42 protein-coding genes are annotated in these 48898 nt (G+C 73.9%); 19 read left to right on the forward strand and 23 right to left on the reverse strand.

Features of this window, described 5'->3' with window-relative positions; all coding sequences use genetic code 11:
- A partial coding sequence (locus ABT112_RS27055) for an FAD-dependent monooxygenase (RefSeq protein ID WP_351513869.1) occupies positions 1-1135 on the reverse strand: 1135 nt, incomplete at its 3' end.
- Positions 1136-1249: 114 nt separating this feature from the next.
- Between ABT112_RS27055 and ABT112_RS27060 the strand changes: the two genes are divergently transcribed.
- The gene (locus ABT112_RS27060) at positions 1250-1966 is read left to right on the forward strand and encodes a TetR/AcrR family transcriptional regulator (RefSeq protein WP_351513871.1); all 717 of its coding nucleotides are present in this window, start codon (positions 1250-1252) and stop codon (positions 1964-1966) included.
- Positions 1967-1978: 12 nt separating this feature from the next.
- Here the strand turns inward: ABT112_RS27060 and ABT112_RS27065 are convergent, their stop codons facing one another.
- Positions 1979-2905, reverse strand: a complete 927-nt coding sequence (locus ABT112_RS27065; protein ID WP_351513873.1) for a LysR family transcriptional regulator — start codon at positions 2903-2905, stop codon at positions 1979-1981.
- A gap of 98 nt (positions 2906-3003) precedes the next feature.
- Between ABT112_RS27065 and tdh the strand changes: the two genes are divergently transcribed.
- Positions 3004-4044: an L-threonine 3-dehydrogenase gene (gene tdh, locus ABT112_RS27070; protein WP_351513875.1), complete on the forward strand. Its 1041-nt coding sequence runs from the start codon at positions 3004-3006 to the stop codon at positions 4042-4044.
- A gap of 38 nt (positions 4045-4082) precedes the next feature.
- On the forward strand, positions 4083-5264 hold the full coding sequence (locus ABT112_RS27075) for a glycine C-acetyltransferase (RefSeq protein WP_351513877.1): 1182 nt from the start codon (positions 4083-4085) through the stop codon (positions 5262-5264).
- A 217-nt stretch (positions 5265-5481) separates the two neighbouring features.
- On the opposite strand, the gene ABT112_RS27080 is transcribed toward ABT112_RS27075, so the two are convergent.
- A complete protein-coding gene (locus ABT112_RS27080) occupies positions 5482-6273 on the reverse strand; it encodes an alpha/beta fold hydrolase (protein WP_351513879.1) in 792 nt (263 codons plus the stop codon).
- Positions 6274-6733: 460 nt separating this feature from the next.
- On the opposite strand from ABT112_RS27080, the gene ABT112_RS27085 reads away from it, so the two are divergent.
- Entirely contained in the window at positions 6734-7669 is a 936-nt protein-coding gene (locus ABT112_RS27085) for a trypsin-like serine peptidase (RefSeq protein ID WP_351513939.1), read from the forward strand.
- Between the two features lie 50 nt (positions 7670-7719).
- On the opposite strand, the gene ABT112_RS27090 is transcribed toward ABT112_RS27085, so the two are convergent.
- From ABT112_RS27090 to ABT112_RS27110, 5 genes are all read right to left on the reverse strand, one after another.
- Positions 7720-8985 carry an anhydro-N-acetylmuramic acid kinase gene (locus tag ABT112_RS27090; protein ID WP_351513881.1) on the reverse strand — a complete coding sequence of 422 codons (1266 nt, stop codon included), beginning with the start codon at positions 8983-8985 and terminating at the stop codon, positions 7720-7722.
- Positions 8982-10340 (reverse strand): MFS transporter, encoded by a 1359-nt coding sequence (locus ABT112_RS27095; protein WP_351513883.1) that lies wholly within the window; start codon positions 10338-10340, stop codon positions 8982-8984. The genes ABT112_RS27090 and ABT112_RS27095 overlap by 4 nt, the downstream gene beginning before the upstream one ends.
- A 233-nt stretch (positions 10341-10573) precedes the next feature.
- The gene (locus ABT112_RS27100) at positions 10574-11593 is read right to left on the reverse strand and encodes an NAD(P)/FAD-dependent oxidoreductase (RefSeq protein ID WP_351513885.1); all 1020 of its coding nucleotides are present in this window, start codon (positions 11591-11593) and stop codon (positions 10574-10576) included.
- The gene (locus ABT112_RS27105) at positions 11590-12162 is read right to left on the reverse strand and encodes an isoprenylcysteine carboxyl methyltransferase family protein (protein ID WP_351513887.1); all 573 of its coding nucleotides are present in this window, start codon (positions 12160-12162) and stop codon (positions 11590-11592) included. The genes ABT112_RS27100 and ABT112_RS27105 overlap by 4 nt, the downstream gene beginning before the upstream one ends.
- A 13-nt stretch (positions 12163-12175) precedes the next feature.
- On the reverse strand, positions 12176-13231 hold the full coding sequence (locus ABT112_RS27110; protein WP_351513889.1) for a type III polyketide synthase: 1056 nt from the start codon (positions 13229-13231) through the stop codon (positions 12176-12178).
- Between the two features lie 162 nt (positions 13232-13393).
- Here ABT112_RS27110 and ABT112_RS27115 point away from each other — a divergent pair, with 162 nt between their 5' ends.
- The 4 genes from ABT112_RS27115 (at position 13394) to ABT112_RS27130 (ending at position 16576) form a co-directional block, all read left to right on the forward strand.
- Complete coding sequence (locus tag ABT112_RS27115; RefSeq protein WP_351513890.1) at positions 13394-14254, forward strand: UbiA family prenyltransferase; 861 nt, start codon at positions 13394-13396, stop codon at positions 14252-14254.
- Between the two features lie 197 nt (positions 14255-14451).
- Positions 14452-14691, forward strand: a complete 240-nt coding sequence (locus tag ABT112_RS27120) for a DUF6296 family protein (RefSeq protein WP_351513892.1) — start codon at positions 14452-14454, stop codon at positions 14689-14691.
- A gap of 167 nt (positions 14692-14858) precedes the next feature.
- Positions 14859-15815, forward strand: coding sequence for an ABC transporter ATP-binding protein (locus tag ABT112_RS27125; protein WP_351513894.1), 957 nt, complete (start codon positions 14859-14861; stop codon positions 15813-15815).
- On the forward strand, positions 15812-16576 hold the full coding sequence (locus tag ABT112_RS27130; RefSeq protein ID WP_351513896.1) for an ABC transporter permease: 765 nt from the start codon (positions 15812-15814) through the stop codon (positions 16574-16576). Before ABT112_RS27125 ends, ABT112_RS27130 begins: the two co-directional genes overlap by 4 nt.
- Before the next feature lie 343 nt (positions 16577-16919).
- Here the strand turns inward: ABT112_RS27130 and ABT112_RS27135 are convergent, their stop codons facing one another.
- The gene (locus ABT112_RS27135; RefSeq protein WP_351513898.1) at positions 16920-18116 is read right to left on the reverse strand and encodes a 4-hydroxybenzoate 3-monooxygenase; all 1197 of its coding nucleotides are present in this window, start codon (positions 18114-18116) and stop codon (positions 16920-16922) included.
- A 568-nt stretch (positions 18117-18684) separates the two neighbouring features.
- On the opposite strand from ABT112_RS27135, the gene ABT112_RS27140 reads away from it, so the two are divergent.
- Positions 18685-20277: an ABC transporter substrate-binding protein gene (locus ABT112_RS27140; protein ID WP_351513900.1), complete on the forward strand. Its 1593-nt coding sequence runs from the start codon at positions 18685-18687 to the stop codon at positions 20275-20277.
- A gap of 111 nt (positions 20278-20388) precedes the next feature.
- Here ABT112_RS27140 and ABT112_RS27145 read toward each other — a convergent pair whose 3' ends face one another.
- The 3 genes from ABT112_RS27145 to ABT112_RS27155 are packed head-to-tail and all read right to left on the reverse strand — an operon-like array spanning position 20389 to position 27457.
- The gene (locus ABT112_RS27145; RefSeq protein WP_351513902.1) at positions 20389-24678 is read right to left on the reverse strand and encodes a TIGR02680 family protein; all 4290 of its coding nucleotides are present in this window, start codon (positions 24676-24678) and stop codon (positions 20389-20391) included.
- Entirely contained in the window at positions 24675-25937 is a 1263-nt protein-coding gene (locus tag ABT112_RS27150; RefSeq protein WP_351513904.1) for a TIGR02678 family protein, read from the reverse strand. Before ABT112_RS27150 ends, ABT112_RS27145 begins: the two co-directional genes overlap by 4 nt.
- A complete protein-coding gene (locus ABT112_RS27155) occupies positions 25934-27457 on the reverse strand; it encodes a TIGR02677 family protein (RefSeq protein WP_351513905.1) in 1524 nt (507 codons plus the stop codon). The genes ABT112_RS27150 and ABT112_RS27155 overlap by 4 nt, the downstream gene beginning before the upstream one ends.
- A 214-nt stretch (positions 27458-27671) precedes the next feature.
- Between ABT112_RS27155 and lpdA the strand changes: the two genes are divergently transcribed.
- Positions 27672-29072 (forward strand): dihydrolipoyl dehydrogenase, encoded by a 1401-nt coding sequence (gene lpdA / locus ABT112_RS27160; RefSeq protein ID WP_351513907.1) that lies wholly within the window; start codon positions 27672-27674, stop codon positions 29070-29072.
- 179 nt (positions 29073-29251) lie between these two features.
- Here the strand turns inward: lpdA and ABT112_RS27165 are convergent, their stop codons facing one another.
- Both ABT112_RS27165 and ABT112_RS27170 read right to left on the reverse strand, forming a co-directional pair.
- Entirely contained in the window at positions 29252-29767 is a 516-nt protein-coding gene (locus tag ABT112_RS27165) for a pyridoxamine 5'-phosphate oxidase family protein (RefSeq protein WP_351513909.1), read from the reverse strand.
- A 216-nt stretch (positions 29768-29983) separates the two neighbouring features.
- A complete protein-coding gene (locus tag ABT112_RS27170; protein WP_351513911.1) occupies positions 29984-30934 on the reverse strand; it encodes an NAD-dependent epimerase/dehydratase family protein in 951 nt (316 codons plus the stop codon).
- A gap of 347 nt (positions 30935-31281) precedes the next feature.
- On the opposite strand from ABT112_RS27170, the gene ABT112_RS27175 reads away from it, so the two are divergent.
- The 4 genes from ABT112_RS27175 to ABT112_RS27190 all read left to right on the forward strand — a co-directional run bounded on the left by ABT112_RS27175 (position 31282) and on the right by ABT112_RS27190 (position 35859).
- Positions 31282-32124, forward strand: coding sequence for a DMT family transporter (locus ABT112_RS27175; protein WP_351513913.1), 843 nt, complete (start codon positions 31282-31284; stop codon positions 32122-32124).
- A 149-nt stretch (positions 32125-32273) separates the two neighbouring features.
- Positions 32274-33131 (forward strand): YhjD/YihY/BrkB family envelope integrity protein, encoded by an 858-nt coding sequence (locus ABT112_RS27180; protein ID WP_351513915.1) that lies wholly within the window; start codon positions 32274-32276, stop codon positions 33129-33131.
- A 380-nt stretch (positions 33132-33511) separates the two neighbouring features.
- Positions 33512-34369: an amidohydrolase family protein gene (locus ABT112_RS27185; RefSeq protein WP_351513940.1), complete on the forward strand. Its 858-nt coding sequence runs from the start codon at positions 33512-33514 to the stop codon at positions 34367-34369.
- 173 nt (positions 34370-34542) lie between these two features.
- Positions 34543-35859 carry a phosphoinositide-specific phospholipase C-related protein gene (locus ABT112_RS27190; protein WP_502975462.1) on the forward strand — a complete coding sequence of 439 codons (1317 nt, stop codon included), beginning with the start codon at positions 34543-34545 and terminating at the stop codon, positions 35857-35859.
- Between the two features lie 39 nt (positions 35860-35898).
- On the opposite strand, the gene ABT112_RS27195 is transcribed toward ABT112_RS27190, so the two are convergent.
- From ABT112_RS27195 to ABT112_RS27210, 4 genes are all read right to left on the reverse strand, one after another.
- Positions 35899-36843 (reverse strand): aldo/keto reductase, encoded by a 945-nt coding sequence (locus tag ABT112_RS27195; RefSeq protein ID WP_351513918.1) that lies wholly within the window; start codon positions 36841-36843, stop codon positions 35899-35901.
- Positions 36844-37080: 237 nt separating this feature from the next.
- Entirely contained in the window at positions 37081-38616 is a 1536-nt protein-coding gene (locus ABT112_RS27200; RefSeq protein WP_351513920.1) for a superantigen-like protein SSL4, read from the reverse strand.
- Positions 38617-38897: 281 nt separating this feature from the next.
- A complete protein-coding gene (locus ABT112_RS27205; protein ID WP_351513922.1) occupies positions 38898-39305 on the reverse strand; it encodes a hypothetical protein in 408 nt (135 codons plus the stop codon).
- A gap of 373 nt (positions 39306-39678) precedes the next feature.
- Positions 39679-40167 (reverse strand): GNAT family N-acetyltransferase, encoded by a 489-nt coding sequence (locus ABT112_RS27210; protein ID WP_351513923.1) that lies wholly within the window; start codon positions 40165-40167, stop codon positions 39679-39681.
- Between the two features lie 234 nt (positions 40168-40401).
- On the opposite strand from ABT112_RS27210, the gene ABT112_RS27215 reads away from it, so the two are divergent.
- Positions 40402-40911 carry a pyridoxamine 5'-phosphate oxidase family protein gene (locus tag ABT112_RS27215; RefSeq protein WP_351513925.1) on the forward strand — a complete coding sequence of 170 codons (510 nt, stop codon included), beginning with the start codon at positions 40402-40404 and terminating at the stop codon, positions 40909-40911.
- 43 nt (positions 40912-40954) lie between these two features.
- Here ABT112_RS27215 and ABT112_RS27220 read toward each other — a convergent pair whose 3' ends face one another.
- A complete protein-coding gene (locus tag ABT112_RS27220; protein ID WP_351513927.1) occupies positions 40955-42085 on the reverse strand; it encodes a methyltransferase in 1131 nt (376 codons plus the stop codon).
- A gap of 161 nt (positions 42086-42246) precedes the next feature.
- On the opposite strand from ABT112_RS27220, the gene ABT112_RS27225 reads away from it, so the two are divergent.
- Positions 42247-43296, forward strand: coding sequence for a phosphatidylinositol-specific phospholipase C domain-containing protein (locus tag ABT112_RS27225; protein WP_351513929.1), 1050 nt, complete (start codon positions 42247-42249; stop codon positions 43294-43296).
- 321 nt (positions 43297-43617) lie between these two features.
- A complete protein-coding gene (lnt, locus tag ABT112_RS27230) occupies positions 43618-45204 on the forward strand; it encodes an apolipoprotein N-acyltransferase (protein ID WP_351513931.1) in 1587 nt (528 codons plus the stop codon).
- Here the strand turns inward: lnt and ABT112_RS27235 are convergent.
- Positions 45128-46033: a Gfo/Idh/MocA family protein gene (locus ABT112_RS27235; protein ID WP_351513932.1), complete on the reverse strand. Its 906-nt coding sequence runs from the start codon at positions 46031-46033 to the stop codon at positions 45128-45130. The two genes, lnt and ABT112_RS27235, sit on opposite strands and share 77 nt — an antisense overlap.
- Before the next feature lie 180 nt (positions 46034-46213).
- Here ABT112_RS27235 and ABT112_RS27240 point away from each other — a divergent pair, with 180 nt between their 5' ends.
- On the forward strand, positions 46214-46732 hold the full coding sequence (locus ABT112_RS27240; protein ID WP_502975461.1) for a DinB family protein: 519 nt from the start codon (positions 46214-46216) through the stop codon (positions 46730-46732).
- A 74-nt stretch (positions 46733-46806) separates the two neighbouring features.
- Positions 46807-47268 (forward strand): hypothetical protein, encoded by a 462-nt coding sequence (locus ABT112_RS27245; RefSeq protein WP_351513934.1) that lies wholly within the window; start codon positions 46807-46809, stop codon positions 47266-47268.
- Here the strand turns inward: ABT112_RS27245 and ABT112_RS27250 are convergent.
- From ABT112_RS27250 to ABT112_RS27260, 3 genes are all read right to left on the reverse strand, one after another.
- Entirely contained in the window at positions 47256-47774 is a 519-nt protein-coding gene (locus ABT112_RS27250) for a hypothetical protein (protein WP_351513935.1), read from the reverse strand. The genes ABT112_RS27245 and ABT112_RS27250 overlap by 13 nt on opposite strands.
- A 207-nt stretch (positions 47775-47981) precedes the next feature.
- Positions 47982-48650, reverse strand: coding sequence for a uracil-DNA glycosylase (gene ung / locus ABT112_RS27255; protein WP_351513944.1), 669 nt, complete (start codon positions 48648-48650; stop codon positions 47982-47984).
- Between the two features lie 52 nt (positions 48651-48702).
- Positions 48703-48898, reverse strand: a 196-nt coding sequence (locus tag ABT112_RS27260; RefSeq protein WP_351513937.1) for a hypothetical protein, incomplete at its 5' end; no start/stop codon positions are given.

The raw sequence follows: 48898 nt of genomic DNA on the forward strand, positions 1-48898 counted from the left end.
TGCGCTCTCCTCCCTCCGCCTTGCGATCGCACGCACCGGACACCTCCGGCCCCGCCCTTCGGGCGGACGACGCTACTTTCGAAACACGCCCTAGGAAGGGGCCGGCCCGGTCGCCGCCCTCCTGGCAGCGCCGGGCGTAGTCGCGCAGCCGGTTCTCGTACCGGGTGAAGGCCGTGCGGTGGTCGCCGTCGGCCAGCGCGAGCTCACCGGCCAGCACATGGGCGGCCACCACGGCGGTCCCGGTCCCCATGCCGCCGAGGGTGGCGCCGCAGGCCGCGTCCCCGACGAGACAGATCCGCCCGGTGGACCAGGTGTCCATGTCCACCCGGCTGATCGAGTCGAAGTACAGCTCGGGCGCCTCCCGCAGCGCGGCCAGGAGCCGCGGCACCTCCCACCCCAGGCCCGCGAACGCCTCGGCGATCAGGGCCTTCTGCTGGTCCGGGTCGTGCCGGTGCTCGGCGAGCCGGGGCGCGGCGAAGACGACGAAGGCGCCGGCCCGCCCTGGCTCCCGGTGATGGCCGCCGGCGCCGGCGAGCCGGCCCGGCACGTTGAGGCCGACCGACCCCGGGCCGGGGTGCGGCCAGTCGGGCACCGGCCAGGTGGCGGCGTGGTAGCCGAGGTGCCGGACGTACCGCTCCTCGGGCCCGAAGGCGAGCCGCCGCACCCGGGAGTGCAGCCCGTCCGCCCCGATGACCAGGTCGAACCGGCGCGGCGCGGCGTGCCGGAAGCGGACGTCCACCCCGTCCGGGGTCTCGTCGAGGCCGGTGATCGTGTCACCGAAGAGGTAGGCGGTGGACGGCAGGCTGTGCTCGTACAGCTCCCGGGACAGGTCACCGCGGAGCACTTCGAGGTCGCCTCCGGCGAACTCGGCCGGGAGGTGCAGCCGTTGCCGGCCGCGCTCGTCGACGAAACGCAGCGGGCTGCCGCCGGTCCGGATGCGGCGCAGCGCGGGCAGCACCCCCATGCGTTCCAGCACGGTGAGCTGGGTGGCGCCGCGGAAGTCGACGGCCTGCCCGCCGCCGCGCAGCGCGGGCGCCACCTCGACCACCGTGGGCCGGAATCCGTACCGGCCCAGCCAGTGGGCCAGCGCCGGACCGGCGATGCCCGCGCCGGAGATCAGAACGGTCCCCCTCATGCACACCACTCCCCCATAACTGTGTCCCAAGGACACTGATTCTTGTTGTGTACGGTAGACACAGTTTCTGGGCGAGGCAACACCGACGACAGGACTCCGGGACGGGAGCGGCGGATGAACGACGACCTGAGCGACGGCGTACGACTGCTCTGGGGCCCCCGCCCGAAGCCCTCACGGGGCCCGAAACCGGCCCTCAGCCTGGACCGCATCGCCCGCGCCGGAGTGGAACTCGCGGACCGGGAGGGGCTGCCCGCGGTGTCGATGCAACGGGTCGCCGGGCTGCTCGACTTCACCAAGATGTCGCTCTACCGGTATGTGCCGGGCAAGGCGGAGCTGATCGCCCTGATGGTGGAGAGCGCGATCGGCACGGCGCCGCCACCGGACCGCCCGGACAGCGGCTGGCGGGAGCGCCTCGGCGACTGGGCCCACGGACTGGCCGCCGTCTTCCGGGAGCACCTCTGGCTGTTGGACGCCACCGTCGGCCCGCGGGTCATGGGCCCCGGGGAACTGGCCTGGATGGAACGGGCGATCGCCGCGCTCGACGGCACCGGTCTCACCGGCGCCGAACGGATGGACGCGGTCGTGCTGCTCTCCGGTCACGTCCGCGGCATCGCCCAGCAGGCGCGCGCCGCGGGGCCGGACGGCGCTCCGGAGGCCCGGCTCGCCACCCTGCTCGGCGCGTTGATGCGGGACCACGGCGCGGACTACCCGGCCCTCACCGCCGCACTGGCCTCGGTGTCCGGGCCCGGGGAGCGCGACCAGGCGCTGGAGTTCGGGCTCCGGCGCATCCTGGACGGCCTGGGGGTCCTGATCGCCGAACGCTCGGGGTGACCGCCCGGCGGATCAGCCGCCCTCGTCGGCCCGGAAGCCGGCTTCGGCCTGGGTCCGCAGCTCCGCCAGGGCGAGTTCCAGCAGCGGATGGGTCTCGCTGCCCCGGCGGACGGCCGTGAACACCCGGCGTATCGGCGGGCGGCCGCCGACCGGGCGGACCACCGCGCCGTAGCGGTCGATGCCACGCAGCGCGGACCGGGGCACCAGCGCGACCCCCGACCCCACCGCGACCAGCGCGCAGACGGCGCGGAAGTCGTCGGACACGCACTCCACGCGGGGGGTGAAGCCCGCCTCCTCGCAGGCGTGCAGGACCACGTCGTGGACCGGGTTCCCCGGCCACGGGGTGATCCACGGGTCGCCGGAGAGCGCGGCCAGCCCGATCTCCGACGCGCGCCCCGCGGGGTGGCCGGGCGGCAGCACGACGTCGAAGGGCTCGGCGTAGAGCGGCTGGCGCAGGACCTGGTCCTCGCCGGGAGCGAGGGTGTCCCGGTGCTGCACGGCCACCGCGACATCCGCCTCGCCGTCCACGAGCAGCCGCAGACTGGCGTGCCCCTCGGCGTCCCGGACGCGGATGTGCACCCCGGGGGCCCGGTCCCGCAGGGCGGCCACCGCCGGGGTCACCACCTCGGTGATCGCGGTGGCGAACGCCGCGACCGTCACCTCCCCGGCGACGCCCTCGGACACGGCGGCCAGATCGGCTTCGGCCCGCTCCAGCTGTTCGGCGATCCGCCCCGCGTGGGCGGCGAGAATCGTGCCGGTCGCCGTCAGACCGACGGCCCGCCCGCGCCGCTCCAGCAGGCTGTGGCCGACCTCGGCCTCCAGTGCGGCGAGCTGCTGAGAGACCGCGGACGGCGACAGATAGAGGGCCTGCGCGGCCGCCGTCACGGTGCCGTGGTCGGCGAGGGCGCGCAGCACCCGGAGTCTGCGGGGGTCGATCACGGGTCCATCATCCCAGAGCGCTGTGAAGGCCTCCTTCACAGGATGCCTGAGATATTAGCGATGGACTTCACAGAGCCGGGTCAGCAGAGTAGGCACTTGTGAAAGCACTGATGAAGACGACAGCCGGACCCGGCCTGGCACTCACCGACGTGCCCACTCCCGAGGTGGGTCCGGAGGACGTACTGATCAAGGTGCTCCGGACCGGGATCTGCGGCACGGACCTGCACATCGACAGCTGGGACGACTGGGCGGCACGCACCGTGAGTGCCCCCCGGGTACTCGGCCACGAATTCGTCGGCGAGGTGGTCCGCACCGGCTCCGCCGTCAAGGACGTGAAGCCCGGCGACACCGTCAGCGGCGAAGGCCACCTGGTGTGCGGCAAGTGCCGCAACTGCATGGGCGGCCGGCGGCACCTGTGCATCCGCACCATCGGCCTGGGCGTGCACACCGACGGCGCCTTCGCCGAGTACGTGAAGCTCCCCGAGTCCAACGTCTGGGTGCACCGGCACGAGGTGGACCCGGACATCGCCGCGATCTTCGACCCGTTCGGCAACGCGGTCCACACCGCCCTGTCGTTCCCCGTGCTCAACGAGGACGTGCTGATCACCGGCGCCGGTCCCATCGGGATGATGGCGGCCGCGGTCGCCCGGCACGCCGGGGCCCGCAATGTGGTGATCACCGACGTCAGCGACCACCGGCTGGACCTGGTCCGCAAGCTGTGTCCGGCCACCACGGTCAACGTGGGCGCCACGCGCATCACCGACGTCATGCCCGAGCTCGGCATGAGCGAGGGCTTCGACATCGGCATGGAGATGTCGGGCCGGGCCGACGCCCTCGGCGACATGGTCGCCGCGATGAGCCCGGGCGGCCGCATCGCCATTCTGGGGCTGCCCGCCGAGCAGGTCTCGCTCGACATGGCGACCGTCGTCACCCGCATGCTGACCCTGCGCGGCATCTACGGCCGCGAGATGTACGAGACCTGGTACGCCATGTCCGTCATGCTGCAGAGCGGCCTGGACCTGTCGCCGCTCATCACCCACCGGTTCGGCTTCGAGCAGCACGCGGAGGCCTTCGCGACGGCACGCTCCGGCCAGTGCGGCAAGGTCGTCATCGACTGGACGCGTCCCGTCCTCACCTGACTCCAGCAGCCATCCACCACGCATCCGAGGAGCCCCCCGTGTTCGACAGCATGCGCGACAGTCTGCGCGCCGAGCTGGACCAGATCCGTGAGGCCGGGCTGTACAAGCCCGAGCGCGTCATCTCCAGCCCGCAGACCGCGAGCATCACCGTCGGCGACGGCACGGTCGTCAACTTCTGTTCCAACAACTACCTCGACCTCGCCGACCACCCCGAGGTCATCGCCGCCGCGAAGCAGGCGCTCGACGACTGGGGCTTCGGCATGGCCTCGGTCCGCTTCATCTGCGGCACGCAGGAGCCCCACAAGGAACTCGAGGCCCGGATCTCGCAGTTCCTCGGCATGGAGGACACGATCCTCTACAGCTCCTGCTTCGACGCCAACGGCGGAGTGTTCGAGACGCTGCTCTCGGCGCAGGACTGCGTCATCTCCGACGAGCTGAACCACGCGAGCATCATCGACGGCATCCGGCTCTCCAAGGCCGCCCGGTTCCGCTACCGCAACCGCGACATGGCCGACCTGGAGCGCTGCCTCAAGGAGGCCGGTGACGCCCGGCACAAGCTGATCGTCACCGACGGCGTGTTCTCCATGGACGGGTACATCGCCCCGCTGGACGAGATCTGCGACCTCGCCGACCGTTACAACGCCCTCGTCATGGTGGACGATTCGCACGCCGTCGGCTTCACCGGCGAGGGCGGGCGCGGCACCCCGGCGCTCTTCGGCGTCACCGACCGGGTGGACGTCATCACCGGCACCCTCGGCAAGGCGCTCGGCGGCGCCAGCGGCGGCTATGTCGCCGCCCGGGCCGAGATCGTGGAACTGCTCCGGCAGCGCTCCCGCCCGTACCTCTTCTCCAACTCGCTGGCCCCGTCCATCGTCGGCGCCTCGCTGAAGGTGCTCGACCTGCTGGCGGCCTCCGACGACCGCCGGGCGCGGCTGCGGGAGAACACCGAGCTGTTCCGCAGCGAGATGTCGGCCGCGGGCTTCGACATCCTGCCCGGCGAGCACCCCATCACCCCGGTCATGATCGGCGATGCCGCGCTGGCCGGGCGCATGGCGGCGGCCCTGCTGGAGCGGGGGATCTATGTGATCGCCTTCTCCTACCCGGTGGTTCCGCAGGGCAAGGCGCGCATCCGGGTCCAGCTGTCGGCCGCGCACTCGACCGAGGACGTCCGGCGCGCGGTCGCGGCCTTCCGCGAGGTCCGCGACGAGCTCACCGCCTGAGAACGGCGCCGACGGCGGGGCGTTCCGGGGCGTGACGTGCCGGAACGCCCCGCCGTCGAGCGGGTGTTGTGCGGGGGCACCGGTCCGGCCTGCGTGACGGCTGACGGCCGGAGGGCGGCACCGGCGCGTGACGACCGGAGGGGCGGTGCCCGCGCGGCGCATGACGGTCGGAAGGCGCGGTCCGCGACAGCCGGAGGGCGCGGTCCGGGGCGGCCCGTCAGCCCGGTGACGCGGGCCGTCGGCGGAGCGGTGCCGCCCGGAGCCCGCCCGCGTCACCGACACCCGGGTCCTCCCGCGGCGCCAGGACCGCGTCGACGAAGCGGCGGCGGTGCTCGGCATGGTCCCGGAACCACAGCGCCAGCCGGTGGTCGGCGTCGGGGAACGTCAGATGGGTGAACCGCGACCGGGCGGCCAGCGCCTCGGCGACGGCCCCGGTCACGGCCGGCGGGATCACCGCGTCGACGGTCGGCACGGCCAGCACCGCTCGGGCCGCGAACGTGCGGAAGGTGTCGAGGGCGGTGGAGTCCCGCCAGCTGTCCGGGGTCCGGATGATGCCGGTGAAGCCCGCGTCGAACCGCACGGACCAGGCCCGCCTCGCGTACACGGCGGGGGCACAGAGGCCGATGGCGGTCACCCGGCGGCCGTAGTGCCGCGCCAGGTCGGCGACGGTCTGACCGCTCATGCTGAAGCCGATCAGCACCAGGCCGTGACCGGCGGGGACGTGTCGGCCGATCACCGTTTCCGCCTGGGTGAAGCGGCGTCGCAGACTCAGCTCCGGCAGGGTGCCCGAACTGCTCCCGTGTCCCGAGAAGTCGAAGGCGAGTGCACGGTGCCCGCGGGCCGAGAAGTCGGCCATCAGATCGGTGAGGCGCGCCTTGTCGCTCGTCCCCGCGCCGTGCAGGAGCACCACGGTGGACGGGGCCTCGGGGCCGGACGGCCGGCTCTCCACGCCGTCGAGGAGCTCGCCGTCACCGGCGCAGGAGAAGCTGCGGAACATCGCGTCGGTCATGCCATCCCGTCCGGTGGGTTCTCCGGGAACGGTTCCGCCTCCCCGGTCGTCGGTCACGTGCACCGTGTCCGGAGGGCCCCGGACCGCCGTCGCGTTCCCGAGCCCCCTACGAACCGGCCACCAACATAGGGGAATCGGGGGATCGCACCGGAGCCGGGGGCGACATTCGGCCAGCTGTTTGACAAGCCACTGACAAGTCAGCGCTCCCGTGGCACTCTGCCCCACGCACCACGCATCGGCTCGCGAGATCAGCGCCACGCATCCCGGCCATGCGTCCCCACCCCCCTCTCGGTACCGCGCACCGGTCCCGCCGATCAGCACGGCGCATCCGCACCGCTCATCTGCCCGGTCCGCACACCCTTGCGGCCCGGCCCCCACAGTGCCCGCGCGCGACATCCGCGCGGGATCGGCAGAAGGAGTACGCGTGAGACGTCCCTTCCGTATCTCCGCCGGCATCCTGATGGCCGTCGGCGCCCTGTGCACCACAGGACTGCAGTCCGCCACCGCCACCCCAGCCGTCGACTCCACCGCCCGCACCGCCGCGGCCTCCCCCGCCGCGCAGGAGAAGGTCCGGGCCTTCTGGACCCCCGAGCGGATGCGGAACGCCCGGCCGCTCGACCTGCTCAGCGTCCGTCCCGGCGACGTCAGGGCACCCGCGAGCCACGGCCGGACGACGACCGTCGCCCCCACCCACCGCCCGCACGGCGCCCAGGCGTTCCCGCAGGCCGGGGGGTCGTGGACGGGCAGCGGGGCCGTGGTCAAGACGTCGGGGCGGGTGTTCTTCACCTTCCAGGGGCGCACCGCCTCGTGCTCCGGCAACGCCGTCACCAGCAAGAACGCCGGCACGATCATCACCGCCGGACACTGCGTCAAGTACCAGGGCAGCTGGCACACCAACTGGGTGTTCGTACCCGGCTATCACGACGGCCAGACACCGCACGGCACCTGGACCGCAACCAAGATCATGTCCACGCCGCAGTGGGTGGCCAGTGAGGACATCAACTACGACGTCGGCGCGGCGGTGGTCGGGCCGCTGGACGGCAGGAAGCTCACGGATGTGGTCGGCGCCCAGGGCCTCCAGTTCAACGGCGGCTACAACAAGGCCATGTACTCCTTCGGCTTCCCGGCCGCAGCGCCGTACGACGGCAGCAAGCTCACCTACTGCGCCGGGAACACCTCCAAGGACTTCCTCTTCTCCAAGGACCACGGCATGGGCTGCAACATGACCGGCGGTTCGAGCGGCGGTCCGTGGTTCACCTCGTTCAACGAGTCCGCGGGCACCGGACTGCAGGCCTCGGTGAACAGCTTCGGCTACACCTTCCTGCCGAACCGGATGTTCGGCCCGTACTTCGGTGACGAGGCCAAGACCCTCTACGAGCAGGCGCAGACCACCTGAGCCGCCGGTCCGGGGCAGGGCGACGGGCGGTCGTGGCGCACGGCCGCCCGTCAGCCGGCTCCCGGACCATCACTGGCCGGACCATCACTGGCCGGCCCTTCAGCCGCAGATCCGCCGTCGCCCGGGGCCCCGGTGATCCGCAGCCGGACCGGCGCCGCCGCCCGGGGCGCCGGCAGGGTGAGCGGGCGGCGGCCGGGGGTGACCGAGCCCAGGACGGCGGCACGGCGGGCACCGGTGCAGGACGGCACCGTGCCCGCCAGGCCGTGGACCGTCAACTGACCGAGGACCGCGAAGGCATAGGCCTCCTTGGCGGCGGACGGCAGGCCCAGGTCGTCGGAGGTGCACAGCGGCACCCCGTCGAGTGCGTCGCGGACCGTGTCCAGCAGCACCGGATTGCGGGTACCGCCGCCCGAGGCGACCACCTCGGTCGCGCCCACGGCCCGGACGGCGTCGGCGACGGTCCGGGCGGTCAGCCGGGTGAGGGTGGCCAGGACGTCCTCGGGGGCGAGCGGTCCGCGGCCGGCCAGCGCCGCCCGCAGATACGGCAGGTGGAACAGCTCCCGGCCGGTGGTCTTGGGCGCCGGACGGGCGTAGTACGGCTCGTCGAGCAGCCGGTGCAGCAGCGCCGGGTCGACCCGGCCCCGGGCGGCCAGTGCGCCGTCCTCGTCGAACTCCTGGCGGCCTCCGGTGAGATGGCGGACCGCGGCGTCGAGCAGGGCGTTGGCGGGGCCGGTGTCGAAGGCGACGGGGTCCCGGTCCGGCGGGACCACGGTGAGGTTGGCGATACCGCCCAGGTTCAGGGCGGCCGGGACACCGGGGCGCCCGCGGAGCCACAGGGTGTCGACGACGCTCACCAGCGGCGCGCCCTGGCCTCCGGCGGCCACGTCCCGGGCGCGCAGATCGGAGATCACCGGACAGCCGGTGGCCTCGGCGATCCAGGCGGACCGGCCGAGCTGGAGGGTGCCGTGCACCCGGCCGTCCTCGGCCCAGTGGTAGACGGTCTGACCGTGGGAGACGACCAGCCCGGCCCGTCCGCCGCACAGTTCCGCGTCGGCCCGGACCGCTACGCCGGCGAACGCCCGGCCGATGAGGGTGTCGAGCCGGCACACCTCGGCGAGTGTGGTCGCCGCCGGGGGCAGGGCCGCGGCCAGGGCCTCCCGCAGCTCATCGGAGTAGCGGTCGCTGACCATGCCCAGCGGGGTCAGTACGAGCGTGTCGCCGTCGAAGCTCAGCTCGGCGGCCGCGGCGTCGATCGCGTCGCAGGAGGTGCCCGACATCAGCCCGATCACCCGGGCCGGGGCCGGTCCCCCGGTCATCCGGCGGCCCGGTCGCCGCGCAGGGGCCGGCGGTGGTCGTCCCCGCGGAGGGTGAGCAGCGCCGCCACGCTGACGGCGCAGGTGACGACCACGTAGTAGGCGGGGATGTCGATGTTCCCGGTCCGCTTGATCAGTTCGGTGACCAGGAGTCCCGCGCACCCGGAGAACACGGCGTTGGCGAGCGCGTACGCCAGGCCGAGGCCGGTGCAGCGGACCGTCACCGGGAACATCTCGGCGAGCATCGCCGGTCCCGGGCCGGCCATGAGGCCGACGACGGCCCCGGCCAGGATCACGGCGACGCCCCTGGCCAGGGACGAACTCCCGGCTTCCTGGAGCAGGTTCAGCAGCGGGAAGGCGAGGGCGACCGCCAGCGCGGCACCGGTCGTCATCACCGCGCGCCGGCCGATCCGGTCGCTGAGCGCCCCCGCCGGGAGGATGGCCGCCGCGAAGCCGAGGTTGGCCAGGACGGTGGCGACCAGGGCCTGACGGAAGGTGGTGTGCAGGGTGCTCTGCAGATAGCCGGGGAGGACGACGAGGAAGGTGTACCCGGCCGCGGCCCAGCCCATGGTGCGTCCGGCCCCGAGCAGGACGGCTCCGGCGAGTCGACGGGGGTGCGGCGCGGCCGCGGCGGGTGCCGCCCCGGTGCCGCCGCGCCCGGTGGCGGAGGCCGTGCGGGCCAGCTGGAAGGCGGGGGTCTCCTCCAGTCGCAGCCGCAGCCGGAGGGCGGCCACGCCCAGGGGCAGGGCCAGCAGGAACGGCACCCGCCAGCCCCACGCGTGCAGGGCGGCCGGAGAGAGCACGGTCGCCGTCAGCGCCGCGGTCCCCGCCCCGGCCAGCAGCCCCAGCGCGACGGTGAAGGACTGCCAGGCCCCGTACAGACCGCGCCGGCCCGGCGGGGCGAACTCCGTCAGGACCGACACCGCACCGCCGAACTCGCCGCCCGCGGACAGCCCTTGCAGGACCCGCAGCAGGGTGAGGAGCCAGGGGGCGGCGGCGCCGATGGCGGCGCGGTCGGGGAGGAGGCCGATCAGGGTGGTGGCGCCGGTCATCAGCAGCAGGGCGAGCACCAGCGCCGGACGGCGGCCGATCCGGTCGCCCAGCCGGCCGAAGAGCACGGCCCCCAGCGGCCGGAAGAAGAAGGCCAGCGCGAAGGACGCATAGGTGGCGACGAGCCCTTCGAGACTGCTGCCGCCGTCCGGGGTGAAGAAGGTGGCGGCGATGACGGTCGCGAAGTATCCGTAGACGCCGAACTCGTACCACTCGATGAGGTTTCCGGCCGCACCCGCGAGCAGCGCACGGCGGGAGCGGGGCCGTCCGACGGACTCCTGGGCGGGCCCGTGCACGGAAGTGGTCATGGGGGACCCCTTCGCCGTCGCGGATGCCGTGGGGTGAAAGTTAGTTACACCACGCACACCCCTGTCTGTCAATAACTTTCACCCGCAGGCCGGTTGGGCCGGTCCGGTGGTGCGGGGAGAGGCTCTGCGCGGACGTGCCGCCGGCCGACGCCGTCGTCCGGGACCCGGTCGACTGAGCCGAGGGCCGGGGACCTGCTCGTGACGCGCACCCCGCCGGACGTCGCCCCAGCCGGTCACTGCAGCGCGTGCACGACGGCCCCGAACAGCGCGGGCAGCCCGGCCGCCGCCGGGACGATCAGCCGTGCGGTGCCCGCCCGGCCGCCGGCGCGCACCAGCGCCCCCGTCATGAGCCGGTGCCGCAGCGACAGCCGGCGCCAGGCCGTCTCGTAGTCCTGCGGGCGCCCCGCCGTCACACAGCGCACCGCCGCGCCCGCCGAGGCCAGCCCGAGCGCGATGCCCTCCCCCGTGAGCGCGTCGACGTACCCCGCAGCGTCCCCGGCGAGCAGCACCCGGCCCGCGACGCGGCCCCGGACCCGCTGTCGCATGGGTCCGGCACCGCGCACCCCCGTCACCGGGCGTGCGCCGAGGAGCGCGGCGGCGAGCCGGGGGAAGCGTGCGAGATGGGTGGCGTAGTCGCAGCGGACCGGGCTCAGGACGGCGACGCCGACCAGGTCGTCGGCGACCGGGGTCACATACGCCTCCCCCAGTCCCGACCAGTGGACCTCCACGAAGTCCGTCCAGGGGGCCACCGCGTAGTGCCGACGCAGGCCGTAGCGACGGGTGCCGCCCCGCGCCGGCAGGCCGAGGCCGAGCGCCCGCCGGACCGGGGAGTGCAGGCCGTCGGCCGCGATCATCCAGCGCGCCCGGTGACCGGCCGCGTCCACCCAGCCGGGTCCCTGCCGGATCTCGCGCACGGTCCCCACCACGGTCCGGACGCCCAGCCCGGCCGCCCGCCCGGCCAGGGCTGAGTGCAGGACGGTGCGCCGTACGCCCCGGCCGGCGGCCCCCCGGAAGGCGGTCTCGGCCGACCGGCGGCCGTCGACATAGCGGATGCCGCGCAGCTCCCGGCCGGGCGGATCCACCCCGAGGCGCCGGAGCGATGTCACCCCGCCGGGCATGATCCCCTCGCCGCAGGCCTTGTCGACGGGGCCGGGGCGCGGCTCGATCACCACGGTCTCCAGACCGGCCAGCGCGGCGTGCACGGCGGCGGCGAGCCCGACCGGTCCCCCGCCCGCCACCAGCAGATCGATCACCCGGCCGCTCCCCCGCCGGTGTCCGCCGTCACGGCCTTCTCCGGTGCCGCCCCCGGAGGGGGCGCGGCCGCCGCGAGGGCGGCGTCCTCGCAGGCGATCCGGGTCGCGAGCAGGACGGCATTGCCGGCGGTGAAGGCCGCCGCGGTGATCCAGGCCCCGTGCACCAGCGGCAGGGCGGCCCCTTCGACCGCCACGGCCACGTAGTTGGGGTGCCGCAGCCACCGGTACGGCCCCTCGCTGACCCGCGGCAGGCCCGGGACCACGATCACCCGGGTGTTCCAGCGCGGGCCCAGCGCGCCGATGCACCACCACCGCAGCGCCTGCGCCCCGGCGACGGCGGCGAGCATCGTCCAGCCGAGTGCGGGAACGAAGGGGCGCCCCGCCAGCAGCACTTCGCCGAGGCAGCCCGCCAGCAGGCCGGTGTGCAGCAGCGTCATCACCGGGTAGTGGCCCCGGCCCGACTCCACCCCGCCGCGCGCCCGGCTCCAGCGGGCGTTGCGGCGGGCGACGGCGAGTTCGGCCAGCCGCTCGGCCGCCACGGCCAGGACCAGAGCCGCGTACCAGATCACCTCCGGCCCCCTTTCACCAGCGCAGCAGGACGAGTTCGGAGCAGAAGCCGGGGCCCAGCGCGAGCAGCAGCCCCGGGGTGCCGGGCGGGGGCGGCCGCTCGGCCAGGGTGTCCCGCAGCACGTGCAGGACCGAGGAGGAGGAGAGGTTGCCCACCGCGGCGAGGGAGCGCCAGGTGATATCGAGGGCGCCGTCGGGCAGTTCGAGGGTCTCGGCCATGGCCTCCAGCACCCGGGGGCCGCCCGGGTGGCACACCCATGCGCTGACGTCCCGCCGGGTGAGGCCGTGGTCGCCGAGGAAGGCGTCCACGTCGGCGGCGAGGTGCTTGCGCACGACGTCGGGGACGGTCGAGTCGAGGACCACCCGGAATCCGGTGTCCGTGACATCCCACCCCATCACCGACTCGGTGTCCGGGTACAGATGGCCGCGGGTGGCCACCACGGTGGGGCACGGACCCTTGGGGCGCCGGTCGGTTCCGCAGGCGACGAGGGCCGCGGCGCCGTCGCCGAACAGCCCGGCGGCCACCAGCCCGGCCGGGGAGGCGTCGTGCCGCTGGAAGGTCAGCGAGCACAGTTCCACGGACAGCAGGACGGCCACGTGACCGGGCCAGCCGCGGAGGTAGTCGTGCAGCCGGCCGATCCCGGCGGCCCCGGCGACACAGCCGAGGCCGAAGAGCGGCAGCCGCTTCACATCGGGGCGCAGCCCCAGCCGCCCCACCAGCCGGGCGTCCACGGAGGGCGCGGCGATGCCGGTCACCGAGGTGAACAGCAGCAGGTCCACCTCGCGGGGCGAGATGCGGGCGGCGTGCAGAGCGGCGTCGACCGCTTCGGCACCGAGCTCCGTCGCGGCGGCGATGAACGCGTCGTTGACCATGCCGAAGCCGTCGAGTGCGGCGTACCGGTCGAGGGGCAGCACGGTGTGCCGGGTGCGGACGCCCGCGTTGGTGTGCAGTCGGTCGAGGACTCCCCGCTCGCCGTCGGGCAGACAGATACGGGCCATCAGATCGGTGATGTCGCGCTGCTCATGACGGTGCGGTGCCAGAACTCCGTGTACGGCGGCGATACGGCTCATCCGGCTCCCCGGTCGGGCGGCGGTCGTCGGGACCTCATCGAGGTGCCCCCGAAGAGCCCCGGCCATGCTTGGGCACACCCATCCGGGGCAATCCATGGCATGTCAGGAGGAACCACCACGATCGGTGACGACGGGAACGGCGGGCGGCCGTACGATCCGAGGGTGGCTTCCGACGACCCGTCAGGCGTAGCGGCCGTCCCGGCCCCCAGCGGCGCGGTGGGCGGACTGGTCCGGGCCTGCCACCCGCTGCCCACCGCGGCGGTGACGCTGCTGGCCACGGCCCTGTCGGTGCGTGCGGGCCGGAGCGGCGCCGGGTGCGCCCTGGTGGCCGGAGCGGTGCTGGCGGGCCAGCTGTCGGTCGGCTGGTGCAACGACGCGGTGGACGCCCGCCGGGACGCCGCCGCGGGACGGCGGCACAAGCCGGTGGTCTCCGGCGCGGTCTCGTCGGGCACGGTGCGGTCCGCGGCCGTCACCGCGCTCGTGCTGTGCGTACCGCTGTCCCTGGCGTCGGGGCTCTGGGCCACGGCCGCACACCTCACCGGGGTCGGCGCGGCCTGGGCCTACAACCTGCGACTGAAGGCCGGCGCCTGGTCGTGGCTGCCGTACGCCGTCGGCTTCGGCTGTCTGCCCGCCTTCGTCACCCTGGGGCTGCCGGGACACCCCGGGCCGCGCTGGCAGCCGGTCGTGGCGGCGGCGCTGCTCGGCGTCGGCGCCCACCTGGCGAATGTGCTGCCGGACGTCGAGGACGACCTGAGGGCGGGGGTGCGGGGCTGGCCCCAGCGCCTCGGTCCGGCCGGGATCCGGCTGCTGGCACCGGTGCCGGTGGTGGCCGCCTCGGCACTGCTGGTGCAGGCGATGCCCGGCGGGCCCGGCCGGTACGGAGCACTCACGGTCGCCCTCGCGGCACTGGTGGCCGGGGGCGGGGCGCTGCTGGGGCGCGTGCGGCCGCGGGCGCCGTTCCTGGCGACGATCGCGGTCGCCGCCGCGGATGTGGTGCTGCTGTTCCGCGGCGTGGGCGGGTGAGCGCCCTGGGTTCGGGGCCGGACGCGGACGGTTCCGGCTGCGGCTCCGGCTCCGGCTCCGGCTCCGGAGAGGGAGACGGCCGGCACCGTGCGCTCGGCGTCGGCCTCACACCCGGCCGACATAAAAAAGATATGAAATGTACTGTTTTGGGTACACAGCCATGCAGTGCATGGGAGGTCGCAACAGTGGAGGGTGTCATGGGGCAGCGAGATGAGTACGAGCTGGTGTTCGTCCATCCGGGCTCCGCAACCCCGGCCGCGGAGGATGCGGTGGTGGTCCACCGCACCGAGCGAAAGGGCCCGGGCGGACACCCGGTCTACACGGACGACACCGGCATCGTGCAGGCGGAGATCAGCGATCGCGACGAGGTGCGCATGATCGCCAGCGGCGGACACCAGGCACCGTCCCCGGTGGTCCAGGTCCGCCGTCTGGTCTGAGGCCGTCCGGTCCGAGGCCGTCCGTGCCGAAGTGGTCCGGGCCGTGGCGGGCCGGTCCGAAGCGGGCCGGTCCGAAGCGGGCCGGTCCGGGAGGTCATGACAAATGTCATCGGGATCGATGACACAGCTCATCATGATCCGTACCGGCGTCCGGTCAGGATTCCGGTATGACATCCCATGTTCACGCCATCGAGGTCAGCGGCCTGCGGAGGCGGTACGGGCCCGCGGGCGGCAAGGGCTTCGAGGCCGTCCGGGGCATCTCCTTCTCCGTCGCCGAGGGTGAACTCTTCGCCCTGCTCGGCACCAACGGTGCGGGCAAGACCTCCACCGTCGAACTGCTCGAAGGCCTGGCCGCCCCCACCGGGGGCAGCGTGCGGCTGCTGGGACACGACCCCCACCGGGACCGTGCGCTGACCCGGCCCCGCACCGGTGTGATGCTCCAGCACGGCGGCTTCGCCGCCGATCTGACCGTCGCCGAGACCGTCCGGATGTGGGCCGGGTGCACCTCCCGCCCCCGGCCGGCCGGCGAAGCCCTGGAGACGGTCGGGCTGACCCACCGTGCGGGGGTGCGCGTCAAGAACCTCTCCGGCGGGGAGAAGCGGCGCCTGGATCTGGCGCTCGCGACCCTCGGCGACCCCGAGGTGCTGTTCCTCGACGAGCCGACGACGGGCATGGACCCCGAGGGCCGCCGCGAGACCTGGGACATCCTGCAGAACCTGCGCGACCGGGGCACCACGGTCGTCCTCACCACGCACTACCTGGAGGAGGCGGAGCGGCTCGCCGACCGGCTGGCCATCATGCACGCGGGCACCATCGCCGCCTCCGGCACGGTGCCCGAGATCGTCGCCGAGCATCCCTCGACGCTCTCCTTCCGGCTGCCGCCGGGCGTCGGCGTCGGGGACCTGCCGGACTCGTCCGCCCTCGGCGCCACGGTGAGCGGCGCGGCGGACCGCGCCGTCCGGCTGTCCACCCGGGATCTGCAGCACACCACGACCGAGACCCTGCTCTGGGCCCGGGACAAGGGCATCGACCTGGCCGGGCTGAACGCCCGGTCCGCCTCGCTCGAAGAGGCGTTCCTGCACATCGCCCAGGGCACCTACGGCACGGAGGCCACCGCGTCATGAGCTCCAGCACCGCACATCTGGCCGCCCTGGGGCGCGCGGAACTGACGCTGCTGTTCCGCAACCGGACGAATCTGTTCACCGTGGTGTTCATGCCGGGCATGCTCACGCTGGCGTTCCAGCCCACGCTCAAGACGTTCGGGCAGTCGGCCGCGGCGGACGCCATGGGGCCGTCGCTGATGGCGATGTCGTTCGGGATCGTCCTGGTCATGGCGCTGTACAGCGCGCTGCCGGGCGTCTACGCGGCCCGCCGGGAGGAGCTGTTCCTCAAGCGGATGCGGACCGGTGAGGTGTCGGACCTGGTGATCCTCGCCGGCTCCGCCCTGCCCATGGTCCTGATGGCGCTCGCGCAGTGCGTGGCCCTGGCCGTCGGCATCTCGGTCGTCGCCGACGTGCCGGCCCCCGAGGCGCCCCACCTCGCCGTTCTGGGCGTGCTGCTGGGCGTGGTGATGATGGCGGCGCTGGCCGCCCTCACCTCCACGCTGGCGCGGACGGCCGAGAGCGCGCAGGTCGTCGTCCTGCCGGGCATGATCGTGCTGCTGGCGGGCTCCGGGCTGTTCCTGCCGCTGGACGCACTGCCCGGCGCGCTGGAGGAGATCTGCCGCTTCCTGCCGCTGACTCCGGTGGCCGATCTGATCCGTGCGGGCTGGTCCGGCGAGGCCACCGGGGCGGGAATCGCACGGCAGGCGCTGACCGCCCTGACCTGGACCGGAGCCGGGGTGCTGGCCCTCCGGCGCTATTTCCGCTGGGAGCCCCGGGTCTGAGGAGGCCGTGTCCGGGCCGGCCCGGACGCGCGCCGCCGGTCACCACCCGAACGGGGGTCGGACGGTGACCGGCGGCGGGGTGCCGGAACGGGCGGCGCACCGGAAGCGGGCGGGGTGCCGGAACGGGCGGGCCGGGGATGCACGGCGGCCGGGCGTACGGCCCGGGGGCCGTCGGCCGAACCGGACCTGGAGCCGGGTGCGGGACCTCGGGCGCGGGGCCGTACCGGGGCGGCCCGGCACCCGGCATCCGCACCCGGCACCCGGCACCCAGCACCCGCATCCGGCATCCGGCATCCGGCACCCGGGATTCCGGCACCGCGGCACAGGATTCCGGCACCAGGGCTCAGGAGTCCGGATACCGCCCGATGTAGAGCTCGGCGAACGCGGCGGCCGCCGCCGGGGAGTCCAGCAGGCGCCGCAGCCGCGCCCCGGCGACGCCCGCCCGGAACGGGTCGGCGGCGCGGGACCCGGCGGTGGGCCCGTGCAGCAGTTCGGAGAACCACTGCGAGAACTCCTGGTACTGCCAGACCCGCCGCAGACCGGCGGCCGAGTACCCGGCCAGCCCGGTGTCGTCACCCGTTCCGTAGTGGGCGGTGAAGGCCTCGGCGAGCAGCAGTGCGTCGTGCAGCGCGAGGTTCATGCCCTTGGCGCCGATGGGGGCGACGAGGTGTGCGGCGTCCCCGGCGAGGTGCAGCCGGCCGTGGGACATCGGGGCCACCACGTAGTTGTGCATGTCGAGGACCCGCTTCTCGATCAGGGGGCCCTCGGTGAGCTCCCCGCCGGGGACGGCGAGCCGGGCCTGCAGCTCCTCCCAGACCCGCTCGTCCGGCCAGGCGGCCTCGTCGTCCCCCGGCGGGCACTCCAGGTAGAAGCGGGTGACCTGCGGGCTGCGGGCCATGTGCGCGGCGAAGCCCCGGGGGTGGATGCCGAACACCACGCCGTCCGCGGACGGCGGCGCCTCGGCGAGCACGGCGAGCCAGCCGACGCCGTAGTCGTGCTGGGCGAAGACGGTGCTGTCGGCGGGCAGATGGCTCCGGGACACCCCGCGGGCCCCGTCGCACCCGGCGATGTAGTCGCAGGAGATCCGGTGCCGTTCCCCGTCGGCACCGGTGTAGGTGACCGAGGGCTGCCCGGAGAGCAGGGCGTGCAATTCGACGTCCCGCACGTCGAAGCGGGCATCACCGCCGCCGTCGGCGAAATGCCCCACCAGATCGGTGACCAACTCCTGCTGCGGATACACGAAATGGTGCCGACCGGTGAGTTCCGCATAGGCGAAGGCATGCCGGGCGCCGTCGTAACGGAATTCACACGCTCCGTGGCGCTCCGCAGTCCGCAGCAGCCGGCCGGCCAGACCGTGCCGCTCCAGGGCGCGCACCGCCCATTCCTCGATAAAGCCCGCGCGGGGGCGCCGCTCGATGAAGGAACGGCTCGCGGCCTCGATCACGACACAGTCGACTCCCGTCCGTCGCAGGACGTTTGCCAAGGTCAGGCCCGCCGGTCCGGCGCCGACGACAGCGACCTGGGTCCTCGTTGAGGGCATGGGGACAGTTCTGCCTTCCTCCAGGGACACGGCCGCCCGGACGGCGCCGCGGCGATGATCTTCCCGTGACGGAGAACCCCGTCGCCACTCCACCGCAACTGCAGTTTGCGGACATTGTGCGCACCCGGGTCATAACCGTGAGGTCGGTGGCCGTGAACTGTTCCGCCCCGCTTACCCGAGGTGTCAGGATGCGGACTACGGTATGGCTGGTTACCCCGGACACACCGATAACTTCATCGATCCGTTCTTCACCAAGGACACCTGTCCCGCCTCTCTTCCGGAGCGGCAGGATCCGTAGTGTGCTGGTCTCCCCGACCCACCGGGGGCTGCCGGCCACGGCGCTGCCGGCGGCCCCGGCAACCGTGGGTTCGGCCGGCGACGGCGCGCCCCCGGGTCCCCGCCGCGGAAGGGCACGCAGTGGCCGTCGCGTGCGGCGGCCGTCAGCGGCGAAGAGCGAGCGATCAACTCCTCCCCGGTGCGACAGCTGTGGGAGCCCGGCCGGGGCAGGTGCGGCCGGCTCCCCGCGGCGCCTGGTGGGCCGACAGAGAAAAGTGTGAGGAACGTGCGGTTGAGAAAACGTCACCAGTGGCTGGCCGGCTCGCTCGGAGTGGGTGTCGTCGCCGGTCTGCTCTCGGGCTGCGGTTCGGACGAGGGGGACGCGGCGGGCACGGGCGAACCGGTGATCATGGGGACGACCGACGAGGTGCAGTCCCTCGACCCGGCCTCCGGCTACAACGTGGGCTCCTGGTTGGTGTTCAACAACGTCTTCCAGTCGCTCATCAGCTTCCCGCGGGGCAGCACCACGCCCGAGCCCGAGGCCGCCAAGAGCTGCGGCTTCACGGACAGCGCCAGCCGGGTGTACCGCTGCGTGCTGAAGGACGGCCTGAAGTTCAGCAACGGCAACAGCATGACCGCCGAGGACGTGGCGTACTCCTTCGAGCGCACCCTGCGGATCAACGACGACAAGGGTCCGGCGTACCTGCTGTCGTCGATCAAGAACATCGAGACGCCGGACGACAGGACCGTGGTCTTCCGCCTCCGGGGCTCCGACGCGACGTTCCCCATGAAGATCGCATCGAACGCCGGGGCCATCGTGGACCACCGGGAATACCCCGCGGACCGGCTGCGCACGGACAACAAGATCTTCGGTTCCGGTGTGTACAAGCTGGACTCGTTCAACCGGAAGAAGGCCGATTTCTCGGTCAACCCGGAGTACAAGGGCTCGGCCGAGCCCAAGAACTCCGGCATGACGCTGAAGTCCTTCCACGGCGACCAGGCGGCGCTCAAGCACGCCGTGCAGCGCGGCACCGTGGACCTCGCCTACCGCGGACTCGCGGCGAAGGACATCTACGAGCTCGAGGCCAAGACCACCCAGAACCGGGGGAACGTCAGGGTCGTCGACGGCGCCAGCGCCGAAGTGATGCACATGGTCTTCAACATGAAGGACCCGGTCGTCGGGAAGCTCGGCGTCCGCAAGGCCATCGCGCACCTGGTCGACCGCACCGCCCTGGTCCGTGACGTGTACCAGCGCACCGCCGAGCCGCTGTACTCGGTGATCCCGGCCGGCATCACCGGCCACAAGACGCCGTTCTTCGACAAGTACGGCGACCGGCCGCAGCGCGACAAGGCGGCGGCCGCGCTCCGCGGGGCGGGGATCAACGGCAAGGTCAAGCTGACCCTGTGGGCGACGCCGGTCCGCTTCGGGCCCGCCACCGTGCCGGCCTTCAAGGAGATCGCGCAGCAGCTCAACGCGAGCGGCCTCTTCGACGCCGAGGTGAAGAGCGTCCCGCTCGACGAGTACGACAAGGGCGTGCGCGCCGGGAAGTACGGCGTCTACGTGCGGGGCTGGCTGCCCGACTACCCGGACCCGGACATCTTCATCACGCCGTTCTTCAGCAAGAAGAGCGTTCTCGCCAACAACTACGAGTCCAAGCGGATCACCGACGACCTGATCCCGGACACCGTACTGGAGGCCAACCGGCCGGTCACCGCGGACAAGTTCGCGGAGATACAGTCCATCGTCGCGGACGACCTGCCGGTGCTGCCGCTGTGGCAGGGCAAGCAGTACGCGGTGGCCCAGAAGGGGATCTACGGCATCGAGTGGAGCCTCGACGCCTCGACGGTGCCGCGCTTCTGGGAGATCAGCAAGAGCGAGGAGTGATCCGGCAGGACACGCCCTGGGCGCTCCCCCTCTCGGGGGAGCGCCCTTTGCCGTTCCGGGGCGCCGGTGCCGTGCGGCTCACCGGCGGGGCGGGGCCGCACGGCCGGGGCCTCATTCGTCGGCCGGGTCCTCGGGCCGCAGGTCGCCGCCGCTCCAGACGAACCGGGCGCTGGTCACCGCGTCGTCGCCGTCCCCGGTGATCAGCTGGTGGACGGCGATGCCGTCCAGCTCGCGGTAGGTGCACCACTCGTGGTCCGAGGTGAGCACCAGGTCGAGGTCGAGGGCCCCGAGGAGGCCGAACACCTGGCCGCGGTTGGCGGTGTCGACGCCCGCGAAGACCTCGTCCAGCAGGATCAGCCGGGGCGCCTCCGGCACGGCCTGGTAGTGCGCGGCCACCGCGGCGAACAGCGGCAGATGCAGCGCGATCGCCTTCTCCCCGCCGGACAGCGCGCCGTGCAGCTTCTTGGTCAGCAACTGCCTGCCCGAGCCGTTCGAGCGGTCGAGTTCCACGACGAACTGGTGCCAGGCGGGGTAGTTCAGGACTTCGGAGAGCTGCTCCTCCCAGGTGGCGGCGGTGTTGCGGGCCTTGGCCTCCTCGATGCGGCTGCGCAGGAACGCGTGCAGGGTGGCGCGGCCGGTCTCGCCGATCGTGGCCGGGTCCGCCAGCAGCAGGTCGCGGGCGGTCCGGATGTCCGGCGGCAGGTCGGGGTGGACCTGCCACACCAGCCGGACGGCCACGTCCGAGGCGGTGCGCACCCGGCCCAGATGGGCGTTCATCGTGTCGACCAGCTCATTGGCCTGCCGTATCCGGGCCGCCAGATGGCGCCGGACGTCGCCCTCGAGGGCCGTCTCGAACAGTGTCCGCTCGGCCGTGCCGATGTGCTCCCGGCGCTGTTCCCGCTCGGCGATGAGCGCGGCGTGGAGCCGGGCCGCGCCGATCGGCGTCCCGTCCAGCGCGGCGGTGAGCACCGCGGTGGCGCCGTGGGTCTCCAGACCGAGCTCCGCGCGGGCCCCGAGGGAGGGCCGGCAGGTGTGCAGCGCCTCGGTCAGCCGGCCCAGCTCCTCGGTGGTCTCCTCCGGCCCGTGGGCCAGGGACGGCCAGGCCTCCGCGGTGTCCCGGGCGGCCGCGAGGAGGGCGGGGATGCCGTCGTCGGCCGCGCAGGCCAGCGGGATGTCGGCGTCCTCCGCGAAGCCGCGGAGGCACAGCTGCCGGAAGTGCTCGGCCGCACCGTCGCGTACGGCGACGGCGGCGTCGCGGCGGCCGATGTCCTCGGCCGTGGTGACCCCCAGGGCGCCAATGCGCTCCGCCAGGTTCACCAGGTGGGCGGAGAGCTCCTCCGTCTCGCGCCGGGCCACTGCCAGGGCTTCGCGCGACTCGCCGATCCGCGCGGCGACCCGGCCGTGGCTCTCACCGGCGGCACCCTCCGCAGCCTCCAGGGTGGCGGCCAGGGAACGGGCCCGGGACTCGGCGGCCTCGGCCCGGGCGAGGTGTTCCTCGGCGCGTGCCCGGGACCGGCCGGCCCGGTCGCGGGCGTCCGCGGCGGCCCGGAGTCCGTCCCGGAGCCGGAGCTGGGCGTCCAGCCAGCGGTCGCCCGACTCCTGCAGCGCCGCGACGGCGGACTCCAGGGTGTCCAGGGCCCCGTGCTCGGCGGGCAGACCGTGCGGTTCGGCGGCCGAGCCGAGCGCGCGCAGGGCCCCGGCGACCTCCTGTTCGCGGGCCTCCAGCCGGGTGACGGCGGCGCGGACCGCGTCGTCCCGGGAGGAGAGCAGGGATTCCGCGCGGTCCCAGCGGCGCTTCGCGGCCCGGAGCCGGCGGGGGTTCGGGCGCGCCCTGCGGTCCGCCGCGAGGCGTTCCCGGCGCTGCTGGAGCTGGTGCAGTTCCTCGTCGAGTTCACCGATGAGCGCGGTCACCGTGTCGAGCCGTTCGAGGAGTTCCGCTATCCGCCGCCTGCGGGTCCGCTCGCGGGCGGGGGCGCCGATGTGGGCGGCCTCCTCCTTGCTCCAGGTGCCGGTCATCCCGGCCAGCCGCCAGCTGCCGTCCGCGCCGACCGCCACCGGGTGTCCGGCGGGGAGCGCCGGGCCGTGGGCGATGGCGGCGAGCAACTGCCGGACCCGCTCCGTGGGGACGGCGGTGCCGGGCTCGGGCCGGAGCACATCGAGCAGGGACGGCCCGTCGACGGGGGTGACGGACTCCGGGTGGGCCAGGACGTCGTGGCCGGGGGCCGTGACCTCTCCGTGGGTGCCCACCCAGGCGTCGAGGAGGCCACAGGCCTGGAGCGCCGCCTCGACGCCCGCCCGGACCCCGTCGGGCACCTCGTCGTGGAAGGCGACCAGCCGCCACAGCGGTGCGCCGTCCATGGTGGACCGGACGGCGGTCCGGGTGGCCGGTGCGGTGGGCGGCAGATCCGTCTGGCGGCCCAGGAGTTCGACACCGGCGGTCAGCCGGCCCCGCTCCTGCCGGGCGTCCCGGAGGGCCGCCCGGGCCGCCGTCTCGCTCGCGGTCAGCTCCGCCTCCACGGTGCGGGTGGCCTCCTCCGTCCCGGCCGACACCGCGCTCTCGGTCGCGGCGTGGGCCACCAGGTCGTCGAGGTCGGCGAAGCGCAGCTCGGCACAGCCCTCGGCCCACTCCCGCACCTGCTGGGCCTGTTCGCCCAGCGCCCGGTCGTAGACCCGGTCGCACTCCTCGCGCTCCCCGTGCGCCTCGGCCAGCCGCTCCCGGGCACCCTCCAACTCCGCTTCGGCCGCGCCGCGTTCGGCGACGGCCCGGTCCAGCCGGTCGGCGGCGCGCCGTACGGCCGCGATCCGCGCGGACCGCTCCCGCACCGCGTCCCGCAGCAGCCGGCGGGCGGTCCGGGCGCGCCCCTCGGCGGACGCGGACTCGGGGGCGCCGTCGGGAGCGGCGCCCTCCGGGGCGGACCCGGGCAGCGCCGCGGCTCCCTCCAGGGCGGACCCGGGCAGCGCCGCGGCTCCCTCCAGGGCGGACCCGGGCAGCGCCGCGGCTCCCTCCGGGGTGGGCCCGGCGCCTTCGCCGGGCTCCGCGGGCGCGCCGTCCGGTGTCCCGGCTCCCGGCGCGGCCGGCGAGCCGGGCGCCTCCAGGGCCGCTTCGAGCGCGGGGCACAGCGGCTCCAGACCGGCGCTCCGCGCGGCCTCCCGCACGGCGTCCAGTGCGGCCGCGACCTCCGCGGCCCGGGCCGCGGCGCTCCGCTGTGCCTCCTCGGCGAGCCGCTCGTCGCCCCCGCTCTCCCCGAGGCCGGCGTCGGCCTCCCGCCGCTGCCACACGGCGTCGGCACGGGCCTCCTCCGTCTGCCGGCGGAGCTGGTCGGCCTCGCCGCCCCGGCGGTACTCGGCGCTGTCCGTCAGCCCGTCGATGCCCGCTTCGAGCTGCTCGACGGCCTCGGTCAGCTCCTTTCTGCGCTGCTCCGCCGCGTCCCGCTCGGCGCGCGCCCGTTCGTGGCTCTCCTCGCTCCGCCGGGCCACCAGCGCGAGGTTCTCCAGCTCGGTGTCGGCGGAGAGCAGCCCGGACGCCGCGCCACGGAGCACCCGCCGGGCGTAGTCGCGCTGCCGGGCGGCCAGGGTGTCGGCCGCGGCGACTTCCTCGTCGAGCCGGCGCAGTTGTTCGCGCTCCTGGTCGAGCTGCTCGAATCCGTCGGCCAGTTCGGCGACCTCGGCGGTGCCGAGCGGCGGCAGGGCCTTGGACAGCAGGGACGACAGCAGGGAGGGGTCGAGGCGTTCGGAGAGCTTGGGGGTGCGCAGTTGCAGCAGGGCGGTGATGAGCGCCTCGTACCGCTGCTCGCTCAGGCGGGGGAAGAGGGTGCCGCGGACGGCGTCACGGTAGCCCTCCGGGCTCTCGTGGACCTCGCCGTGTCCGGCAAGGGCCTCGGCCAGTGCGGCCCGGGTGAGCGGCTGCCCCGCCGCGTTGACCAGGGGCAGGCCGCCGTCGACGGAGATCCGCTGGGTGGTCGTGAAGTAGTCGGCGTGCACCGCGCTGGTGTGCGCGCTGGCCTGCAGCCGCGCTCCGCAGCAGAACCAGGACCGCTCCTCGCCCCGCCCCCGGGTGAACTCCAGCCACACGTAGCCGACTCGGGTCTTGCCGGTGGTTCCGGAACCCATGAGGTTCCAGTGCATGGTGCGTTCGGAGCCGCCGAAGGTCGACAGCCGGTGCGGGCGCAGGCTCGCGTCGAACAGGTGGGGCAGCAGTACCTCGAGGGCCTTGGACTTGCCGGAGCCGTTCGGCCCGCGCAGCAGCAGCCGCCCGTCGTGGAAGGTGAACGTCTCGTCGTAGTAGCGCCAGACGTTGACGATGCCGGCGCGCGACGGCTGCCACCGGGACCCGGCCGGGGTCCCGGGGGCCGTTCCGTCCGCGGGTTCGGCCGCCGGTCGGGGGAGTTCCGTGATGCTCACCGAAGGTCCCCTTCCGGGGTGTGGGTCGTGGTGGAGGCGGGGTCCGTGCCCCGGTACCGGGCGGCGGCCGGACGGGCCGTCACCCGATGGTCCTCCGTGCGGCGGACCAGTGCAAAGTCGGTCAGGACGCGGACGGCGTCGTCAACGAGCCGGTTGACGCCACCGGGCGTCGAGAAGGTCTTCGCCCAGCGCGGGAAGCGGCGCAGCAGTTCCTCGGTGTCGCCGTAGAGCTCCTCGCGGCTGCGGCCGTGCGGGGAGGCCACGACGGGGTCGAGCAGGAGCAGCGCGGCGACGTTGGCGGTGCCGGAGTCGTCGGGGAAGGTGCTGTCGGTGGCGACGGCGTCCGGGTCGATCAGCAGCAGGCCCTCGGCCCGCTCCTCCAGGACGAACCCGGCCTGTTCCACGGCCCGGTGCACGGTGAGCCGGCCGGCCGGTGAGGCGAGGAATGCGTTCTCGTCCGCGGTCAGTTCGTCGCGGTAGAGCACCGGATCGTCGAAGAGCCGGCGGAGGACGGCGTGCCGCAGCCGCACGGTGCGCCGGGGCCCCTCGCCGGCGGCCGGGCCGCTGCCGGGCTCCGCCGCGGAGCCGCGGCCCTCCCCTGCCAGTCCGCCCAGCAGCTCGTCGAACCGGCGGGGCACCTCGTCGGCGGGGACGGCGCCCCGGGAGGGGCTGTTGGGGGCGGCGAGGAGCCGGTCCAGCAGGGTCGCGTCCACCCGGTAGAGCACCTGCGCCCCGGGGTCGTCCACGAAGCTCTCGGTGGCCCCGTCCACGACGTCCAGTGCCCCGGTGAACTCCAGCAGGCCCAGGGCGTCCACACAGGCCAGGCGCTCGGCCCGGTGCGCGGGGTCGAAGCCGGGGAGGGCCGGGTCGGCGGAGCTCGCCGCCGCCACCCGCTCGGTGAGCAGGCCGATGGTGATCACCGGTACGGGCAGCAGCTCGGCGGCGAGCAGGCACAGCAGGACGTAGCGACGGCGGTCGAACGGTGCCCGGCCCGCCCGCTGCCGCCGGGCGGGGCGGGTCGCGTCGGCGTCGGGCCGCACCTTCAGCAGGCGCGCGTAGCCGCGCCGGGGTTCCACCGAGAGGGCCCAGCCGCAGTGGTAGTCGAACCACTTGGTGAGGGGTTCCCGGCGGCGCCGGATCACGTCGAAGGCGTCCGGGTCGGTCCGGCCGGTGACCAGGGGGGTGCGCAGCAGGGCCTTGATGCCCCGCGCGACGTCCTCCCGCTCGGCGACGACGAGTTGGTTGCTGAGGTTGCTCATTCCGCTGCCTCCGGGGCGCCGGCGGTGCGCGGGGACGGCACCGGGGCGCCGCCCGACGGGCGGACCTCGACGAGGTAGTCGGGGCCCTCCAGGCTGCCGTGCGGGGTGCGCAGCACCGCGGTCCGGCCGTCGGCCGCGTCCCGCAGCACCACCTCGACGCGTCCGTCGCCGGTGCTGCCGCGGCGGGCTCCGGTGCTGTCGGGAGGGGTGGAGAGCGCGCGGCCGAGCAGGTCGAGCAGCCGGTCGAACACCCCGTGCTCCAGCCCGCCGAAGTCGGAGAGGCGGACCGGTCCGTCGGTGCGCAGCAGGTCCCAGGCCGCTTCGAGTTCGGCCCGCTCGTGCCGGGCGCGTTCGGCGCGGGCCGCCTTGATGCCGGCGACGTCGCGCACCCGGGCGGTCCGGGTGAACCGCTCGGTCCGGCCGCTGCTGCGCAGCAGCGACGACACTTCGACGGGCTGGGCGGAGGCCCAGCTCTCGGCCGGGGAGATGAGCTCGGGGTCGGGGTGACAGAGGTGGGCGTGGCGGGCGGAGGTGAGGCCGAAGGCCGCCGCCCAGAGCCGGTGCAGTTCCTCCTCGCCCGGCGCGGCGGCGAACCACCGGGCCAGTTCGCGGAAGTCCTGGTCGGTGGTGGCGGAGGGGCGGCGTGGATCCGTGATGCGGTCGAGCATATGCAGCAGGGTAAGGACCGCCTGCCGGGCGGCGTCATGCAGCCGCTGGATACGGGCCGGTGTGCCGTCGATCGGCCGGAACCAGGCCCGCAGCAGCTCCCATTGCTCGCGGCGCCGCTCCAGCCAGGCGGCTTCGGCGTCCTCGCCCCCGTGCGGTGGCGGTTGCGCACCGCGCAGGGCCCGTGCGTGCAGCACGGCCACGCCGCGTTCCTCGATGCGGGCGACGGCCGACGCCAGGGCGGGCAGCCGTTGCTCCGGACCGGTCGGGAACTCCTGTACGTGGGGCACCGTCGCGGTCCTTGACGCGTGGACGTCGTCCGGCCCCGCCCCGGCGGCCCGGACCGGGCGCCGCGGTCCGCCGTCGGACGCCGCGGTGTTGGCGTCCAGCGCCGCCAGCTGCGCCTCCAGCTCGGTGAGGGCGGCGAAGATCCGTCCGTCGGCCGTGGCGGGCCCGTCCAGCAGCCGCCCCAGCTCGTCCAGCCGGGCTGCGACGGCGTCGAGCATCGTGAGATCCGGGGCGCCGGCGGCGGCCGGCATGCCCAGGACATGCCGGACTCCGGCGATGGCTGCCTCCCCGTGCGAGGTCGGGGCGTACCGGACAGCGCCACGCCCGTGCTCCGCACCGTCCCCGCAAGGCTCCAGCAGCCCCCACGCGCGGAGCCGGTCGAGGGCGGCCGCCAGGTCCGGCTCCGGCATCGCGCCGGGACCGTCCCCACCGCCCGCCGCCTGCCGGATGACGTCCGTCCCGAGCGCGGTCCCCCGGTGCTCCCCGGCGGTGGCGAGCACCTGGAGGACCGCTGCGTCCAGTCCGGCCCGACTGCCGGGCGCGAACCGGAACATGTCCGTCGGCACGTTGCGTAGCGGCTCCATCCTCTGTCCCTTTCGTCCGGGCGCCGGCCCCCGCGTCCTCATCCACGCCCTCACCCGGGGACCACCGTACGAGGAGCCACCGACAGCCACGCCGCGATCACCCGATCCGGCGGCACACCGGACGTGACGTGGCTCGCATGTGCCGATTGCGCGCTGATCCGGCGCGAAATGTCCGGCGCGGCATAGGCTGCCGGTCATGAGCGCACACTTTGACGTGGTGGTTCTGGGCGCCGGTCCCGGCGGATACGTGGCAGCGATCAGGGCCGCCCAACTCGGCCTGAGCACGGCGATCGTGGAGGAGCGGTACTGGGGCGGCGTCTGCCTGAACGTGGGCTGCATCCCGTCCAAGGCCCTGCTGCGCAACGCCGAACTGGCGCACCTGTTCACCCAGGAGGCGAAGGCGTTCGGCATCCGCGTCGACGGCACGGTCACCTTCGACTACGAGGCGGCGTACACCCGCAGCCGCAAGGTGGCCGACGGGCGCGTCAAGGGCGTGCACTACCTGATGAAGAAGAACGGGATCACCAAGTACGAGGGCGTGGGCAGCTTCACGGACGACCACACCCTCCAGGTCGCGCTCTCCGACGGCGGCACCGAGTCCGTCACCTTCGGCCACTGCGTCATCGCGGCCGGCGCCACGACGAAGCTGCTGCCCGGCACCTCGCTGAGCGAACGGGTCGTCACCTACGAGGAGCAGATCCTCAGCTCCGAGCTCCCCGGCAGCATCGTGATCGCGGGCGCGGGCGCCATCGGTGTCGAGTTCGCCTATGTGATGCGCAGCTACGGGGTCGAGGTCACGCTGGTGGAGTTCCTGGACCGGATCGTCCCGCTGGAGGACGAGGAGGTCTCGGCCGAGCTCTCGAAGCGCTTCCGCAAGCTGGGCGTCAATGTGCTGACCTCCACCCGGGTGGAGGCGATCGACGACTCCGGGGACCGGGTCCGGGTCATGGTGACCACCGGCGGCCAGCGGCAGACACTGGAGGCCGACAAGGTGCTGCAGGCCATCGGCTTCCAGCCGCGGGTCGGCGGCTACGGGCTGAAGAACACCGGGGTCCGGCTGACCGAGCGGGGTGCGATCGACGTCGACGCCCGCTGCCGCACGAATGTGCCGCACATCTTCGCCATCGGCGATGTCACGGCGAAGCTGATGCTCGCGCACGCGGCGGAGGCCATGGGCATCGTCGCGGCGGAGACCATCGCGGGCGCCGAGACCATGGAGCTCGACTACGTGATGATTCCGCGCGCCACCTACTGCCAGCCGCAGATCGCCAGCTTCGGCTGGACGGAGGCGCAGGCGCGTGAGCAGGGGTTCGACGTCCGGGTGGCGAAGTTCCCCTTCACCGCGAACGGCAAGTCGCACGGTCTCGGCGACACCGCGGGCTTTGTGAAGATCCTCAGCGACGCCCGGTACGGGGAGCTCCTCGGCGCCCATCTCATCGGGCCCGAGGTGACGGAGCTCCTCCCGGAGCTGACGCTGGCCCAGCAGTGGGACCTGACCGTCCATGAGGTGGCCCGCAATGTGCACGGGCACCCGACTCTCGGCGAGGCGGTGAAGGAGGCCGTGCACGGGCTGGCGGGACACATGATCAACATGTAGCGGCGGATGCGGTCGCGGGGCGGCGCTCCCGTCCCGCGACCCGGCATCCCGGCATCCCGGCATCCCGTGCGATGCCCTACGGCCCGCATCGCACACCGGTGACGGCCGGCCGCCGCCGGGACCGCGCGGACCCCCGCGACCCGGCGGGCACGGGCCCGATCGGGCTCCGTCCCGGTGCGTCAGCCCGTTCCGAAGCGCCACCGGGTCTGGCTGTACTCGCCCTTGCGGAAGGCGAACACCGTCGCGGGCGCGACCTCGTAGACCAGGGCCCGGCCGCCCTGGCCGACGAACGCCCCGTCCCGGACGTCGAAGTGCCACTCGCTGCCGTACTTCGCCTCGTAGGCGTCGGCGACACGCCGCAGCCGGGTGTCGTCGCCCAGCTGTACGGCCTCGCCCTCGACCACCAGGTCGACGCCTTCGTTCAGGGCGTTGCGCCCGGTGGTGAGCGCACAACGGGTGTTCCGGGCGAGGTTCCGCGCCTTGCGCTCCTCGGTGCCGGTGCAGAAGTACAGCGCGTCGTCGAGCCAGACGGCCAGCAGCGGGGTGACATGGGGGCGTCCGTCCGGGCGTACCGTCGACAGCCAGAACAGCTCTGCGCTCTCCAGGCCCTCCAGGGCCTCCGCCCACGGGGTCGGGGCCGCGCCGGGGATGCTGTACCGGGCGTCCAGCTCGGCGACCGGTCGGGTGACCGCCATGGTGCTCTCCTCTCGTGCGGCCGGTGACCTCGCGCGGTGGGCGGACGCCGGCCGCCCACCCGGCCCCGGCCGTGGGGTGTCCGGACCGGACCATGGTGGCAGCCGGGCCGTGGCCGGACGCGGATGCCGCGCGGGTCGGGCCCGGACGCCGCGACCGCCTGTCAGGCTCCCGACCGCCTGTCGGGCCCCGACCGGCCGTCAGACCCCGATCCGCCGTCAGGCCTCGGCGAGCAGGCTGCGGTACCAGGCGAGAGTGGTGTCCAGGGCGTCCTCCAGCGGCACCGGGCGCGCGCCGAAGGCGGTCTCGAAGGCGGAGGAGTCCATGATCTGCGGCTCGGTGTGCTGGTAGAAGAGCTCGGCGTACTCGTTCATGAACACCTCGTCGAACGGCCCGAACGGCCGCGCCTCGGGCAGCACCACGGTCTGCAGCGGGCGCCCGGTCCGCTGTTCGATGAGGGCGTGGATCTCCCGGGTGGTGCGGGCGGGGGCGGTGGGCAGGTGCCAGACCCGGCCGTCGGCGTCGTCGCGTTCGCCCAGGGTGGCCAGGCCTCTCGCGACGTCACCGATGTAGGTGTGGCTGTGCGGCAGGTCGATGTCGCCGAGGGCCAGGACGTCCCCGCCGGTGAGTGCGCCGGGGAACACCGCGCCGCCGAGCGTGGAGTTGAGGACCCCGGGGCCGACGAAGTCCGCCGCCCGGCCGAGCACCACACGGGCCCGGCCCTCCCGGTGCGCGGCGAGGTAGTTCTCGTCCAGCCGGGCCCGCATCCGGCCCTTGCGGGTGGTGGCCCGCCACGGGGTGTCCTCGGTCATGACCGCTCCCCCGGTGTTGCCGTACGGGTAGAGGGTGTCGAGCACCACGAGCTTGGCGCCCTCGGCCTCGGCCGCGGCCAGGATCGCCTGCTGGATGCCGGGCAGCAGTTCGGTCTGCAGGTGATAGGCGACGTTGACGCAGTGATGGACGACGGCGGCGCCCGCGACGGCGGCCCGGGCCTGCCCGGGGTCCCGGACATCGGCGGCGCGCCGCTCGACACCCGGCAGGTCGGGGCCTTCGGCCCGGCGGTCGACCAGACGGACCGGGTGGCCCCGGCGGACGAGCTCCCCGGCCAGGGCGGTTCCGGCCGGCCCCGAACCGAGGACGACGTGCAGTTCTTCACGGGCAGCGGACATGGGGTCTCCTTCGTCGGGGCGGGCGGGCGCGTCCGGCGGACCGCGTGCGGGGCGGGCATGACGGCCCGTCCCGCGATCGCCTGCGGTCCGCGGCGACCGTGACCGCGGAGTTACGGCTAATCGCTTTCGTTATAAGCTCTAACAGTCATGGACTGTAGCACCATCACCCCAGGAGCGCACCCCCGTTCGGCGGTGCGTTCCCCGGGACCCGGCCGGCTGTCGGGGGCCGCGGACGTTCGCAGGTGGCCGGGCGGACCGCGGGGGTGGGGCGCGCAGCCGGGGTGGCGCGCCGGGGCCGACCGCCCCGCCTCCGCCGTGCGCCGGGACAATGGCTCTACGGTCGGCACATGGGAGTCGGAGTGGTGTTCGCGCTCTGCGCCTCCGTCTGCATGGGCACCGCCACGGTGATGCAGGCCATGGGCGCGCGCATGGCGGCCGACGAGTCCTCGGGCAGTGGCGTGAGTACGCTGCTGCTGGCCCTGCGGCGGCTGCCGTTCATCGCCGGCATCGGACTCGACATGCTGGGTTTCGCCGCGGAGCTGGTGTCCCTGCGCACGCTGCCGATCTTCGTCGTCGAAGCGGCGCTCGCCTCGTCCCTCGCGGTGACCGCCGTGGTGGCGTCGCGGGTCCTGCACATCAGGCTGCGCCGGACGGAGTGGACCGCGGTCGTCACCGTGTGCTGCGGTCTGGCGCTGCTGGCCGTCGCGGCGGGCCGGGAGGGCAAGGGCGACGGCGACGAGACGCTCCGGCTGGCCACCCTGTGCGCGTCGGTCGGATTCGCGGTGGTGGGCTGGGTGGTGTCGCGCCGCCTCCAGCACAGCCGGGCCGCCGTTCTCGGGCTGATCGCCGGGCTGAGCTTCGGGCTCGTCGCCCTGGGAGTGCGGATGCTGCCCGGGTTCGGCGTCGGCGAACTGCTCACCGAGCCCTCGACGTACACCGTGATCATCTCCGGGATCACCGGCTTCCTGTACCTCGTCGACGCCCTGCAGTCGGGGTCGGTGACCGCGGCCACGGCGGCCATGGTGATCGGGGAGAGCGTGGGTCCGGCGGTGTTCGGGGTCGCCTGGCTCGGGGACTCGACCCGGCACGGGTACGCACCGGTGGCCACCCTCGGCTTCGTGCTCTCGATCGGCAGCGCGCTCGCCCTCGCCCGCTTCGGCGAGGCGGAGCAGCAGACGGCCACGTCCTGAACGCCGTGGGCCCGTACCGGTGTGACGCCCCCACGGCCCCTCCCCCGGCCGCCGTTCGGGGACTCCGGACAGCCGCCGGCTCCCCGAGAACCGTGAGGGTCCGGACAGCCCCCGGCTCCCCGAGAACCGTGAGGGGGTGAGCGACACCCATGCCCGAGAGGACTCCCGGCGATGCGGGTCACGGGTCGTTCACCGAACGCCTGTACCGCGCGTTCCACCTCTCGCCCGCCGGGCGGGGCTGGCGGCACGCCGGGGAGCTGGAACTGATGCAGCGTTCGATGGGGTTCGCCGCTCTCGGCTTCCTCACCCTGGTGCCGCTGCTGATCGTGGTCGCCGCGGCGGATCCGGCGAACGGGCGGGGGTTCGCGGAGTGGCTGGGCGACGGCCTGGGGGTGTCGAAGGGCGCGCAGCAGGAGGTCGAGCAGCTGTTCACGAAGCCGCGTCAGGCTCTGGAGTCCACCACGGCGTTCGGCCTCGCGGCCCTCGCCGTGTTCGGTCTGACCTTCGGGTCGGCGGTGCAGACCGGTTACGAGCGGGTGTGGGAACTGCCTCCGGCCCGCTGGCACACCATGTGGCGGCACCTGGTGTGGGTCGCCATGCTGATCGGCTATCTCTTCCTGTCCGCCCACTTCACGCTGGAGCCCGAGTCGTCCGGCCGGGTGGCGGAGACGTTCTGGCGGTTCCTCGTCGCCGTCACGAGCGCGGTGCTCTTCTTCTGGTGGTCCCAGCGGCTGCTGCTCGGCGGCCGGGTGGGCTGGGGCGCGCTGCTGCCGGGCGCGGTGGCGACCGTGATCGGCCTGCTCGGGCTGCGGGTGTTCTCCCGGCTGGTCTTCTCCCCGCTGATCGCGTCCAACGCGGTCAGCTACGGGCCGATCGGCACGGTGCTGGTGATCCAGTCCTGGCTGGTCGGGGTGGGGGTCGTCGTCTTCGGCGGGTCGCTCGTCGGCCGGCTGCTGCACGAGGAGGGGCCGCGGCTGCTGGACAGGCTGCGGCGCCGCGACCGCTGAGGGGTCCTTGCACGATGAGCGTCCGATGAGGTCGCGTGGTGCATCGCGAGGCGCCGGAGAGAAGTGCGGTGCCGGACCGCGCGACCCGGGCGGGCGCAGTGCGCGAGCCTCTCGAACCGGGACCCGGGCGGCTGCCCGGCGCGACGGCTCCTCTAGGGTCGGCTCTTTCGGACCGATCCAGGGTCGGGCTTCCGGACCGGTCCAGGGGGCCGGGCTTCCGGACCGGCCCGACGCGAGGGGGGCTGGACGTGTGTCGTCCCGGAGGGTCAGCGCAGGAGTACGGCAGCGGTCGCGCGGCGGCCCGTGACGGCCGGCGGAGCGGCGGCGTTCCCGGCCGCGGCGCGGCGGACGGCGGGGCGCCGGACCCGGAGGCCGAGCGGGTGACGGCGTTCCGCCGCGCGCTGGGGCTCCCCGGCCTGATCGACGTCCACACGCACTTCATGCCGGAGCGGGTCCTGGCCAAGGTCTGGGCCTACTTCGACGCGGCCGGGCCGCTGACCGGCCGCCCCTGGCCGATCACCTACCGCGGGGACGAGGACGAACGACTGGCCCGGCTGCGGTCGTTCGGCGTCCGCGCGTTCACATCGATGATCTATCCGCACAAGCCGGGCATGGCGGAGTGGCTCAACGGCTGGGCCGCCGGCTTCGCCGCCCGCACCCCCGACTGCCTGCACACGGCCACCTTCTTCCCGGAGCCGGACGCCGCCCGCTACACCACCGAGGCGGTCGAGGCGGGCGCCCGGGTGTTCAAGTCCCATCTCCAGGTCGGGGCGTACGACCCCAACGACCCGCTGCTGGACGGGGTCTGGGGGCTGCTCCAGGACGCGGGCCTCCCGGTGGTCACGCACTGCGGCTCGGGGCCCGTCCCCGGCCCGCACACCGGGCCCGGCCCGGTCGGCGCCCTGCTCGCCCGCTTCCCCCGGCTGCGGATCGTGGTCGCCCACATGGGCATGCCCGAGTACGGGGACTTCCTGGACCTGGCCGTCCGCCATCCGTCCGTGCGTCTGGACACCACGATGGCCTTCACGGATTTCAGCGAGGAGAAGGCACCGTTCCCGGCCGGACTGCTGCCGCGGCTGCGGGAGCTGCAGGACCGCATCCTGCTCGGCACCGACTTCCCGAACATCCCCTACCCGTACGGCCACGCCCTGGACGCCCTCGCCCGGCTGGACCTCGGCGACGACTGGCTACGGGCGGTGTGTCACGGCAACGCCGGCCGGCTGTTCGGCATCGGCTGAGCCCGTCTCCGGTCCCCGGCCACCGGCATCCGTTCCCGGGTTTTCGGTGCCGGTCTCTGGCGCTCCGGCCCTCGATCGAGTGTCATGTTCCCGTCGAGCTACCCGAGGGAGTCGGTGTGCGCTTACTGCGAGCGGTGTGCGGGGCGGTGGCGGCCGTATCCGCCGCGTCGTTGATGACGGCGCCGGGGGCGGCGGCCCGGCCGACGGGCCCGCCGGCCGGGAGGGTGTACGTCCAGAGCGCGGTCAACGGCCTCAACGCCTCCGACAGCGGGGGCTCGATCGCCCTGCACCGGCCGCAGGGCAACGAGGACCGCCAGCAGTGGAACGTCGCCCCCGTGAGCGGCGGACGCCATGAGCTGCGCAGCGCGGACGATCCGGCCCGCTGCCTCGGGCGGAGCGGCGACCGGGCCGTGACCGTCGCGTGCGGCGGGGCGGACGCCGGCTGGGAGATCGCACCGGCCGGGAACGGCCGGTTCTCCCTCGCCGTGCCCGGCACCGGGAACCGGCTCGCGCTCGGCGAGCGGCCCAGCGGCGGCAGCTTCCCGGACCAGCCGCGGATCGGCGGCGGCGGGGACCTCGCCCACTGGTTCCTCACCCCGGCGCCGCTCCCCACGGCCGCGATGCCGCCGGCCGACCGGCGCACCCTCGACCAGGTCACCTTCCTCACCGCGCACAACGCCTACGCGAACGGCGTGGACGGCGGGTTCGCACCGCCCATCGTCAACGCCTTCCCCAACCAGAAGCGGGGCATCGAGCAACAACTCGCGGACGGGGTCCGGGGGTTCATGCTGGACGTTCATCAGACGCCGGACGGCGCGATCCTGTGCCACAACAGCTGCACGCTGGTCTCCCGCCCGGTCGCCCTCTGGGTCGATCTGCAGCGCATCGTGAACTTCCTGCGCCGCAACCCGGGCCAGTTCGCCACGGTGTTCCTGGAAGACTACGTCTCGGCGGAGGTGCTGCGCGGCGAACTGGAGCGGGTCGACGGCCTGTCGGACGTGCTCTACCGGCCGGACCGGGAGGGCGTGCACCAGCAGGGCTGGCCGCGGATGGCGGATCTCGCCCGGCGCGGCAAGCAGTTGCTGATCTTCACCGACCGGACCCGTGCGCAGGACGCCGGAGGCCCGGCCCGCAGCGACTTCGGGGTGCTCTACCAGCAGGAGTGGACCGTCGAGAACCACTGGTCGATGGGCCCGGGGGTGGGCACGTCCAACTGGGCCTGCTACAGCCGCTGGTACGGCGGTGACCTCAACGTTCCGCTCACCCGGGAGGACGGCGCGTTCCGGCCGCTGTTCGTGATGAACCACTTCCGGGACGTCCCCATCACCGCCACCGCGTCGCTGGACAACAGCCGGCTGCTGAACCGGGCGGAGAACTTCTGTGCCCCGGCCGCCCGGAAGAAACCGAACTTCCTGGCCGTGGACCATTACGACCGGGGTTCCGCCCAGTCGGCCGTGGACCGGCTCAACACCTACACGGTGACGCCCTGAGCTTCCGGCTCCCCCGGGCGCGGTGACGGAGCCGGCCCTTCACCGCGTCCCGCCGGAGCCGGAGCCTGAGTCGGTGCCGGTGCCGGTGCCCGTGCCCGTGCCGGTGTCGGTGTCGGTGCCGGTGTCGCCCGCGGCATCCAGCAGTGCCGTCTCCGCGTCGTCCAGCACGAGGCCGGCCGCCGCGGCGGAATCCCGCACGGTCGCCGGCCGACTGGCACCCGGAATCGGCACGACGACGGGCGACTTGGCGAGCATCCAGGCCAGGCAGACCCGGTACGGACTGACGCCGCGAGCCTCGGCGACCCGCGCGAAGGGCGCGTAGGGGGATCCGGGCTCCCCCGCCCGTGCGATTCCGCCCAGCGGACGCCAGGGCAGAAAGGCGATGCCACGCTCCGCGCAGAGCTCCAGCTCGGGTTCGCTGGAGCGGAAGTCCGGGGCGAACTGGTTCTGCACGGCGGCGAGCCGACCGCCCAGGATGTCGTCGGCCAGCCGGATCTGCTCCGGATCGGCATTGGAGATCCCGACCATCCGCACCTTCCCCGCGTCGAGCAGATCGCGGAACGCCCCGATCGACTCGGCGTACGGCACCCGCGGGTCCGGGCGGTGGAACTGGTAGAGCCCGATGGCCTCGACCCCGAGCCGGCGCAGTGAGCCCTCGCAGGCGCGCCGGAGGTGCTCGGGGGTGCCGTCGAGGGTCCAGGAGCCGTCCGGGTGGCGCACGTGGCCGCCCTTGGTGGCGACCATGACCTCGCGCCCGCGCGCGTGCCCGGCCAGCGCCCTGGCGATCAGCGTCTCGTTGTGCCCCACCGCGTCGGTGCCCAGCTGATAGGCGTCCGCGGTGTCGATCAGGGTCACCCCGGCGTCGAGCGCCGCGTGCACCGTGGCGAGCGACCGCTCCTCGTCGGGCCGCCCCTCGACCGACATGGGCATCGCACCCAGGCCGATCGCACTGACCTCGACGTCACCGATGCGGCGGATCTGCATGAGCTGATGCCTCTCTTCGAGCCGGGACGCCCGCGGGGCACGGCGCGCCGCCCCAGCCTCGCGCCGCCTCCCGGGGACTGTCCAGCCGATATCCCGGTGTCGGTCGGCCTCAGTCACTGAGCCGAGGCCGCGCTGCCCGACCGTGGGGCCCAGCGGCCCAGTGCCCGCCTGCCCGGCAGCGGAACGACCGCGTCCACCGGAGTGGCGGGCGCGGGGCTCCGGGAGCCGGCGGGTCGGCTACGACGTGTGGGTCTGGGGGTGCTGGGGCTGCTCGGGTGTCCCGCCGGTGGGCTCCTCGGGTGTGCCCGGAGTCTGCGGCTGTTGGGTCCCGGTCTCCTCGGCCGTCGGCGGCGTCCGGGTCTCCTCCTGCGAACGCCCCGGGGTGCTCTCGGGCGTGTCTCCGGGAGTGGATGCGGAGGGCTTCCCCGACGGGCCGCCCGGGGTGCTCTCGGACGGCGCGCGCGACGCCGGGGAGTCCGGGCACTCGGGCCGACGGGCCGACCGGCTCTTCAGGCCCGTCACGGCCGGCTGCTTGCAGACATGGGCCTTGAGCTCGTTGAAGGCCTTGATGATCTGCGCTCGTGACTCGGTGCCGTTCTGCAGGTAGGTGTTGAGCAGGTGGAGGGTGATGGCGTCCCGGGGGTCCAGTGAATCCGCCGAGGGCTGTGTTCCGGTGGAGTCCACGGTGGACCTGAGCAGTGGGCTGATGATGTTGATGGCGTCCCCGCGGAGCAGCACGTACTTGCTGTCGTCACCTTCCAGCGAGGATCGGGTCTCGTCCCCGAAAGGTGGTGCGATGTAGAGCACCCCGACCGGGGAGGGCCCGGGAGGCATGCCTTCCCGCTCCCGCGCCGCCACGACTTCCTTGTCCAGATCCTGCTTGGCCTGGCGGACCGGGAAGCCGCCCTCGCTGTGGCTGATGAGGATGACCGGCTTCCCGGCCTGCAGTGCCGCCCTCCCTTGTTTCATCAGGGCGGGATAGGCCGTGTTCTCCTGCGCCTTCTCCTCGTTTCCGCCGTACTGGTACAGCAGTCCGGGCAGTTTCCTGAGGAAGACATCCGCGCCGATCGCCTCGGCGGTCCCGCCCGCGGGGACGCCCTGTCTCCGGACCAGCATGTCGACGTAGCTCTTGACCTCCGGAATCGTCTGCTGATCCCTGACCACCCGGCCCATCGCCTGACCGTTCGCGAAGCGCAGGGCGGCGTCCATCGCGCTGACGTTGTACGCCTGGTCGACCTGCTGACCGACGGCACCACCGAGTGCGGTGGCGGCGTCCTGGGCCTCCTGCCCCGTGTTGAGAACCCCATTGCCGAAGATCGCCGTGACCTCCCGCGATGCGCCCGGACTCGGCTGGGCCGCCCGCCCCGGGGGCCGCGCCCCGGCACCGTCGGCTCCACCGGGCGCCTTGTCGTTCCGCCCGGAGGGAGCGGGGACGGTCACCACCTGACCGGCCCGAGCCCGCTCGCCCAGCGCCCGGTCGTTCGCCTGCGACTCCGCCATGCCGCCGGGCCGCTTCCACTGACGGACGTGCGAAGCGAGCACCTCGCCGAGGATGGCGTCCTGGTCCACCCCGGCATCCCGGGCGGTGGCCATGGCGTCGGCGAGCTTCTGGAAGGCGGGCAGCACCTCGTCCTCCGGAAGGCGCTGCTCGGTGGCGCGCAGACGCTCTTCGAGCGCCTCTCGGGCGGAATCCGGCGTCGGCGGCTTCTCCTCCCCCGACGTGCATGCCGCGAGGAGAGCGCCACAGAGGCAGACGGTCAGCACACCCCTCACCGGTGCGAAGCTCCGGCCGCGTCTGCCGGGGTAACGACGGCATGACTGCAGCACCTTCATGCCGTCAAACTGCCACGGCACATGCGGCGGCGCCCGGTGGCAGCCGCCGAACGGCGGCGGGGCACCCATGGACGCATCGATTCCGCGCAGCCCCTACCTCCAGTTGCCCTGACAAACCGGGCAGCGCGTCCGAGGCCCATCGGCGGGAGGAGGAACTGCTCCGGGCAGCCGGCGCGGCCCCGCGGGCGAGGCGCTGTCCCGGTCCCGGAGCCGCCGTCCGCTCAGCCGGCGACCGTGTGCGGTTCCGGCCGGGTGGTGCCGCGGAGTTCGAGCCGCAGCTGCACCTCCTGGTCGCCGGGGACGGTGTGGCCTTCCTCGGTCACTCCGAACGCCCTGCCCAGGGACTCGACGATGTCGTGCACGGCCCGTTCGCTGCCGAAGAGGTCGGCGGTGACCGCGCCGCGCAGCGCCGGCGGGGGACCCGGCTCGCCGTGGCGGCGTACGTCGAAGGTGCCGATCCACACCATCGGGTTGGCCCGCGTGTGGCTCTTCACGCAGTGCTCCTCGGCCTCCCGGTCCATGGGCGCCGGGAAGGCCGCCCGCAGGGCGTCGAAGACCAGGTCCGCGTCCTCGGGAGCGCAGTCGGTGAGGTGGACGCTGACGTGGGCGGAATGCTGCAGGGTGGTCATCGCCATCACTCCTCTGGAAAGGCCCGCCCCGCCGTGGCGGAACGCCTCGGGCCCGGATCCGCGGATGCCCACTCCCCTGCTGCGGGCGAGGGGTTCCCGTACAGGCCTGCCGGGGCCCGGCGGCCCTGCTCCCGGGTCTCTTCCGATCGTGTGCTCACCCGCGGAACCGTGTCAACCGATGGCGTGCCCCGGGCCCGCTGCCCCGGGGCACGGGCCCTCGGCCGGCGTCCGCACGGCCTCGGGCCCTTCCTTTCCCCGCCGTCACCCGGCCCCGCCGCCGGGACGCCGGGACGGGCCGCGGAGAGCCGTGCGGCGGCGTCCTCCGGCCCCGCGCCGGGTGATCGGAAGGGGCGGCACACGGCAGTACAGCAGGTCAGAGCATGCGGTACATGACGTGCAGGCCCACGTAACCCTTCTCCGGGTGCCGGAAGGCCTCCGGCAGGGTGCCCACCACCTCGAAGCCGAGGGAGCGCCACAGCGCGACCGCCCGGGTGTTGGTCTCCACCACCGCGTTGAACTGCATCGAGCGGTAGCCCTCCGCCCGCGCCCAGTCCAGGACGTACTCCCCCAGCGCCCGCCCCACGCCGCGTCCGGCGTGTCCCGGGGCGACCATGAAACTCGCGCTCGCGACGTGCGACGCGGGGCCCATGTGGTTGGGGTTCATCTTGGCCGAGCCGAGGACGGTGCCGTCGGGGTCGACGGCGACCACCGTGCGGCTCGGCGGGGCCAGGCACCACATCTCCCGGGCCTGCTCCTCGCTCACGTCCCGGGGCCAGGTGTAGGTGTCCCCGGCGGCGACGATGGGCCGGAGGAACGCCCAGATCGCGGGCCAGTCCTCCGGGGTTGCTTCTCTGATCAGCATATGGCCCAGCATGGTCGCTCACATGCGGGAAAGCGACTGTTTTCCGGCGCTCCCCGAGCGTGCGGGCGTTCCGGTGCACCTTCCGCGGTACGAGGGGATCCGTCCACCCGGCCCGGGAGCCTCCGGCCCCGCGGGAGCGCTCGTCCGGAGCCGCGGAGGAGTCGTCCGGAGCCCCGGAGGACTCGCCGGGAATCAACGACAGAGGATGTCCGGTATCCCGGCAATCCTGGAGCCATGGCAACCGATTGGACCGACTTCCAGGCGGCGGAGCCCGGCTTCGCCGAGACCGTCCGTACCCGCTTCCAGCAGCACAAGCACCATGTCCTGGCCACCGTGCGCCGGGACGGGTCCCCCCGCACCTCCGGCACCGAAGTGGAATTCCGCTTCGGCGGGATGTGGCTCGGCATGATGCCGGACTCGCGCAAGGCCCTCGACCTGCGGCGCGATCCGCGGTTCGCGGTGATGGCGAACCCCGGGCCGGACACCTCGATGGGCGGTGGTGACGTACGGGTCGGGGGCCGCGCCGTCGAGGTGACGGATCCCGAGGTGAAGGTCCGCTTCACCGAGAAGGTGGAGGTGCCGCCCGGGCCGTTCCACCTCTTCCGGGCGGACCTCACCGAAGTGGTGCGGACCTTCGTCGACGGCGAGGAGCTGGTCGTGCAGGTGTGGCGGCCCGGCGCTCCGCTGCGCACCCTCCGGCGGGCCAACGACGACAGCCCGCCGCGGGAGGACCCGCGGCCGTAGCGGACGGGCGGAGCCCGGCCCGGCGGGATGTGCCGGACAGGCCCTACCGGGCGACGAGCCGCCAGAGCGACGTCACCTCCGCCGCGCGCGCCGCGTGCAGCGGGTCCGTGGGGTCGGCCGCCCGCCGGTGGACGGGGCGGGTGTCCAGGCGGCCCGCCACCGCGAGGCCCGCGCCGTGGACGGCGTCGAGCAGTTCGCCGCGGGACCGCAGCCCCAGGTGCTCGGCGAGGTCCGAGATGATCAGCCAGCCCTCGCCGCCCGGCTCCAGGTGCGCCGTCAGCCCGTTCAGAAAGCCGCGCAGCATCCGGCTCCCGGGGTCGTAGACGGCGTGTTCGAGCGGGGTGGCGGGCCGGGCGGGCAGCCACGGCGGGTTGCAGACGACGAGCGGGGCCCGGCCGGGCGGGAAGAGATCCGCCGCCAGCACCTCGGTGCGGTCCGCGCAGCCCAGCCGGGCCAGGTTCTCGCGCGCGCAGTCCAGGGCGCGCGGGTCCCGGTCCGTCGCGACGACCCGCTCCACCCCGCGGCGGGCGAGCACCGCGGCCAGCACGCCCGTCCCGGTGCCGATGTCGAAGGCCCGGGTGCGCGCGGGTAACGGCGCTTCGGCCACCAGCCGTACGTATTCGCCGCGCACCGGCGAGAACACCCCGTGGTGCGGGTGGACGCGGTCGCCCAGCGCCGGAACGTCCACGCCCCGGCGGCGCCACTCGTGGGCCCCGATCAGCCCGAGCAGTTCGCGCAGCGGCACCACCGACGGGCCGGCGCCCGGCTCCCCGTACGCCTCGGCACACGCCCGCCGCACGTCGGGCGCCCGGCGCAGCGGGATGTCGTAGCCGGGGTCCAGCGGCACCAGGAGCATGCCGAGGACGCGCGCCCGCCGGGACTGCTCCTGACGGTGCCGGCGGAAGGCCTCGGCGGAGGGGAGGTCCGGCGGGAAAGCCGCGGCGCGGCGCCCCCGGGACTCCATGCGGCGCCCCATCGCGCGCAGCAGCTGCCGCGCGTTGTGGAAGTCCCCACGCCACAGCAGGGCGGTGCCCTCGCAGGCCAGCCGGTGGGCGAGCGCGGCCCGCATCCGGTCGTCCGCGACGGTCACCCGCCGCGGCGGGGGCGCTCCGGCCGCCGACCGCCAGCAGGCGGACCGGGGCTCGGCTCCTTCGGTCCAGTGAACGGCTTGCACCGGCTCATGATCGTCACAACAGGTCCGGACAGCAAGGGGTTTTTCGCACCATCACCGGCGCCGCGCACTCCCGGCCGCACCGCGACGGTTCCTGACCACCGCTCAACTCCTTTACGCTGCTGCCACTTTCACCACCCCCCTCACACTGAAGGTGGCATCGCATGCGCACACTTCGCACGGCCGGCACCACCGCGTCCCTGGTGGCCGCGGGTCTCCTCGCCTCGGCCGGTCCGGCCGCCGCCGGGCCGTCCGGCACCGGAGACCTGGCGTACTCCGCCGGCACCGCGGTGGGCGTGCACAACGCCTACGAGAAGGACAAGTACCCCTACCTCGCCGATGCGTTGGACTCCGGGGCCGGGCTGCTGGAGTTCGACGTGTGGACGAACGGGCTGAGCAAGAAGTGGCGGGTCTCGCACCAGAACCCGGTGGGCAACGACAACAATTGCGAGAACGCCGGGTCCGCGGCCGAACTGCGCACCAAGTCGCGCAACCAGAGCCTGGACGGCTGCCTGGCCGACATGAAGGCCTGGCACGACGCGCACCCCGGCCACCGGCCGGTCATGCTGAAGATCGAGATGAAGGACGGTTTCAACAGCAAACGCGGCAAGGGCCCCGCCGAGTTCGACGCGCTGGTCTCCGCGAAGCTCGGGGACGCGCTGTACCGGCCCGCCGGTCTGCTCGGCCGGCACGCCACCCTCGATCAGGCGGTACGGGCCGAGGGCTGGCCGTCCCGGTCCGAACTGGCGGGCAAGTTCCTCATAGAGCTGATCCCCGGCACCGTCGAGGAGAAGAATCCGTTCGACTCGCTGTGGACCGACCGCGAGTACGCGGAGCACCTGCGGGACCTGGCCGCCGCCGGGACCTTCTCCCGCGCCACCGCGTTCCCGGCCGTCCACCACGCCGCCGCCGGTGACCCGCGGACCCGGTACAAGGACACGACCATCCGCCCGTGGTTCGTCACCTTCGACGGCGACGCCTCGTCGTACGTGACGGACTCCGGCATCGACACCGCCTGGTACGACCGGAACCACTATCTGGTGACCATGTCCGGGGCGCACGGTGTCGCGCCCGCGATCGACGCGGTGCGGCCCACGGAGGCCCAGGCGCGGGCCCGCGTCGCGGAGCTCGCGGCCGACCACGCCAGCTTCGCGACCAGCGACTGGTATCCGCTGCCCGGGGTCCTCTCCGCGGTTCTGCCCCGGGGGCGGTAGGCACCCGGCGGGGCCTCGGCCGCGATCCGCGGGCCGTACGAGCGCGGACACCCGGCCGCGGGCCGCGCGGCACGGCCCGCCGCACCGCGGGGACCGACGGCACGCAGGCCCCGGCCGGTGTCGCCCGGCACCGGCCGGGCGGTCCGGGGCCGCGGCCCGCTGCTCAGCTCCGCCGTCCACCCCCAGGGACGGCCGCACGGAGCCCCGCCGCGACCCGGCCGTCTGTCGCTGATCGTCGTACTCGCGCACACTGGTCGAACACAGGGCCGCAGGACTGACGGCCAGCACGAGGGAGTACGGCCAGCACGAGGGAGTCACGGCATGCGCGTGTCGGTCGACCGGTGGCGGCGGGCTCCGGCCTCGCCGTGGCAGCGCGGCGCGATCGCGGCCGTGGCGGGAGCCCTGCCCGCGCTGACCTTCCCCGAGCCGGCCCTGTGGTGGCTCGCCCCGGTCGCCCTGGTTCCGTGGCTGCTGCTGATCCGCTCCGCTCCGACCGGCCGCCGTGCGGCGTTCGACGGCTGGCTGGGCGGGGCCGGCTTCATGCTGGCGGTGCACCACTGGCTGCTCCCGAGCCTGCATGTCTTCACCCTGGTGGTGGCGCTGCTGCTCGGCGCGCTGTGGCTGCCCTGGGGGCTGCTCGTCCGGCGGCTGCTGGGCGGCGCGCCCGGGCGATGGCGGGCGAGCGCGGCGCTGGTGCTGGTGCCGTCCGGCTGGCTGATGGTGGAGCTGGTCCGCTCCTGGGAGAACCTGGGCGGGCCGTGGGGTCTGCTCGGCGCCAGCCAGTGGCAGGTGCCCGTGGCCCTGCGGCTCGCCTCGCTGGGCGGGGTGTGGCTGGTGAGCTTCCTGATCGTGGCGGTGAACACGGCCCTCACCCTGCTGATCGCACTGCCCGCCGCCCGGCGGGCCGCGGTGGCCGGGGTGGCGGTCTGCGCGGCGGCCGCCGGGGCGGCGTGGGCCTGGGCGCCGCTGCCGGACCGCACGGGCAGTGTGCGGATCGCGCTGGTGCAGCCCGGGGTGGTGGACGGGGTCGGCAGCCCGGACGCCCGCTTCGACCGAGAGGAGGCGCTGACCCGGAAGCCGGCCGTCCGTGACGCGGACCTGATCGTGTGGGGCGAGAGCAGTGTCGGCACCGACCTGGCCGACCGCCCCGACCTGCAGCGACGGCTCACGGCCCTCGCACGCGAGACCGGGGCCGCGCTTTTGGTGAACGTGGACGCGCCCCGCTCGGACCGGCCGGGCATCTACAAGAGTTCGGTGCTGGTCGGTCCGGCCGGGCCGGACGGCGGGCGGTACGACAAGATGCGCCTGGTGCCGTTCGGCGAGTACATACCCGCCCGGTCGCTGCTGGGCTGGGCCACCTCGGTCGGCAAGGCCGCGGACGAGGACCGCCGCCGGGGCACGGCTCCGGTCGTGATGACGGTGCCCGGCGCCCCGGGGCTGCGGATCGGGCCGCTGATCTGCTTCGAGACGGCGTTCCCCGACATGAGCCGGCATCTGGTGAAGGACGGTGCGGCGGTGCTGACGGCCCAGTCCTCGACCTCCACCTTCCAGCACAGCTGGGCACCGGAGCAGCACGCCTCCCTGGCCGCGCTGCGGGCGGCGGAGACCTGGCGCCCGATGGTGCACGCGACCCTGACCGGAGTGAGCGCGGTGCACGGCCCCCGCGGTGAGCCGGTGGGCGGCCGGCTGGGCACCGACAGCAGCACCGCGGCGGTGTACGACGTGCCGCTGGCCACCGGCCAGAGTCCGTACGTCCGGTTCGGTGACTGGGTGGTGTACGGCTCGGTGGCGGCGCTCGTGCTGTACGGCGCCGCCGAGGTGGCACGCTCGGTCAGGAGGCCTGCTCCAGGGCCCGGCTCACCACCCGCTCGCACAGCTCATGGGTCCGCAGCGCGTCCTCGGCGGTGAGCGGCGCCCCGGTGCGGACGGCGTCGAGGAAGGCCAGGACGGCCTGTTCGATGCCGCGCTGCCGGGCCACCGGCACCCAGTCGCCGCGGCGGCGGATGCTCGGCTGGCCCTTGTGGTCGATGACCTCGGCGAGGTTGCGGACCTCCCGTTTGGTGTCCTGCCCGGAGACCTCCAGGATCTCCTCGGCCGATCCGCTCATCCGGTTCATGGTGCCGATGGCGGTGCAGTCCGCGCCGGACATCTGGAGCACGACGTGGTGCAGCAGGCCGTCCCGCACCCGGGCACGCACGTCGATGTACTCGGCGGGAGCGGGCAGCAGGAAGCGGAGGGTGTCCACGACATGGATGAAGTCGTCGAGGACCGCGGTGCGCGGGTCCTCGGCGAGCCCCACCCGGTTCTTCTGCATGAGGACGAGATCCCGCGGGTGGTCCCGGCACTGGGCGTAGCCGGGGGCGTAGCGGCGGTTGAAGCCGACGGCCAGGCCGACGCCGCGCTCCTGGGCGAGCCGGACGATCCGCTCGCTGTCGGCGTAGTGGTAGGCGAGGGGCTTGTCCACGTAGGTGGGCACACCGGCCTCCAGCAGCCTGCCGACGATCTCCGCGTGGACGGCGGTCGGGGCGTGCACGAACGCGGCGTCGGGGCGGGCCGCGAGGAGCCCGTCGAGGTCGCGGTGGAGCCGGTCCCCGGGGATGCGGTGGGCGGCTCCGAGCCGCTCCAGCGTGGCCGGGGTGCGGCTCTGCAGATGGAGCTCCAGGCCGGGCTGGGCTCCGAGGACCGGCAGATACGCCTTCCGGGCGATGTCGCCGAGTCCGATGCAGCCGACCTTCACCTGTGCTCACCTCGGTTCCGTGCAGGGTCCCCGCCGGCGGTGTCGTCCCGCCGACGGCAGCATACGTGGGGCGGCGGCGGCCGCCGGCAGGCGATGCCGTGGACGGTGCGCAGGGACCGCCGGGCACCGGGGCGGGAAACTCCCTGGCACGCTCCCCGGCGCCCGGACATGATGACCCGCATGACGACTGCTGAACGCACCGAGCCCCCCACCGTTGCCGACGAACGCACCATGCTGGAGAGCTGGTTGGAGTTCCACCGCGAGACGCTCGCCGCCAAGTGTGCGGGCCTGGACGAGAAGCAGCTGCGCGAGGCCTCCGCACCGCCGTCGATCCTCTCCCTGATGGGCCTGGTCCGGCACATGGCGGACGTCGAACGGCACTGGTTCCGCAACATCCTGGCCGGGGAGGACGGCGCGGCGCAGCCGCTGTACTGGACCGACGAGGAGCAGGACCGCGACCTCCTGCTCACCCCGGACGACAGCTGGGAGGAGGCCCAGGAGGTCTGGCAGCGGGAGATGGGACGCGCCCGCGAGGCCGCCGCCGGCCGCGGGCTGGACGACATCGGGGCCGGGGAGCACCACAGCGGAGAGCGCTTCTCCCTGCGCTGGATCTACGTCCACATGATCGAGGAGTACGCCCGCCACAACGGCCACGCCGACCTCATCCGCGAGCGGATCGACGGTTCCACCGGAACGTGATCCCGTCACCCCAACGGACCAGTCGGAGGGCGAATCGCTGTCCAACGGCACCCGGGAGCAGCAAAATGCCCCGGGTGCACCGATTCACCGCAGCAGTGGTCCTGCTCGCCTCCCCGGTCCTCGCGGGCTGTGTCACCGTCCCCCGGCAGCATCCGGTGAAGGAACCGCCCGTTCCGTCGCCCGCCTCGGAGTCCGCCGCGCCACAGATCGCCGAGCCCCGCTCGATCGACCGCATCGAGCGCATCCGGCCCGAGGCGACCCGGCACACCACCGGCAAGCTCCGCACTCCCCCGCCGCGCACTCAGCCGCCCGCCGCGGTGCCGCGTGCCGAGCGGCCGGGGCCCGACGTCCGGCAGCGGCCCGCCGTTCCCCGGCAGCGGGACGCCGGTCCCGTGGCACCCGCCAGGCCGCCCCGGTACACCCGCATCCCCGCTCCGGCGCGCACCGCCAACGTGTGCGACCTCGGCGAGACGTACGGCAAGTGGCGCCCGGGCAGCCCGGAGGCCCGGATCTGCCGCAGGGTCTACGGCAAATGACCGCCGGGCGGCGCCGGGTCGCCGGTGGAGCCGCCGAGCCGTAGCTCCAGCCGCGCGATGGCCGCCCGGACGCCGTCGCCGTACTCGTCGTCGCCGAGCACCCGGGCGCTCTCCCGTGCCCGGCGGAGCGCCCGGCGTGCGGCCTCGGGCCGGCGCAGCTTCACATAGTCCGCGGCCAGGTTCAGGTGGATCGACGGATAGAAGGCACGGACGGCGACGGCGGTACGGGAGGCGGACGGGGACCGGGAGCCGGCGTGACTGTCGGCCGCCCGCAGCGCCCGGACGTCCCAGACCAGCTCGTCCGCGGGATCGTCCTGGGTGTCGGCCATGTAGTGGGCCAGCGTGCAGCGGTGCAGCGGATCGCCGGCCTCGCCGATCTCCGCCCACAGCTGGGCGAAGCGGTTCCTCGCCTCCTCGCGGTCGCCCGCGCGGTGGAGCATGACCGTCTGCCCGATCCTCGTCATGACGGCGTCCTCGGACACCTCCCCCTGCTGCTCACGGACCATCTGACCTCCCGCGCTCTGGCGGCAGCCGCAGCGGGACGGCGCCGGCCGCCGCACCCGGCCGCCGCCCCCACACTCTCAGGGCCGGGCCCCGCCCGCCCGTGGAGCGCTGCCAGGCCGGTGACCGCCCGCCCGGGGCGGGGGCGGGCGGGCCCGTCGGACGGGCCCACCCGGTCACCGGGGCCCCGGCCGCTCCGGCGGGGCAGCGCGTCAGCCGAGGTCCGGGATCCGCCAGTCGACCGGCTCGTGGCCCTGCGCGGCGATCGCCGCGTCGATCTGCGAGAACGGGCGGCTGCCGAAGAACTTCTTCGCCGAGAGCGGGGAGGGGTGGGCGCCCTCGACGACCGTGTGCCGCTCGGTGTCGATCAGCGGGAGCTTCTTCTTGGCGTAGTTCCCCCAGAGGACGAAGACCGCCGGGTCCGGCCGGGACGAGACGGCGCGGATCACCGCGTCCGTGAACTTCTCCCAGCCCTTGCCCTTGTGCGAGTTCGCCTCTCCCGAGCGGACCGTCAGCACCGCGTTGAGCAGCAGGACGCCCTGCTCGGCCCAGGGCATCAGATAGCCGTTGTCGGGGACCGGGTGGCCGAGGTCCTGCTGCATCTCCTTGTAGATGTTCCGCAGGGAGGGCGGGGTCTTCACCCCGGGCCGCACCGAGAAGCACAGACCGTGCCCCTGGCCCTCGCCGTGGTACGGGTCCTGCCCGAGGATGAGGACCTTCACCCGGTCGAACGGGGTGGCCTCCAGCGCCGCGAAGACCTCGGCGCGCGGCGGGTGGACCGGACCGTTCGCCCGCTCCTTCTCGACGAAGTCGAGGAGCTCGGTGAAGTAGGGCCGGTCCAGCTCCTCGCCGAGGACGCCGCGCCAGGACTCGGGCAGCATGTCGGTCACGTCAACAACCTCCGGGGTGTGATCCGTTCTTCTCCGTCAGAACCTACCGGCGACCACTGACGACGCCCCGGCCCGGTTCTGCGAGGACGGCAAGCTCCTCCTGTCGCGGACAGGCGCTGGCGTTGTCCCTCGGTGCGCTGCTCTGCGCCTGTCCGACCGGTTGGGAACCGAGCCGCACGGCGCCGGAGACCCACGGGTCCACCCCGGAGGGCCACTGCACCAGGGAACCGGCGCGGAAC

It is taken from the genome of Streptomyces sp. NPDC002055, assembly GCF_040296705.1.
GTDB lineage: Bacteria > Actinomycetota > Actinomycetes > Streptomycetales > Streptomycetaceae > Streptomyces.

Coding starts and splice junctions, on each gene's coding strand:
- ABT112_RS27225 (WP_351513929.1), top strand. CDS start 42,247: ATGCGCACACTTCGCACGGCCGGCACCACCGCGTCCCTGGTGGCCGCG.
- ABT112_RS27125 (WP_351513894.1), top strand. CDS start 14,859: ATGACATCCCATGTTCACGCCATCGAGGTCAGCGGCCTGCGGAGGCGG.
- ABT112_RS27110 (WP_351513889.1), bottom strand. CDS start 13,231: ATGAGCCGTATCGCCGCCGTACACGGAGTTCTGGCACCGCACCGTCAT.
- ABT112_RS27135 (WP_351513898.1), bottom strand. CDS start 18,116: ATGCCCTCAACGAGGACCCAGGTCGCTGTCGTCGGCGCCGGACCGGCG.
- ABT112_RS27060 (WP_351513871.1), top strand. CDS start 1,250: ATGAACGACGACCTGAGCGACGGCGTACGACTGCTCTGGGGCCCCCGC.
- ABT112_RS27195 (WP_351513918.1), bottom strand. CDS start 36,843: ATGCAGATCCGCCGCATCGGTGACGTCGAGGTCAGTGCGATCGGCCTG.
- ABT112_RS27250 (WP_351513935.1), bottom strand. CDS start 47,774: ATGGTCCGTGAGCAGCAGGGGGAGGTGTCCGAGGACGCCGTCATGACG.
- ABT112_RS27085 (WP_351513939.1), top strand. CDS start 6,734: ATGGCCGTCGGCGCCCTGTGCACCACAGGACTGCAGTCCGCCACCGCC.
- ABT112_RS27205 (WP_351513922.1), bottom strand. CDS start 39,305: ATGACCACCCTGCAGCATTCCGCCCACGTCAGCGTCCACCTCACCGAC.
- ung (WP_351513944.1), bottom strand. CDS start 48,650: ATGCTGCCCGAGTCCTGGCGCGGCGTCCTCGGCGAGGAGCTGGACCGG.
- ABT112_RS27180 (WP_351513915.1), top strand. CDS start 32,274: ATGCCCGAGAGGACTCCCGGCGATGCGGGTCACGGGTCGTTCACCGAA.
- ABT112_RS27175 (WP_351513913.1), top strand. CDS start 31,282: ATGGGAGTCGGAGTGGTGTTCGCGCTCTGCGCCTCCGTCTGCATGGGC.
- lpdA (WP_351513907.1), top strand. CDS start 27,672: ATGAGCGCACACTTTGACGTGGTGGTTCTGGGCGCCGGTCCCGGCGGA.
- ABT112_RS27190 (WP_502975462.1), top strand. CDS start 34,543: ATGACGGCGCCGGGGGCGGCGGCCCGGCCGACGGGCCCGCCGGCCGGG.
- ABT112_RS27095 (WP_351513883.1), bottom strand. CDS start 10,340: ATGACCACTTCCGTGCACGGGCCCGCCCAGGAGTCCGTCGGACGGCCC.
- ABT112_RS27170 (WP_351513911.1), bottom strand. CDS start 30,934: ATGTCCGCTGCCCGTGAAGAACTGCACGTCGTCCTCGGTTCGGGGCCG.
- ABT112_RS27165 (WP_351513909.1), bottom strand. CDS start 29,767: ATGGCGGTCACCCGACCGGTCGCCGAGCTGGACGCCCGGTACAGCATC.
- ABT112_RS27215 (WP_351513925.1), top strand. CDS start 40,402: ATGGCAACCGATTGGACCGACTTCCAGGCGGCGGAGCCCGGCTTCGCC.
- ABT112_RS27090 (WP_351513881.1), bottom strand. CDS start 8,985: ATGACCGGGGGACCGGCCCCGGCCCGGGTGATCGGGCTGATGTCGGGC.
- ABT112_RS27080 (WP_351513879.1), bottom strand. CDS start 6,273: ATGACCGACGCGATGTTCCGCAGCTTCTCCTGCGCCGGTGACGGCGAG.
- ABT112_RS27210 (WP_351513923.1), bottom strand. CDS start 40,167: ATGCTGATCAGAGAAGCAACCCCGGAGGACTGGCCCGCGATCTGGGCG.
- ABT112_RS27240 (WP_502975461.1), top strand. CDS start 46,214: ATGACGACTGCTGAACGCACCGAGCCCCCCACCGTTGCCGACGAACGC.
- lnt (WP_351513931.1), top strand. CDS start 43,618: ATGCGCGTGTCGGTCGACCGGTGGCGGCGGGCTCCGGCCTCGCCGTGG.
- ABT112_RS27150 (WP_351513904.1), bottom strand. CDS start 25,937: ATGAGCAACCTCAGCAACCAACTCGTCGTCGCCGAGCGGGAGGACGTC.
- ABT112_RS27130 (WP_351513896.1), top strand. CDS start 15,812: ATGAGCTCCAGCACCGCACATCTGGCCGCCCTGGGGCGCGCGGAACTG.
- ABT112_RS27120 (WP_351513892.1), top strand. CDS start 14,452: ATGGGGCAGCGAGATGAGTACGAGCTGGTGTTCGTCCATCCGGGCTCC.